Source organism: Hydrogenophaga borbori, assembly GCF_003417535.1.
In the GTDB taxonomy this organism is placed as follows: Bacteria; Pseudomonadota; Gammaproteobacteria; order Burkholderiales; family Burkholderiaceae_C; genus Hydrogenophaga; species Hydrogenophaga borbori.
On the sequence record NZ_QVLS01000007.1, the window covers coordinates 1 to 55,606 of the forward strand.

Consider the following 55,606-nt stretch of genomic DNA (forward strand, 5'->3'; position numbering starts at 1 on the left):
CGCCCCCATGAGTCCCTCGGCCGAATCCCACCGGTCGAGTACCGTGTCAAACTGTTCCCCAACCTCTACTTCTGACTGGCTCAGGAATTCGAGGGGACCACACAGGTCACCATCCCCAGCTTTTCGATCCGGATCAGGGACGACGGCGAGGTCGAGGGCGACCCCATCACCCTTCACGTTCGATTCGACGTCTGCCCAACTTGGATACAGATAGCAAAGAGGCACTTAGACGACGCCCAGCAGGCGAAGGGTCGGAGGGACGAAGTGTGGGCTGGGTCTGATGGTGCGGCGAAGGCTCAGGCGCTGGAGGCGGAGTTTGAGGCATCGATGCTCGCCATCATGTCGGCAGCGATCGCCTGGGACGCCCTGTACGCCATTCTTCGCGAGCACGTCGCCATTCCTGCGGTCATGGCAGAGGCTTGGCGACGTGGGCGTACTGCTCGCTATACGCAAGTCGCTGAAACCGTGAGGCGCGCCTTCGTGCTCAAGCCGAAGGGGGCGGCAGTCCTTCGCTCGAACCTCCGGAAGATGTACGCGGCCCGCGACATGGCCGTTCATCCATCGGGAAAGATCTCGGCGCCCATACTTCATCCCGAACTGGACGTTGGCTTGGAGTGGCGGTTTGTGTACTTTCGAGCCCAGAACGCAGCTACCGTGGTCCTGGGCGCGGCGGGGATGCTTTTCGATCTCGCGAAGAACGGACGTGCTAAGAACACCAAGGTGGCCGAGTATCAGAAAGCCCTTCTTGTGCGCCTGCAGGAGATCTTTCCCGATGGCGTTCCACAGCTTGCTACCTGACGGCGGTCGGCTGTGATGCCAGCATGGCTCGTCAGTCAGGTCATTGCGCTGTGATTGCGGCGTCGAGACTGGCCTGAATGCGCTCCAGAGGCGCCTTGACGTCCTCCACGCCGAGCTGCACGTAGTGCCGGTGCAGCACGTCACCCTTCTGCGGCGTGTGGTTCAAGATGCGCCGCAGCACCGCGTCACCCACCCCCAGGCGCTCACCCACGGTCGCCAGCAGCTTGCGCAGGTCGTGCAGCATGAACGCAGGCGAGCCCACCCGGGCCGCCATCTTCGACAGGTGCCCGGCCGCCACGCCCTTGAACAGCGCATCGCCCGGCTGCAGACCCGAGCAGCGCCGTTCCAGCATCTCGCGCATGGCCGGCGTGATGGGCAGGCTGAGGGGCTTGCCGTTCTTGGTCTCAGGAATGCTCAGGACGCCCGCCACGAGGTCGATCTGATCCCGGCGTAGGTCTGCACACTCGTTGCGACGCAGGCCCGTGTAGAGCGTCAGGAGCAGGAAGTCGCGCTGGCGTTCACCCAGCTTGTCCACCGCAGCGCGCCAGGCGGGGAGGTCGGCCTCCTGCAGCACCCGGGCGCGGGGCTGGGCTCGCACCGGCAGAAGGCCCACCGCAGCCAGCTTGGTGAAGGGCGAGGCCAGATCCAGGCCGTGCAGCGCGTTCGCGTACTTCATGACTGCGCCCACCACGCCCCGGGCCAGCTCGACCAAGGCCGCGCCGCTGCGCTGCACGAACGCCCGGCAGTGCTCGGTGAATTCGAGCTGCCCCAGCTCCGACACGGGCCGATCGAGCCAGGCACCGAAGTGCGTGCGCAGCAGCGATCCATAGCGCGATTGGCTCGATGGCTTTATGCGCTTGTCGCGGCAGTAGTCGGCATGGACCTCGCGCAGGGTGGGCGACGGGGCAGGGGCTGCGGGCCTATGCGGGCGCTCGCCCCGGCGGCACTTGGCCAGCACATCCATGGCCTGTGCCCGGGCCTCCTGGACGCTCATGAGCGGCCAGTGGCCCAGGTTCATGCGGAACTGCTTGCCCGCCACGCTCGTGGCGACCCGAAACGTCACCTTGCGCGGGTTCAAGCGCACGCAGAAGCCGCTGAGCATGCGGTCGCGCAGGATGCGCCCATCGCGCACCGTGGCGCGAAGGAGCAAGGACTCGCTGATTAGTACAATCGGCACCAGTTTCTCCCAGGCAAAACGAGGACAAACTCCTCGGCAAGCCGCTGCTCCCCCACCCACTTCCAGACCAGCGCCCGGCTCGGGCGCACCGCGCGAATCGGGCACCTCCACCACGCCGGTGTTGGGCTCGATGGTGCAGATGGGGTTGATTTACAAGGACTTTTCATGAGCTTGAAATGCGGCATCGTGGGCCTGCCCAACGTGGGCAAGTCCACGCTCTTCAACGCCCTCACCAAGGCCGGCATCGCGGCCGAGAACTACCCCTTCTGCACCATCGAGCCCAACACGGGCGTGGTCGAGGTGCCCGATCCGCGCCTGGCGCAACTGGCCGCGATCGTCAAACCCGAGCGCATCGTGCCGGCCATCGTGGAGTTCGTGGACATCGCCGGCCTGGTGGCGGGCGCGAGCACCGGCGAGGGCTTGGGCAACAAGTTCCTCGCGCACATCCGCGAGACCGACGCCATCGTCAACGTGGTGCGCTGTTTCGAAGACCCGAACGTGATCCACGTGGCCAACAAGGTCGACCCCATCGCCGACATCGAGGTCATCCAGACCGAGCTCTGCCTGGCCGACCTGGCCTCGGTGGAAAAGGCCATTCACCGCATCAGCAAGACCGCGCGCTCGGGCGACAAGGAGTCGATCAAGCAACTGGCCATCCTGGAGAAATGCCAGGCCGCGCTCAACGACACCCAGCCGGTGCGCACCATCGATTTCAGCAAGGAAGAACAGGCGCAGCTCAAGCAGTTCTTCCTCATCACGGCCAAGCCCGCGATGTTCGTGGCCAACGTGTCGGAAGACGGCTTCGAGAACAACCCGCTGCTCGAGCGCCTGCAGGCCTTCGCCGCCAAGCAGAACGCCCCCGTGGTCGCCATCTGCGCCAAGATCGAGGCCGAACTCGCCGAGATGGACGACGCCGACCGGCTCGAGTTCCTCAAGGAGCTGGGGCAGGAGGAGCCCGGCCTGAACCGCCTGATCCGCGCCGCCTACCAGCTGCTGGGCCTGCAGACCTACTTCACCGCCGGTGTGAAAGAGGTGCGCGCCTGGACCATCCGCGTCGGCGACACCGGCCCCCAGGCCGCGGGCGTGATCCACACCGACTTCGAGAAGGGTTACATCCGCGCCCAGACCATCGCCTTCGACGACTACATCGCGCACGGTGGCGAGCAGGGCGCGAAGGAGGCGGGCAAGATGCGCGCCGAAGGCAAGGAGTACGTCGTCAAGGACGGCGACGTGATGAACTTCCTGTTCTCGGGCTGAAGGCCGCGGCCGCTGTCCCGCAAGAGAAAGGGGCCCCGAGGGGCCCCTTTTTTTCATGCCGACGGTGGCGCGTGCCGGGGGGCCTCGCCGTCGGCAGGCGTGTCGCCGGCCCCGGGCGACTGGCGCAGAAAGGCCATGAGCCGGCTCAGCTCCGATTGCAGCTGGGGGTCGGCCGCCGCCGCGTCGGGCAGGTGGCGGCTGCGCACCAGGGCCACGGTGGCGTCGCGACGGGCCTGGCGGCGGGTGAGGTGGTCCAGCAGCCATTCGCGGCGGGCGGTGTCGCGCGCATTGGCCGTCACCGGGTGCGCCACACCGGGCCGGCGGAAGATCAGGTGCCCCTGGGGCGCGGCCGCCTGGTGGGCGGCGCCCGCCTCGTCGGTGGCGGGCGCAGCGGTCGCGTCGTCGGAGGTGGGCGTGGGGGTGGACATGCGAGGTGCCTCAGGGATGTTGAAACGGGCGTTCGTTCGTGGGCGCGAGACCGGTTCAGGCGCGCGTGAGCATCGCGCTGGGGACTTTCGGGGCCTCGCCGTCGGCCGCGACGGCGCTTTCAATGTACATGGACCACAGCAGTCGCAGGCCCTCCAGCCGCAGCATCTCGTTGGCCAGCACGATGTGCCGGTTCGACTCGTCTTCCGGGAACACGTCGTTGATGAGGAGCAGGTTGTCGTCCTCGTCGTCCTTGGCCAGGCGCATGCTGCCCAGTTCGCCCCACAGCAGGTTGAAGGTGAGGGCGGCCGAGTGAACCTTGGCGCGCGCCTCGGGCGCCGGTTCGCCCAGTGCGGTGGTGAGCACCAGTCGCAGGGGGTGCTGGGCCCACTCCACGACGCATTCGCCGCCGGTTTCGAAATGCACCAGCCAGGTGGCCTCGCGCAGTTCGACCACGGCCTCGACGGCCTCGCTGTGCTCGGCGGCGGCCACCAGGCAGGCGGCGGCTTCTTCGGGAGTGCGGAGTTCGGTCATGGGGCCTCGGCGGACGGTGGCTGGGGATGTGATGCCTTGAGTGGCCGGGCCGGCCGGGGCGTTCCCACCGGCAGGGGACTAGGTCGATGGGACGGGTGGGTCGAAAAAAAGCGCGGCCGCCTCTTGTAAAGGCGCCGCGCCGGGGCGATGGGGCGGCGGGGGTGTGCGCCGCGCCGCGATCGCGCGGCCCATGGGTGGCGAGGCGTTGGCGATGGTTCCACCGCCGCCTCTGGTCCTAGGCGGCTGGCGCCGGGCGCGACACCCAAGCCGCCCACCCGCTCAGGGCGATGGCTGTGGCCGCCACCACCAGGCCCACGGTGTGCAGGCTCAGCATGTGCCCTTGCGCGATCATCAGCCCGCCCAGCGCGGCCCCGAGCGCCTGCCCGCCATACATGGCCGAACTGTTCAACGCCACCGTCGCCGGCGCCAGGGCGGGCGACAAATGCACCAGCCGCGCCTGCTGCGCCGAGTTGGCCGAGAAGCAACCCAGCGCCCAGGGCACCAGCACCAGCGCCTGCAGCCAGACCGAGGCGCGGCCCAGCGGCCACAGCAGCAGCGTCAGCGCGATCAGGCTCAGGGTGATGAGCACCGCGCGCGGCGCGCCGATGCGGTCGATGGAGCGCGACACCAGCACGTTGCCCAGCAGGCCGAAGGCGCCGAACCACAGGAACAGCAGCGACAGCCCGGCGCCGTTCAGCCCGTGCGTCTGCGCGAAATAGGGCGCGAAGTACGAGAACAGCGTGAACTGCGAGAAGGCCGAGAGCAGGGTCACGCCCACCGCCATCATGAGCGGTGCCGAGCCCAGGGTGCGGCCCCAGGCCTCGCGCGAGAGCGCGGCGGGCCGCACGCCGTCGGGCATGGCGCGCCAGACCCAGAGGCTGACCAGCCAGGCCGAGACCGCCACCAGGCCAAAGGCCCAGCGCCAGCCCCAGGCCCCGCCGATCCAGGCAGCCAGTGGCATGCCCATCACCGACGCCACCGACCAGCCCAAGAACACGAAGGTGATGCCGCGCCCGCGCTGCTCGGGCGGCACCAGCAGGCCCACGCAGGCCGCGGCCTGCGGCGTGAACACGGCGGGCGACATCACCGCCAGCACGCGCAGGGGCATGAGGGTGGCGTAGTTGGGCGCCAGCGCGCAGGCCGCGTGCAGCAGGCCGTACCAGATCAGCGAGCCCGTCAGCAGGCGCCGCCGGTCCCAGCCCGCCACCAGGCCGGCGAACAGCGGCGCGCCCAGGCCCATGAGGATGGCGGCGGCCGTGATCAGTTGCCCGGCCTGCGGCACCGAAATGCCCAGCGACTGGCTGATGTCGTTCAGCGTGCCGGGCACCACCATGACCCCCGTGCCGATGACGAGGTTGCCGATCATGAGGGCCCAGAGGATGGGGGCGGACGCGTCGCGGCTCACCAGGACAGCCCTTCGGGAAACACCCACAGCAGCGCGGCCGTCATGGTGAGGTAGCGCGCGAACTTGCCGACGGCCATGTAGGCCACGCAGGGCCAGAACGGAAAGCGCAGCCAGCCGGCCACGGCGCACAGCGGATCGCCGACCACGGGCAGCCAGCTCAGCAGGCAGGCCTTGGGGCCGAAGCGCTCCAGCCAGCGCAGGGCGCGCAGCTCGGTGCTGTTGCCGCGCGCCCGGTCCACCAGCCGGTGCGTGCCCAGGCCCATGGCCCAGCTCACGGCGCCACCCAGCGTATTGCCGGCCGTGGCCACCAGCACGGCGGGCCAGAACAGCTCGGGGTTGAGTTTGATGAGCCCGAAGACGGCGGGCTCGGAGCCCATGGGCAACAGCGTGGCCGAGACGAAAGCCACCACGAAGACGGTCGTCAGCCCGACCTCGGGCAGGGCGAGCAGTTGGGCGAGGTGCTGGAACCAGGGGGGCATGGGCGCGGCGGGTGGGCCGCGCGGATTCTGTCACCGATCAAGAGACCCGCGCGCCACCTCGGTCGGCGCGCGGGGCGAGGCATCGCCTCAGAACGCGTTCTTGACCGCCTCTTTGAGTTCCTCCGTGACCACGAGGTGATCGCGGGGCATCTTGCCGCTGTGGATGTCCCGTTGTTCAAGGTTGCGGAGGTGGTCGCGCAGCAGGCCGGTCCATATGGCCTGGTTGCTGCCTTTGTCCGCGTGTTTCTGGTAGGCCGTATCGGCCAGCTTCTGAAGCACCACGCGCGCCGACGGCCGGACGGCTTTCACCGGGGGCGGGTTCGAAGCCGTTCGCAGGGCAATGCCCGACCCTTTGACCTTGCTGGCGTAGACCACCTTGCCCACGGGGGCCTTGAGGATCGCATCGCGCCATTGACTCTGTTGGTTGAAGGGCCCGGTTTTGGGGGAGGCGAACAGCTTGACGAGGGGTTTGAGGACTTTGGCAACCATGGGGCGTTTCCTGGTGAAGGGTGGCTGAGGCGGTGGGACAGATGGCGACGTGGGCACCGACGGGTTCTTGACGGTGGCTTGTTCAAGCCTGTCCGCGCGAACCTGGGGAGCGGCGGTTGAGCAGTCGCCGGGCCTGCTTGATCCGCTGGTGCGCTTCTTCCTGCTCGGCGTTCTTCGCGGCGTTCTGCGCGGATTTCATGCTGGCCGGAGAGGATTGCAGTCGAGGGCGACCCATTGGGGCATCCGCTTCGGCCTCTGACAGCGCCAGGGGGCCGGGGGTGGCCTGAGGCAGCGGGCGAGGTTCATCGAACTCGAAAAAGGACGGGTCTCCATAGAGTTCGACGTTCGGCATCGCGGCCAACATCGCATCGACTTGTTCGAACGTCGTGCCGTGGGTGTCGGGCAGCGGCCGCCGTTGCGGCGGCGTGGCGGGGCGGGGCGGTGACAGGGGCGTTGTGTCTGAGGCCTCTTCGCCCAAAGGCCCGAGGGTGGGACGGATGTCTTCAAGAAAGCGGCTCAAGTCCTCGTCTGTCGGCACCGAGACAGGCCGCGGCGACCGCACCAGCCGGTCGCTGCCCAGGCCCTGGAGGTGTTCCGACAGCGCGGCGTCGACATCCGGATCGGTCTTCCATGGCGCGAGAGGACGCGGCACGGAGGCGACGCCCCTGGGGTGCTCGGGGGTCGAGAAGATGCGGTCGAAAGTCTGCCGGTCCGCGTCCGACAAGCCGCCCGATGGGTCCCTCAGCGGACCCGCGTCCGCCCTGTCCTGGGGCCGGCGGCGAGGGCTTCTCAGCGGCTTGAACAGGCTGTCTTTTTCAGCCCCCCGGTGGGCCCTGACCCAGGGCTGGCGCGGCGACGCCAGGGTGGGTGTGCCCACAGGGGTGAGCTCGGCGGGGGGTGGGTGGTGGGGGCGGGGCGGGCGGCTCCAGTGCCTGAGCACCGCGCGCAGCTGGGCGTTGTCTCGCGCCAGCAAGGCGAGCGCCGATTGGTGGTTGGCCATCGGGGGGCCCTTCCCATCCGCCAATGCCTTGGCCGTGGCCAGCAGCGTTTCTCCCAGGTCCAGCAAGAACACTTTGTCTGGCGTGGGCAGGCCGGCGGGCAGTTGGCCGTCAGCCACGGCGCCCAGAAGATCGCGGGCGGCGGCGGTCAGGTCGCCGATCAGCTGCTCGAAGCAGGCCACGTAGCCTTCGCAGCAGGTGCGCATTTCGCCGAGGTCGCCATCGGACTGCGCCTGCTTGAGCGCCTGCAGGGCGTCGCTGCAGTTCTGCAGCAGGGTCTGCAAGTGCTGGGAAAACCGCAAGGGAGTGAAGGCCTCTTCGATGTCCTGCGGGCACGCCAGGCCCTCCCACACGTCTCGCAACTGCCTGGCCTGAGGCCCATCGGGGCGATCAATTGCCGTTTGAAGGATTTGCAGCAGGGGCGCCAATTGGCCAAGCGCGCCCGCCTGCAGGTTGGCCGGTGGGGGCCCTGCGTCGGGTTCCCCTCGCGAGGCCTTGCCGGCCGCTTCGCGGTAGGCGTCCGACAGGGTTTGGGCGTTGTGGGCCATGTGGTCTGGCGCCAGCACCTGGGACGTGGGGAGTTGCGGGGGCCGTTGCCGCTGGTCATCGAACCCTTGCCTGTAGGCCTCATCGGCGCTTCGGGCCCGCGCCGCGGCGTCGCTGCACTGGTGCAGCTGGCGGTGCAGCATGTCCTGGTAGATGTGAAGAGCCTCCTGCACCGGCAGGCCCTTGCCAAGGGGGCGCTGAAGGAGTTGCTCCAGTTGCATGCGGCCCTGCTTCGCGATCTCGGGGCTCAGGCTGTGCTGGTGCTGGTCCAGTGTCTTGAGGAGGAAGGTCAGCGCCTCCGTGCTTGTTTCCGCGAGCTGCCGCCGATGGCTGAAGGGGTTCAATACCCTGGCGATCAGGCCGCCGCGCCGGGCTTTCAGGTCGAGCACGGTGTCCGGGTTCAGCGTCTTGTTCTCTTGCAGGGACAACACGCCACCGGGGTGCTTCTTGTTGATCTTGTTGAGCCTGTCAACAACCGCCTGCAGCGGGTGCTGGCCGGGGGGAAGTTGTTTCTTGCCGGATGAGGCTTTCATGTCGGGATCAGCTTGAGAGCGCCAGAGGTTTGCGGTTGCTCGGGTGCCGCGGTCCAGCAAGGCGATGGACTGCATGCGACAACTGGGTCCCCGCGGCGCGCAATGGGTTCCGTGCCGTCGCCAGGCCATATGGCCGATGGCGGGTCGCCGGCGCTGGCGCTGGCGCGGGCGGCGCCTGCGGTGGGGCTGGCGGCGGTTCGTCTGCTGAAAATTTGAGCAGATACAATCCGCCCTCCGCCGCCGGCCCGTCCCCGGCGTTCCCCTCCGAACCCGCCGTCCAGCCAGTTCCGCCACGCCATGCAGATCGGGGCCCACGTCCTGCCCAATGCCCTGTTCGTCGCGCCCATGGCCGGGGTGACGGACCGGCCCTTTCGCAAGCTGTGCAAGCGGCTGGGCGCGGGCTACGCGGTGAGCGAGATGGTGACCAGCCGGCGCGAACTCTGGGACAGCCTCAAGACCTCGCGCCGCGCCAACCACGAAGGCGAGTCCGCGCCGATCGCCGTGCAGATCGCGGGCACCGACCCCCAGTCCATGGCCGACGCGGCCCGCTACAACATCGACCGCGGCGCGCGCATCATCGACATCAACATGGGCTGCCCGGCCAAGAAGGTCTGCAACAAGTGGGCCGGCAGCGCGCTCATGCAGGACGAGGCACTCGCGATCGGCATCGTCGAGGCCGTGGTGCGGGCCTGCGAGCCGCAGGGCGTGCCGGTCACGCTCAAGATGCGCACCGGCTGGTGCGCCGCGGTGCGCAACGCGCCGGTGCTGGCCCTGGCCGCCGAGAGCGCGGGCGTGCAGATGCTCACGGTGCACGGCCGCACGCGCGAGCAGGGCTACAAGGGCCAGGCGGAACACGACACCGTGGCCCACATCAAGAGCCGCGTGCGCATTCCGGTGGTGGCCAACGGCGACATCGATTCCCCCGAGGCCGCGCGCGAGGTGCTGCGGCGCACCGGCGCCGACGCCGTCATGGTCGGCCGCGCGGCGCAGGGGCGGCCGTGGATCTTCCGCGAGATCGCGCACTTCCTGGCCACGGGCGAGCACCTGCCGCCGCCCGCGCTGTCGCAGGTGAAGGGCTGGCTGCTCGACCACCTGGACGACCACTACGACCTGTACGGCGAAGACACCGGCGTGCGCAGCGCGCGCAAGCACCTGGGCTGGTACGTGCAATCGCTGGCCCTGCCCGCGGGCGAGGCCGCGCGTTTTCGCGCGAGCGTCAACGCCACCCACACCATCGATGACCAACGCCGTGTCGTCAGCCAGGCCTTCGATGCCTGGATGGCCGCGGACTTCGGCGATCGCGCCGACTGGAAGCTGGCCGCATGAAAAAGACCAATCCGCTGGACGAGTGCATCCGCGACAGCCTCGAGGGCTACTTTCGCGACCTCGATGGCACCGAGCCCGCCCACCTGTACGACATGCTGGTGAAAGCGGTCGAGCGCCCCCTGCTCGAGGTGGTGATGGCCCAGGCCCAGTACAACCAGTCGCGCGCGGCGCAGTGGCTGGGCCTGAACCGCAACACCTTGCGCAAGAAGCTGCTCGACCACGGCCTGCTCGACTGAATCCCCAACCTTTCCCCTCCCTTCCCATGCGCGCTCTCCTCTCCGTTTCCGACAAGACCGGCATCGTCGACCTTGCCCGTTCGCTGCACGCCCTCGGCGTGACCCTGTTGTCCACCGGCGGCACCGCCAAGCTGCTGGCCGGGCAGGGCCTGCCCGTGACCGAGGTGGCCGAGGTGACCGGCTTTCCCGAGATGCTCGATGGCCGCGTGAAGACGCTGCACCCCAAGGTGCACGGCGGCCTGCTGGCGCGGCGCGACCTGCCCGAGCACATGGCCGCGCTGCGCGAGCACGGCATCCAGACCATCGACATCCTGGTGGTGAACCTCTACCCCTTCGAGGCCACGGTGGCCAAGGCCGGCTGCACGCTGGCCGACGCGATCGAGAACATCGACATCGGCGGCCCGGCCATGGTGCGCAGCGCCGCCAAGAACTGGAAGGACGTGGCCGTGCTCACCGACGCCTCGCAGTACGCGGGCGTGGTCGAGGAGCTGCAGGCCAGCGGCAGGCTCAGCGACAAGACGCGCTTCGGCCTGTCGGTGGCGGCGTTCAACCGCATCAGCAACTACGACGGCGCCATCAGCGATTACCTGTCCTCCATCGCGTTCGACGCGGCGGACGAGGTGCCGAAGCGCAGCGCCTATTCGGCCCAGGCCAATGGCCGCTTCATCAAGCTGCAGGACCTGCGCTACGGCGAGAACCCGCACCAGACGGCCGCCTTCTACCGCGACCTGTACCCCGCGCCGGGCTCGCTGGTCACCGCAAAGCAACTGCAGGGCAAGGAGCTCTCGTACAACAACATCGCCGATGCCGACGCCGCCTGGGAATGCGTCAAGAGCTTCGACGAGCCGGCCTGCGTCATCGTCAAGCACGCCAACCCTTGCGGCGTGGCCGTGGGCGGCGGCCCGCTGCAGGCCTACCAGAAGGCCTTCCAGACCGACCCGACCAGCGCCTTCGGCGGCATCATCGCCTTCAACCGCCCGCTCGACGGTGCGGCGGCCGAGGCCATCAGCAAGCAGTTCGTTGAAGTGCTGATGGCGCCCGCGTATTCACCCGAGGCGCTGGCCGTGTTCAAGGCCAAGGCCAATGTGCGCGTGCTGCAGATCGATCTGCCGCCCGGCGGCCCCACCGCCTGGGACAAGGGGCTGAACCTCTCCGACGTGAAGCGCGTGGGCTCGGGCCTGCTGATTCAGTCGGCCGACAACCACGTGCTCCAGCGTGAGGACCTGAAGGTGGTGACGACGCTGCAGCCCACGCCGCAGCAGCTCGAAGACCTGCTGTTCGCCTGGAAGGTGGCCAAGTTCGTCAAGTCCAACGCCATCGTCTTCTGCAAGGACGGCATGACCATGGGCGTGGGCGCGGGGCAGATGAGCCGCCTCGACTCGGCGCGCATCGCCAGCATCAAGGCGGGCCACGCGAATCTATCGCTGCAGGGCACGGCGGTGGCCAGCGACGCCTTCTTCCCGTTCCGCGACGGCCTGGACGTGGTGGTCGACGCCGGCGCCAGCTGCGTGATCCAGCCCGGCGGCTCCATGCGCGACCAGGAGGTCATCGATGCCGCGAACGAGCGCGGCGTGGCGATGGTGTTCTCGGGTGTGCGGCACTTCCGGCACTGAGCTGGCGCGGGCCCGCTGCCCACACCCCGACAAACAAAAAGGCCGCCCGAGGGCGGCCTTTTTGTTTGTCGGGGCGAACCGCAGCCTCAAGCCGCCAGCTGCCTGAACACCGCGCTGGCCGCCGCCACCGTGTCGGCGATGTCCTGCTCGCTGTGGGCCGCGCTCACGAAGCCGGCCTCGTACAGCGCGGGTGCGATGTAGACGCCGCGCTCGAGCAGGCCGTGGAAGAGGGCGTTGAACCGGGCGCCCTCGGTCTTCATGACGGCCTGGTAGTTCTGCGGCAGTCCGGGCATGAGGAAGAAGCCGAACATGCCGCCCTCGGCGTCCACGCTGAAGGGCACGCCGGCCTGGTCGGCCGCGGCCTTCAGTCCATCGACCAGCTGACGCGTGCGCGCCGACAGGGCCTCGAAGAAGCCAGGCCGGCGGATCTCGGCCAGGGTGGCCAGGCCGCAGGCCGTGGCCACCGGGTTGCCCGACAGCGTGCCGGCCTGATAGACCGGGCCCAGCGGCGCGAGCTGCTCCATCACGGCGCGCTTGCCGCCGAAGGCCGCCAGCGGCATGCCGCCGCCGATGACCTTGCCCATCACCGTCATGTCGGGCTCGAAGCCGGGGAGCTGGCGCGCGTAGACGCTCTGCGCGCCGCCCAGGGCCACGCGAAAGCCCGTCATGACCTCGTCGAACACCAGCAGGGCGCCGTGCCGGGTGCACAGCTCGCGGCAGCGAGCCATGAAGGGCAGGCTGGCGCGCACGAAGTTCATGTTGCCGGCGATGGGCTCGATCATCAGGCAGGCGATGTCGGCGCCGTGCTCGGCGAAGGCGGCGTCGAGCTGCTCCAGGTTGTTGTACTCGAGCACCAGGGTGTGCTGCACCACCTCGGGCGGCACGCCCGCGCTGGTGGGGTTGCCGAAGGTGGCCAGGCCCGAGCCGGCCTTGACCAGCAGGGCGTCGGCGTGGCCGTGGTAGCAGCCCTCGAACTTGATGATCTTGCGCCGGCCGGTGGCGCCGCGCGCCAGCCGGATCGCGCTCATGCCGGCCTCGGTGCCCGAGCTGACCAGGCGCACCATCTCCAGGCTGGGCACCAGGGACACGATGGCCTCGGCGAGCTCGACCTCCCGCTCGGTGGGGGCGCCGAACGAGAAGCCGTCGAGCGCGGCCTTTTGCACCGCTTCGAGCACGGCGGGGTGGCCGTGGCCCAGGATCATCGGACCCCAGGAGCCGATGTAGTCGATGTAGCGCTGGCCATTGGCGTCCCAGAAGTGGGCGCCTTGCGCGCGCTGCACGAAACGCGGCGTGCCGCCGACGGCGCGGAAGGCGCGCACCGGGGAATTGACGCCGCCGGGGATCAGGGTCTTGGCGCGCTCGAACAGGTCCAGGTTGCGGTCGGGCATGGGTCGCTCAGTGTCGGGTGGTGTCCAGGGGGAAATCGCCCGCGTCCAGCGCGCTGTCGGGCGGCGCGGGATCGGTGGCGGACTCGTCGGTGGCCTCGGCGTCCTCTTCGTGGGCCCAGAACAGGCGGTCGGGCACCGCGTGGCCCATACCGGGCTGGAAGCCGGCGTCCAGGCACTGGTCCAGGTAGGTCAGGGCCTCGGCGCAGGCGGTCTGCAGGTCGGCTCCGCTGGCGATGAGGGCGCACAGCGCGGCCGACAGCGTGTCGCCGGCGCCGGCGAAGGTGGCCTCGAATCGCTCGTAACGCGCGGTGGCCAGCACGGTCTCGGGCGAGGCCAGGTGGCTTTCCAGGTGCTGGTCGGCCGCGTTGAAGCCGGTCACCAGGGTGTAGGGCACGCCGTGCACCGCCGCGGCGCGGGCGACGTCGCGTGGTCCCGGCGGGCGGTCACCTTCCCACTCGGGCAGCAGCCAGCGGCACAGCGTGCTGTGGTTGCCCACCAGCACGGTGGTCTGCGGCAGCAGCAGCTCGGTGCAGGCGTCCAGGTAGTTCTCGATGTCGAGCTCGTCCCACCAGGACAGGTCGGGCATGTAGGTGATCACCGGCACTTCGGTGTAGTCGCTGGTGATCTGGGCCACGGCGCTCAGGTTCTCGGGCGTGCCGACGAAGCCGACCTTGATCGCCCGCACGGGCATGTCCTCGAGCGCGCAGCGCGCCTGATCGACCACCGCCTCTTCGTCGAGGCTGAAGTGGTCGCGGATCGCGGAGGTGTCGCGCACGTAGGCGCCGGTGACCACCGGCAGCACGTGGGCCGACGCGCTGGACATGGCCGTCAGGTCTGCGCTCAGGCCGCCCGCCCCGCTCGGGTCGTTGGCGTTGAAGCTCATCACGCAGGGCAGGGGGGATTCGCCCGGGGCCGTGGCCTCGCGGACGACGGAGGAATCGTCGGGATCGGACATGGTGGGGGGATTGTGCGGCCTGCGCTGGCCCGCAGGCACTGTGGTGCGGGGGCCTCTGGCGCCGTCCACTCGCCTGTGAAATGACACCGCAGAGCGCTTGAACGGGCTGGATACAATCCTTGCATTCTACGATACAGACCACAAAAACCATGAGCGACAGCAAGACTTGGATGTGCCTGATCTGCGGCTGGATCTACGACGAAGCAGCAGGAGCACCCGAGCACGGCGTACCTGCCGGCACCCCCTGGGCCGACGTTCCGATGAACTGGACCTGCCCCGAGTGTGGTGCCCGCAAGGAAGATTTCGAGATGGTTCAAATCTGAGCGGACGGTGGCCAGGGGGCCGTCGATCCGTTGTCCGGGGTCCGGGCGGCGCCGCCGCATCGGGCCCGATAGTGGTTGAGGAGCCCGTCCATCGTGAGTGCAACGCCTGCCCTGAAGGTTCTCGTCGTCGACGACAGCAACACCATCCGGCGCAGCGCCGAGATTTTTCTCAAGCAAGGCGGCCATGAAGTGCTGCTGGCCGACGATGGCTTCGACGCCCTGGCCAAGATCAACGACTACCAGCCCGACCTGATCTTCTGCGACATCCTGATGCCGCGGCTGGACGGCTATCAGACCTGCGCGATCATCAAGCGCAACGCCCGCTTCGCCAGCATCCCGGTCGTCATGCTCTCGTCCAAGGACGGCGTGTTCGACAAGGCCCGCGGCCGCATGGTCGGCTCGCAGGACTACCTCACCAAGCCCTTCACCAAAGACCAGCTGTTGCAGGCCGTGCAGCAGTTCGGCGCCCATCTCAACGTCAACGGAGTTGCCTGATGCCCATCCACAAGATCCTCGTCGTCGATGATTCGAAGACCGAGCTGCTGGTCCTGTCGGATCTGTTGACCAAAAATGGCTACACGGTGCGCACCGCCGAGAATGCGGACGAGGCCTTCCGTCGTCTCGGGGAGGAAAAGCCTGATCTCATTCTGATGGACGTGGTGATGCCCGGCCAGAATGGCTTTCAGCTGACCCGCGCCATCACGCGCGATCCTCAGTATTCGAGCATCCCCATCGTCATGTGCACCAGCAAGAACCTGGAGACGGACCGCGTGTGGGGCATGCGCCAGGGGGCCCGCGACTACGTCACCAAACCGGTCAACGGCGAAGAACTGCTTTCCAAGATCCGAGCGCTGGCCTGAGGCCGTCGCCCGAACCGCACCAGCATGGCCAAACGACAGTCGCTGAAGGAGCTCCAGGAACGGCTGGCCCAGCGCCTCACGGCAGCGAAGACCGAAGCGCTGACCGCGACATGGCTGGCCATCGAGGCCGGCGGTTGCCGCTACCTGTTGCCGCTGGTGCAGTCCGGCGAGATCTTTCCGTGGTCGGCGGTGCAGGTGGTGCCGTACACCAAGCCCTGGTACCTCGGCGTCGCCAACCTGCGCGGCGGCTTGCATGGCGTGATCGATCTGGCCGGTCTGGTGCAGGGGACCGCCCGCGCAACGGGGCGCGCCACGGAGCGGATCACCTCCGAGTCTCGGCTGGTGAGCCTGCACGGCGCCCTCGGTCTGAACGCGGTGTTCTGGATCGATCGCCTGCTGGGCCTGCGCAACCCCAGCGCTTTCAGCGCCCTGGGCGAGCGCCCGGCGGACGCGCCCGGCTACGTGACACGCGTCCTGGTGGACGCACAGGGGCAGGATTGGCAGGAACTCGACCTGCAGCTGCTCGTGAGCGAACCCGAATTCCTGGCCATCGCGGCCTGACGGCGCCCCACCCGGCACCCGACGTTTTTGTTCACCCGTTGTGAGTTGGAAGGTAAACCATGGCCACGCTTGATCGATTCCAAGGGCTGTTCTCCAAGAAGAACAAGGAGGCGGATGAGCCTGACCTGGCCGGCGTGACCGATCAGGAGATCGCGGAGCTTGCAGCGGCCCGCCTGGCGCCCGACGCCAACACGGGGGATCTGGACGACAACCTGCTGATCACCGAGGACGATGGCGAGGTCGCCAAGGACGCGCTGGTCTCGCTGCCCATCCTGGGCCGCCGCCCGGCGGAACAGCACCAGCGCTCGCTCGCGGTGCTGCTGGCCTTCGCGCTGCTGGTGCTGGGCGCCATCACGTTCTTCGTGCTGAGTCAGGCGGAAAAGATCAGCCAGCAGGTGGCCGCCAGCGGTCAGGCGCTGATGCAGTCGCAGCGTCTGGCCAAGAGCGTGTCGCAGGCGCTGGTGGGCAGCCCCACCGCCTTCCCCGAGGTGCGCGACAGCGCCAGCGTGCTGGCCACCAGCGTGCGCGGCCTCAAGCAGGGCGACAGCAACATGGCGATCGAGCCGCTGGGGCCGGAATACGGCGGCGCGCTCGACGACCTGCTGCCGCGCATCGACGCCGCCGAGCGCAACGCCTCGGCCGTGCTGGGCCAGCAGGCCACGCTGACGCAGGTGGGCGCCGCGCTGCGCACCATCAACCGCCAGTCGTCCGACCTGCTGGAGATTGCCGAGACGATCTCCTCCCTCAAGCTGCAGCAGAACGCGCCCGCCGCCGAGATCTCCGCGTCCGGTCAGCTCGTGATGCTGACGCAGCGCATTGGCAAGTCGGCCAACGAGTTCCTGACGCTGGAAGGCGTGAGCCCCGAGGCGGTGTTCCTGCTCGGCAAGGACCTGATCACCTTCAAGGAAGTGGCTGACGGCCTGCTCAAGGGCAGCGACGAGCTGCGCCTGGGCGCCGCCCGCGACCCGCAGGTGCGCGAGCGCCTGCAGGCCCTGCTGCAGCGCTACGAGGAGACCCGCGTCGAAGCCGGCGCCATCCTGGGCAACCTGCAGGGCCTGGTGGCCGCGCGCGAGGCGCAGGCCGCCATCGTGGCCGACAGCGAGCCGCTGCGCGTGGGCCTGGAGAAGCTGCAGCAGGACCTCTCCGGCCGCTCGGGCCTGGGCGGCGGCCAGCTGCTGGCCCTGGCCCTGTCCACGGTGTTCGCGCTGCTGTGCGCGGGCGGCCTGGCCTACGTGCAGCTGCAGGACAGCCGCCAGCGCCAGATGATGGCCGAAGGCCAGCGGCTGTCCGCCGAGGCGCAGGAGCAGGAAGCCAAGCGCGTCAACGACGCCAACCAGGCGGCCATTCTTCGCCTCATGAACGAACTGCAGACGGTGGCCGAGGGCGACCTGACGCAGGAAGCGACCGTGACGGAAGACATCACGGGCGCCATCGCCGACTCGGTGAACTACACGGTGGAAGAACTGCGGTCGCTGGTGGGCAACGTGCAGGCCACGGCCACCCGCGTGGCGCAGACCACGTCGGCGGTGGAAAACACCTCGACCGAGCTGCTGGCGGCCTCCACCGAACAGCTGCGCGAGATTCGCGAGACCGGTCAGTCGGTGCTCGACATGGCGCAGCGCATCAACCAGGTGTCCAGCCAGGCGCAGGAGTCGGCCCAGGTGGCCCGGGCCTCGCTGCAGGCCGCCGAATCCGGCCTGCAGGCGGTGCAGGACGCCATCGGCGGCATGAACGCCATCCGCGACCAGATCCAGGAAACCTCCAAGCGCATCAAGCGGCTGGGCGAGTCCTCGCAAGAGATCGGCGAGATCACCGAACTGATCTCGGACATCACCGAACAGACCAACGTGCTGGCCCTCAACGCCGCCATCCAGGCCGCGTCCGCCGGTGAAGCGGGTCGGGGCTTCTCGGTGGTGGCGGAAGAGGTGCAGCGCCTGGCCGAACGCTCGGCCGACGCCACGCGCCAGATCGCGGCGCTGGTGAAGGCCATTCAGACCGACACGCAGGATGCCGTGGCCGCCATGGAGCGCTCCACGCAGGGCGTGGTGGCGGGGGCCCGGCTGTCCGACAACGCGGGCACCGCGCTGTCCGAGATCGACCGCGTGTCGCGCCGGCTGGCCGATCTCATTGAGCAGATCTCCACCGCCGCCTCCCGCGAAGCCGAATCGGCCAACGAGGTGGCGGGCAATATCCAGCACATCTTCGCGGTGACCGAACAGACCGGCGAGGGCACGCGCTCCACGGCCCAGCAGGTGCGTGAGCTGTCGGCCATGGCCGAAGAACTGCGCCAGTCGGTGGCCCGATTCAAGATCGCCTGACGGCGGACCGCTGGAACCCATCAGGGAGGCCCATGACCGAAGCGACCGAATCCGCTCTGCAGGACTTGCCCACCACCGACCTCGGGCCCCTGGCCTGGGTCTTCGAGGAGTTGCGCAAGTCGCTCGACGGGGCCAACAAGGCCATTCGGCGTTTCGTTCGCGAGAACGAGCAGTCGCGCCATGGGGACCTCGAGGCGGTGGACCCGGCCGCCCTGCGCATGGCCCGACAGCAGCTGCACCAGGCGGTGGGGGCACTGGAGGTGGTCGGCCTGGGGGCGCCCGCGCAGGTGCTGCGTGGCATGGAGTCGGCGGTGCAGCGCTTCGTGCAGAAGCCGGCCAGTTGCGACGAGCAGGCCGCCAGCCGGGTGGAGCGCGCCAGCTTCGCCCTGGTCGAGTACCTCGAGGCGGTGCTCAACCACAAGCCCGTGCAGCCGGTGGCGCTGTTCCAGCAGTACCGCGAGGTGCTGGAGCTCGCGGGCGCCGAGCGCGTGCATCCCTCGGATCTCTGGGATTTTGATCACCGGGCGATCGACATGCCGGCGCCGCCGGGCGCCAAGCCGCTCGATGTCGGCCCGGCGGTCCGTTCGCTGTTCGACCGCCTGATCCTGCTCGTCGTCAAGACGCAGAGCGCGGCGGCCTGCCAGCAACTGGCCAAGCTGTGCGGCGGCATTTCCGCCGCCGCCGCGGAGCCGCGCCAGCGCACGTTCTGGCGCGTGGCGGCGGCCTTCTTCGAGGCCGCGGGCGGGCCTGGTCTGCCCTTCGATGTGTACGTGAAGCGGGCGGCGTCGCGACTGCTCATGCAGTTCGGCCAGATGGCCTCCGGCACCGGCCAGGTGTCGGAAACCTTGCTGCACGACCTGCTGTTCTTCTGCGCGCAGAGCCAGCCCGCCGACGCGGCCGCCACCCAGCACCTGGGCGCCGTGCGCGAAACCTATGGCCTGCAGCGCTACCGCCCGGCCGACTACCACCAGGCCACGCTGGGCCGCTACGACCCCGCCGTGCTGGCGCAGGCCCGCAAGCGCATCCAGACGGCCAAGGAGGCCTGGTCCCTGTTCGCGGGCGGCGACCATGCGCGGGCCCGCCAGGTCGGTGACCAGTTCGGCCTGATCGGCGAGTCGCTGCTCAAGCTGCACCCGCCCAGCGCGCCGCTCGCGGCGGCGCTGGTCAAGGCGGCCGATCGCGCCGTGAACGAGCCCGGCGGCGTGCGCCCCGAACTCGCCATGGAAGTGGCCACGACCACCCTGTACCTGGAGGCCGCGTTCGAAGACTTCGATCCTGCCGAGCCCGAGCTCGCGGCGCGCACGCAGGACCTGGCGCAGCGCCTGGGCAGCGTCATCGACGGCGAGGCGGCCCGCCCGCTGGACGGGTGGATGGAGCAGCTCTACCGCCGCGTCAGCGACCGCCAGACCATGGGCAGTGTGGTCGACGAGCTGAAGGTGTCGCTGGGCGAGGTCGAAAAATCGCTCGACCAGTTCTTCCGCCAGCCGCAGGAAAAAGCGGGCCTGCACGTGGCGGTGACCCAGCTGGCCCAGATGCGCGGCGTGCTGTCGGTGCTGGGCCTGGACCACGCGGTGCAGGCCGTCACCCGCATGCGCGGCAGCGTCGAGCAGATTCTGGACACCGAGGTCGACGAGGCCCTGGCCCGTGAGGCCGGCACCTTCCAGCAGCTCGGCGACAACCTGAGCGCGCTGAGCTTCCTGGTCGACATGCTGAGCTACCAGCCGGCGCTGGCGAAGAAGCTCTTCGTCTTCGATGAGGACAAGGGCGGCCTGGTCCCGCTCATGGGGCGCGCCAGCGTGGGCCGCGACCGTTCGCCGCCCGCCCGCAGCGACGCCGAGGCCTTGCAGGCGGGCGTGCGCCGGGTGGTCGACAGCGTTTTCGGGGGACTGGACGACCTCAGTGGCCTGAGCCAGCAGCTGGATTCGCTCGCCGATCAGGCCGCGTTGGCCGAACAGCCGGCCGTGGCCAAGGCCGCGCGCGAGGCCGCCGAAGCCGTGGTGCGCGATGACGCCGCGATGGGCGCGCAGGCGCTGGTTGGGTTGACCGAGGCCGCCGCGCCCGACGCCTCCTCGGCCCCTGCCGATGCACCGCCGGCCGACGACACCGACGAAGACGACCTGCTCGACATCTTCCTGGAGGAGGCGCGCGAGGTCGTGGCCAATGGCCGCGAAGCGGTCTCGCACCTGCACGAGCAGCCCTCCGATCTCGACCACCTGACCACGCTGCGCCGCGCCTTCCATACGCTCAAGGGCAGCTCCCGCATGGTCGGCCTCAACGAGTTCGGCGAGGCGGCCTGGGCCCTGGAGCAGTTGCTCAACGCCGTGCTGGCCGAGCAGCGGCCCGCGAGCGAAGCCTTGCTGGGCCTGTCGGGCGAGGCCCTGGATCAATTCGAACGCTGGGTGCAGGACATCGCGGCCCAGCAGGCGTCCGCCTGGCGCTCGCAGCCCTTCCGGGCCAGCGCCGAGGCGCTGAAGGCCCAGGGCGTGTGGCTGCCCCTGCAGGCGCCGCCCGCCACCGGGGCGCAGGAGCCCCTCGACATCGCGCTGGACGACGAGCCACCAGGGCCCGAGGCCGAACCGCCGCTCCAGGCGCCGGCGGCCGACGCGGCCGCGCCCTCCACCGGCTTCGGCGACCTGCCCCTGCCCGAGCCCTTGTCCGAGGCCGCGCTCGAGGTGCCGCTGCTCGCCGACATCGACCTCGACCTGCTGGCGGCGGTCGCGCAACCCGCGACCGCCGAAGCGCCCGAGGCCGACGCGCCCGCCGCCGAGGCCGCGCAGGCAACGCCGGCCGAGGCGCTGCCCCAGCCCCCGGTGGCCGCGCCCGTGGTGCCGCCGGAGTTCGACCAGCTGGAAGACTTCCCGCGCGAAGCCGTCGAGTCCGGTTTTGCCGACATCCAGGAAATCGAGCTGACGGCGCCGGCGCCGCTGCCGCCCGCCGAGCCGGTGCCCCTGGTGAGTGCCCCCGCCGAGGAGCCCGTGCGCGAAATCGGCTCGCTGCGCATTGGCCACAAGCTCTACAACGTCTTCCTCAACGAGGCCGATGAGTGGTCCCGCCGGCTGGGCACCAGTCTGTCCGAGTGGGCCATGGAGACCCATGTGCCCGTGCCCGAGTCGGCCGAGGCGCTCGCGCACTCGCTGGCGGGCAGCTCGGGCACCGTCGGGTTCGAGTCGCTGTCGGGCGTCGCGCGTGCGCTGGAGCACGCGCTGGGCTCGGTCGCCGCGCGCCAGCGCGAAGGACAACAGGCGCCGGCCGCGCTGGGCCAGCTGTTCGTGGACGCCGGTGAAGACATCCGCCGCCTGCTGCACCAGTTCGCGGCGGGTTTCCTGAAGGAGGCCGATCCCTTCGTGCTGCAGTCGCTGGTGCAGGTGGTGCACGACCCGCTGGCCTTTGGCGAACCGCCAGCGGCCGCGCCCGCCACGGCCGACGACGAGGTGTTCCTCACCGTCAGCGACGAGGTCGAGCTGCTGCCGGCCGACGACGAGCCCGCGCCGCCCGAGCCGGCGTCGCCGCCCGTGGCGGCCGACGAGGCCCTGGACACCAGCGCCGGTCCCGCGACCCAGTGGGACCTGCCCGCCGCGCCCGAGCCGGTGCGCGCCGCAGCGGCGCACGGCGGCCACCAGGACATCGACGACGACATCGACGCGGTCGACACCATCGATGTCGACCTGTTCCCCATCTTCGAGGAAGAGGCCCAGGAACTGCTGCCGCAGATGGGCGCGGCCCTGCGCCAGTGGAGCGCCCGTCCCGACGACGGCGGCGCGCGCGCCGAGGTGCTGCGAGGGCTGCACACGCTCAAGGGCAGTGCCCGCCTGGCCGGCGCCCTGCGCCTGGGTGAAATGGCCCACCGCATGGAAACCGCGGCCGAGCGCCTGGGTTCCGACGTGCAGCGCGCCAGCGACCTGGAAGTGCTGCAAAGCGCTTTCGACGCCATCGTGGCGCGCTTCGATGCCCTGCGGCATCCCGACGCCCAGACCGGCGCCGTGGTGCAGTCCGCGCCCGAGGCGCTGGCGCAGCCCGCGCCCGAGGCGCAGCCCGTGGCTGAGACCGCGGTGCCGGCCGCGCCGGCCGCCGCGACCAGCGGCCTGGGCGCCCACTTCGTCGCGCCCATCGCGCCGGCCCAGCTGGCGGCGCGCGGCGGGGCCGCCGTGCGCGTGCGCCCCGAGCTGCTCGACCGCCTGGTCAACCAGACCGGCGAGGTGATCATCTCGCGCTCGCGCATGGAGGCCGAGGTCGTCACGCTGCGCACCTCGCTGAAGGACCTCACGGGCAACCTGGACCGCCTGCGCCAGCAGCTGCGCGACATCGAGCTGCAGGCCGAGACGCAGATGCAATCGCGCCTGGCCCAGGCCCGCGACCACGTGCAGGCCTTCGACCCGCTGGAGTTCGACCGCTTCACCCGTGTGCAGGAGCTCACCCGCATGATGGCCGAGTCGGTGAACGACGTGGCCACGCTGCAGCGCAACCTGCAGCGCGCCGTGGAGGCGACCGAAGACAACCTGGTGGCCCAGGCGCGCCAGACGCGCGAGCTGCAGCGCGACCTGCTGCGCACGCGCATGGTGGAGTTCGAGGGCATCTCCGAACGCCTGTACCGCGTGGTGCGCCAGGCCTCCAAGGAAACCGGCAAACAGGTGCGCCTGGACATCACCGGCGGCAACATCGAAATGGACCGGGGCGTGCTGGACCGCATGACCGGCACCTTCGAACACCTGCTGCGCAACCACGTGGCCCACGGCATCGAATCGCCCGAGCTGCGCGAGCAGCGCGGCAAGCCGGCCGAAGGCCGCATCGACATCGAGCTGCACCAGGAGCGCAACGACGTCTCGCTGGTGTTCGCCGACGACGGTGGCGGCATCGACCTGGAGCGCCTGCGCGAGAAGGCCCGCGAGGCCGGCCTGCTGGCGCCCGATCAAGTGATCGACGACGAGCACGCCGCCCAGCTCATCTTCGAGGCCGGCATCAGCACGGCCCGCGAAGTCTCCGAGCTGGCCGGGCGCGGCATCGGCATGGACGTGGTGCGCAGCGACGTGCTCGCGCTCGGTGGCCGCATCGAGACCGCCACGCGCGCCGGGCAGGGCACCTCGTTCAAGCTGGTGCTGCCGCTGACCACGGCGGTCACGCAGGTGGTGATGCTGCGCGCGGGCGAGCTCACGTTCGGCGTGCCGTCGAACCTGGTGGAGATCGTGCGCCGCGTGCCGCCGGCCGAGCTGCAGGCGGCCTACGCCAGCGGCCACATGCGCCATGGCGACGAGGACGTGCCCTTCTTCTGGAGCGGTGCCCTGCTGCAGTCCACGGCGCAGTCGCAGGAGCCGCAGAACCGCACGCTGCCGGTGGTGGTCTTCCGCAGCGCGTCCCAGCGCCTGGCCATGCACGTCGACGAGGTGCTGGGCAACCAGGAAGTCGTGGTCAAGAACCTGGGCGCGCAGCTGTCGCGGCTGCCGGGCCTGGCGGGCATGTCGGTGCTCGCCTCGGGCGCGGTGGCGCTGATCTACAACCCGGTGGCGCTGTCCACGGTGTACGGGCCGCAGGTGCCCGAGTGGGTGCGCCAGCAGGCGGCCCTGCCCCAGGCCACGGAGCGCGTCGCCACCGGTGGCGACGCGGGCGCGGACGCCGCGCTGGCCAGCGTGCCACTGGTGCTGGTGGTCGACGACTCCATCACCGTGCGCCGCGTCACCCAGCGCCTGCTGCAGCGCGAGGGCTACCGCGTGACGCTGGCGGCCGACGGCCTGCAGGCGCTGGAGCGGCTGCAGATGGAGCGCCCGGCCGTGGTGCTGTCCGACATCGAGATGCCGCGCATGGACGGTTTCGACCTCGTGCGCAACATCCGGGCCGACGCCCGCCTGGCCGATCTGCCGGTGATCATGATCACCTCGCGCATCGCCGAGAAGCACCGCGAGCACGCGCGCGAACTGGGCGTGGACCACTACCTGGGCAAGCCCTATTCCGAAGACGAGCTGCTGGTGCTGGTGGCGCGCTACGCCCGGGCCACCGCCGACGCCTGATCAGGCGTTGCCCTGCTCCTTCACCACCGCATACCGCGCCAGGGTCTTCTCGCGGGCCTGCGCGTGGTCCACCAGCGGCAGGGGGTAGTTGTCGCCCAGCACCAGCCCGGCGGCGGCCAGCTCCACGGGGCTGGCCTTCCAGGGCGCGTGGATCGCCGCGTCGGGCAGGCCGGCGAGCTGGGGCAGGTAGCGCCGGATGAAGCGGCCCTGCGGGTCGAAGCGTTCGCTCTGGGTGACGGGGTTGAAGATGCGGAACCAGGGTTGCGCGTCGCAGCCGCTGGAGCTGGCCCACTGCCAGCCGCCGTTGTTGGCCGCGAGGTCGAAGTCGATCAGGTGCTCGGCGAAGTAGCGTTCGCCCCATTGCCAGTGGATGCCGAGGTCCTTCACCAGGAAGCTGGCCACCACCATGCGCAGGCGGTTGTGCATGTAGCCGGTCTGCAGGATCTGCGCCATGGCCGCGTCCACCAGCGGGTAGCCGGTGCGGCCCTCGCACCAGGCCTGGAACAGGGCGTCCGCGGCCTTGCCGTGCTCGTAGCGCACGGCGTCGTAGGCGGGCTTGAAGGCGCGCTGCGCCACGTGCGGAAAGTTGGCCAGGATCTGGTGGTAGAAGTCGCGCCAGATGAGTTCGGACAGCCAGGTGCTGGCGCCCGGGTTGCCCTGGGCGTGCAGGCCGTGCGCGATGGACGCCAGCGCACGCACCGACACGGTGCCGAAGCGCAGGTGCGCGCTCAGGTAGCTGGGGCCCTTGACCGCCGGGTAGTCGCGCGCCTCGTCGTAGCGGTCGATGCGCTGCAGGAAGTCGTCGAACAGCTGGTGCGCGCCGTCCTCGCCGGTGGGCAGGGCGAGCTGCGAGAGGTTGGTGCGCTGGAAGCCGATCTCCGCCAGCGTGGGCACCGGGCGCGACAGGCCTTCGGGCAAGGGCGCCAGGGCGCCCGCGTGCTTGGCGATCGGGTAGGCCTTGAGGTGAAAGGGCGTGAGTGCCTTGAGCCAGGCGTTCTTGTAGGGCGTGAACACGCCGAAGGCCCGCTCGGACTGCGTGAGCACCTCGCGGCGCTCGAAGATCACGTGGTCCTTGTGGGTGCGCAGCAGCACGCCCTGGTGCGCCAGCGCGCCCAGCACCTGGGCGTCGCGCGCCAGCGCGGCGGGCTCGTCGTCGTGGTTGGCGAACACGGCTTGCACGCCCAGGCGCTCGGCCAGGGCGGGGATGGCGCGCGAGGCCTGGTCGTGCAGCACGATCAGGCCGGTGCCCGGCCGGCCGTGCTCGGCGCCCAGCTCGCGCAGCCGCGCGTCCAGCGCCACCAGCGATTCGCGGATGAACTCCACCCGGCGGTCGGCGCGCGGCAGCGGGTCCAGGATGTCGCGGTCGAACACGAATACGCACCACAGCTGGCGGCAGTGGCGCAGCGCGTGGTGCAGGGCCGCGTTGTCGCTGGCGCGCAGGTCGCGGCGGAACCACATCAGGCCGGTGTCGAAATGGCTCATGGGCGGTGGTGGGCGGAGGTGACCGGCGAAGCCGGGCGGGCGGGGGGCGGGACATAGAATCCACGCATGGCCGCCGATTTTGCTCCGACCAACCTGACCCATCATTTCCTGATCGCGATGCCGGGGTTGACCGACGAGTTGTTCGGCCGCAGCGTGGTGTTCATGTGCGAACACAGCGAACGCGGCGCCCTCGGCCTGGTCATCAACAAGCCCAGCGACATCCTGCTGCCCAAGCTGTTCGAGAAGGTCGAGCTGCCGCTGTCGCGCGAAGACCTCATGGACCTGCCCGTGTTCCAGGGCGGCCCGGTGCAGACCGAGCGCGGCTTCGTGCTGCACGAGGCCGTCAACCCCGAGCAGGACGGCGAGTCGGTCTACGCCTCCACGCTGTCCATCCCCGGCGGCCTGGAAATGACCACCTCCAAGGACGTGCTCGAGGCCATGGCGGCCGGCGCCGGCCCGCGCCGCGTGTTTGTCTCGCTGGGCTATGCCTCCTGGGGCCAGGGCCAGCTCGAATCCGAGCTCGCCGAGAACGCCTGGCTCACCGTGCCGGCCGACATCGAAATCATTTTCGAGGCCCCGGTGGCCGAGCGCTACGACCGCGCCATGGCCCTGCTGGGCCTGCAGCAGCCCTGGATGCTCTCGCCCGATGCCGGCCATGCCTGAGCCGGCCATGCCCGAAGTCGCCGCCACGCTGCAGACCTTCCTGGCCTTCGACCTGGGCCAGCGCCGCACCGGCGTGGCCAGCGGCAACCGGCTCACCCGCAGCGCCACGCCGCAGCCCACCATCGTGGCCACCGGCGACGCGCGCCTGGAGCGCGCGGCCGAGCGCATCCGCGAGTGGGCGCCCGACGCGCTGGTGGTGGGTGTGCCCTTCCATCCCGACGGCGCCGAGCACGCCAACACCGCCATGGCGCGCAAGTTCGCGCGCCGCCTGCACGGCCGCCATGGCCTGCCCGTGTTCGAGGTGGACGAGCGATACAGCACCACCGAGGCGCACGCGCAGGGCGCGCGGGACGCCGACGCCGCGTCCGCCTGCATCATCCTGGAACAGTTCCTGAGGAGCCTGCCTTGACCCCACCCGATGCCGAAGCGCTCTACGCGCAACTGCTCACGCGCGTGCGGGCCGTGCTGGAGGCCGAGCCCGCGACGCGGCTCGTGGGCATCGCCACCGGCGGCGCCTGGATCGCCGAGCGCCTGCACGCCGACCTGAAACAGCCCGGCGCCTGCGGCGTGGTCTCGTCCGTCATGCACCGCGACGACTTCGCGCGCCGTGGCCTGGCCAGCAGCGTGCAGACCCGGCTGCCCTTCGAGGTGGACGGCGCGAGCCTGCTGCTGATCGACGACGTGCTCTACACCGGCCGCACGCTGCGCGCCGTGCTCAACGAGCTCTTCGACCACGGCCGCCCCGCGAGCGTGCGCCTGGCCGTGCTGGTCGATCGCGGCGGACGCCAGCTGCCGATCGAGGCGCAGCTGAGCATGGCGCGTGTCGAGGTGCCCGCCGGCCAGTCGCTCGAACTCGCGCGCGACGGCGACGGCCGCCTGCGCTTCGTGCTGGAAAGCCAAACATGACCCCCGCCCGCAACCCCCAGCTCAACAAGAACGGCGAGCTCATCCACCTGCTCTCCACCGAAGGCCTGTCGCGCGACATCCTCACGCACATCCTGGACACCGCGGCCAGCTTCACCAGCGTGAGCAACCGCGAGGTGAAGAAGGTGCCGCTGCTGCGCGGCAAGAGCGTGTTCAACCTATTCTTCGAGAACAGCACACGCACGCGCACCACCTTCGAGATCGCGGCCACTCGGCTGTCGGCCGACGTCATCAACCTCGACATCGCGCGCAGCTCCACCGCCAAGGGCGAGTCGCTGCTCGACACCATCGCCAACCTCAGCGCCATGGCGGCCGACATCTTCGTCGTGCGCCACAGCGAATCGGGCGCGCCCTACCTCATCGCACAGCACGTGGCCCCGCACGTGCACGTGGTCAACGCGGGCGACGGGCGCCACGCGCACCCCACGCAGGGCCTGCTCGACATGTACACCATCCGCCACTACAAGCGGGACTTCACGCAGCTGTCGGTGGCCATCGTGGGCGACGTGCTGCACTCGCGCGTGGCGCGCTCCGACATCCACGCCCTCACCACCCTGGGCTGCCCCGACGTGCGCGTGGTCGGCCCGCGCACCCTGGTGCCGAGCGATCTCTCGCACATGGGCGTGCGCGTGTGCCACACGCTCGAAGAGGGCATCAAGGGCTGCGACGTGGTCATCACCCTGCGCCTGCAGAACGAGCGCATGAGCGGCGCGCTGCTGCCCTCCAGCCAGGAGTACTTCAAGAGCTTCGGCCTCACGCCCGAGCGCCTGAAGTGGGCCAAGCCCGACGCCATCGTCATGCACCCGGGGCCCATCAACCGCGGCGTGGAGATCGACTCCGCCGTGGTGGACGGTCCGCAGAGCGTGATCCTGCCGCAGGTCACCTTCGGCATCGCCGTGCGCATGGCGGTGATGTCCATCGTCGCGGGCAACGAAGCGTGAGCACGCCCGCGCCCGACCCCGACACGCGCTTCTGGAGCCCGGCCCTGCGCGGGCTGAGCGCCTACACGCCCGGCGAGCAGCCGCAGGGCACGGGCTGGATCAAGCTCAACACCAACGAATGCCCCTACCCGCCCTCGCCGCTGGCGCTGCGGCGCATGGCCGAGGCGGTGGACGAGCGGCTGCGCCTCTACCCCGATCCCTCGGCGCTGGCGCTGCGCCAGACCATCGCCGCGCAGCACGGGCTGCGGGTGGAGCAGGTCTTCGTGGGCAACGGCTCGGACGAGGTGCTGGCGCACGCCTTCATGGGCCTGCTGCGCCACGGCCGGCCGGTGCTGGTGCCGGACGTCAGCTACTCCTTCTACCCGGTCTACTGCGCGCTCTACGGCGTGGCCTGCCAGCCCGTGCCCCTGGACGCCGATTTCCGCGTGCGGGTGGCCGACTACCTGCAGCCCAACGGTGGCATCGTGCTGCCCAACCCGAACGCGCCCACCGGCATCGCGCTGCCCCTGGACGAGATCCGCTGGCTGCTGCAGCACAACCCCGATTCGGTGCTGGTGGTGGACGAGGCTTACGTGGACTTCGGCGCGCAGAGCGCCGTGTCGCTCATCGACGAGTTTCCCCAGCTGCTGGTGGTGCAGACCTTGTCCAAGTCGCGCGCGCTCGCGGGCCTGCGCGTGGGTTTCGCCCTGGGCCACGCCGACCTGATCCGGGCGCTGAGCACCGTCAAGGACAGCTTCAACTCCTACCCGCTGGACCGCGTGGCGCTGGCCGGCGCGCAGGCCGCGCTGGAGGACCAGGCGCACTTCGCCTCGCTCACGCGGCGCATCGTCGACAGCCGCGAATGGCTCGCGCGCGAGCTGCAGGCCCTGGGCTTTCACTGCCTGCCCTCGAGCGCGAACTTCCTGCTCGCGCGGCACCCGCGCCACGGCGCGGCCCGGCTGCAGCAGGACCTGCGAGAGCGCCGCATCCTGGTGCGCCACTTCAGCCAGCCGCGCATCGCCGAGCACCTGCGCATCACCATCGGCTCGCCGGCCGAATGCGAGGCCCTGGTGGCCGCGCTGCGCGAGCTGATCGATCCCGTCCGGCACCGCGATTCCAAGGTGACACCCGCATGAAAATCCTGATCCAGAACGGCCGCGTGATCGACCCGGCCAGCGGCCGCGACGAGATGGCCGACGTCGCCATCGCCGCCGGGCGCATCATCGCCATCGGCCGCGTCGCCGCCGACTTCCACCCGGCGCGCACCATCGACGCCGGTGGCTGCGTGGTCGCGCCGGGCCTGGTGGACCTGTCCGTGCGCCTGAAGGAGCCCGGCCAGGAGCACGCCGGCATGCTGGAGAGCGAGACCGCGGCGGCGGTGGCCGGCGGCGTCACCTCGCTGGTCTGCCCGCCCGACACCGAGCCCGTGCTCGACGAGCCCGGCCTGGTGGACATGCTCAAGTTCCGCGCCGAGAAGCTGCACCGTTCGCGCGTCTTCCCGCTCGGCGCGCTCACGCGCGGCCTCGCCGGCGAGGTGCTGACCGAGATGGCCGAGCTCACCGAGGCCGGCTGCGTGGGCTTCGGCCAGGCCGAAACCACCATCCAGAACACCCAGGTGCTGCTGCGCGCGCTGCAGTACGCGGCCACATTCGGCTACACCGTGTGGCTGCGCCCGCAGGACCTGTGGCTGGGCAAGGGCGTGGCCGCCAGCGGCCCGCTGGCCACGCGCCTGGGCCTGGCCGGCGTGCCCGTCGCGGCGGAGACCATCGCGCTGCACACGCTGTTCGAGCTGATGCGCGCCACCAAGGGCGGTGCGCGCGTGCACCTGTGCCGCCTCAGCAGCGCGGCCGGCGTGGACCTGGTGCGCGCCGCCAAGGCCGAGGGACTGCCCGTCAGCTGCGACGTGAGCGTGCACAACCTGCACCTCACCGACGTGGACATCGGCTTCTACGACAGCCGCTTTCGCCTGCAGCCGCCGCTGCGCCAGCAGCGCGACCGCGACGCCCTGCGCGCCGGCCTGGCGGACGGCACCATCGACGCGCTGGTGTCGGACCACAACCCGGTGGACAGCGACGCCAAGACCCTGCCGTTCGCCGAGGCCGAGCCCGGCGCCAGCGCGGTGGAGCTGCTGCTGGGCCTGGCCTGCACCTGGGCGCAGCAGGACGGCCTGGGCCTGATGCAGGCGCTGGCGGTGCTCACGCACGGCCCACAGCGCGTGCTGGGCGCCAGCCTGGGCACGCTGCAGGCCAGCGTGGGCCAGCTCGCCGTGGGCGGCGCGGCCGACGTGCTGGTCTTCCACCCCGACGCGCCCTGGACCGTGTCGCCCGCGGCCCTGCGCAGCCAGGGCCGGCACACACCGTTCGAAGGCCACGAGATGCCGGTGTCGGTGCGCGCCACGCTGGTCGGCGGGCAGATCGCGCACGCGGCCGAGGGCGTGGCGGCGCCGGCGTGAACGCGCCGCACGGCCAGGCCGGGGGCGTGCGCCTCCGGGGAGGGCAGCTGCGCGCGGCCTGGCGCGCCCTGCGCGCCGTGCTGCACGTGCTGCGCGGCCTATGGATCATCCGCAGCGAGTTCGGCCGCCTCACGCACGCGCAGAGCCAGCTCATCGTGCGCGAGTGGTCGCGCCGCATGCTGGCCATCATGGGCGTCGCGCTCGACGTGCAAGGCCAGCCGCCCGCGCGCGGCGCCGTGCTGATGGTGGCCAACCACATCTCCTGGCTCGACATCCTGGTGATGAACGCCGCGCACCCGAGCCGCTTCGTGTCCAAGGCCGACGTGCAGCGCTGGCCGCTGCTGGGCTCGCTCATCACCGGCGCGGGCACGCTCTACATTGAGCGCGAGAGCCGGCGCGATGCGCTGCGCGTGGTGCACCGCATGGCCGAGCGGCTGCGAGAGGGCGAGACCGTCTCGGTGTTCCCCGAAGGCACCACGGGCGACGGCGCCCAGCTGCTGCCTTTCCACGCCAACCTGCTGCAGGCCGCGATATCGGCCAGCGCGCCGGTGCAGCCGGTGGCGTTGCGCTACCTGGAACGCAGCAGTGGCCAGCCGCACCCGGGCCCGGTGTTCATCGGCGACGACACCCTGGTCGCGTCGGTATGGCGCACGCTGCGCTCGGACACGGTGCGCGCCGTGGTGCGCTACGGCACACCGCAGCGCGCCGGCGCGCGCGACCGCCGCGCCTGGTCCGAGGCGCTGCGCGCCGAGGTGCAGGCCGAGTTCGACGCGGCGCGCTGAGCGGGCCCGCGGACCGGATCAGGGGGCGGAGGCCTCGGCCGCCGGCGCGGCCCGCAGCCGCCGGTACAGCAGCCCGCGCGACACGCCCAGCTGGCGCGCGGCGCGCGCGATGTTGCCGCCGCAGGCCGCCAGCGTTTCGGAGATCACGCGGTCGCGGTGGTCGTCCAGCGTGGACGAGGGCGCGGTGTCGGCGATCGGCGCGTCGGGCGCGGCCTCGTCGGCCGCGGACGGCGGCCCGCCGGTGGCCACGGCGCGGTTGAAGTCCACACCGTCGGCGCTGCCGATGTGGGCGCGCACCCAGACCGTGAGCCCATTGGGCAACCGCAGCGCGCGCGGTTCGCGGGCGCGGTGCAAGGCCAGCAGCTCCTCGAAGGCCAGGCCGAACACGGTGTCCACGGGCGGGTGGGCCAGGGCGTTGGCGCCGGTCAGGCGCTGCGCCACCGGGTTGAGCCAGGCCAGCTGGCCGCTCACGTCGATGCCGGCCAGGCCTTCCAGCGGCGTGCCCAGCACGCGCGGGCTGGCCTGGAACTGCAACACCAGGTGCGCGGGTGATTGCAGCCGCAGCAGCCGGTTTTCGATGGTGCTGGCGTAGAGCGCCACCAGGCCGGCGGCGTCGAAGCCGAAGGGCGAGCCTTCGATGGACAGGTCCAGCACGCCGGCCAGGCGGCCGTGCACGTCGCGGATGGGCGCGGCCGCGCAGTGCAGGGTCTGCAGCATCTCGTGGAAGTGCTCGGCGCCCTGCACGGTGCAGGCGCTGGCCGCGCGCGCCACGATGCCCGGCGCGGTGGTGCCGATCTCGCCCTCGGCCAGGTTCACGCCCACGCGGCTGCCCGCGTCCAGCAGCGGCTGCGGTGCCGTCCCCAGCGGCGCACTGGCGTGGATGACCACGCCCTGGCCGTCGGTGAGCAGCACGCGGCAACTGGTGCCGCCCAGCGCCGCGGCGAGCTGCTGCAGGTCGTCGTTGCCGGCCAGCAGCAGCTGCTGGTTGCGCGTCAGGCAGGCGTGCATGCGGCTGCGCGTCACGGGGTCGAAGCTGACGGCATGGCGCGGGTTGCGGCGCGTGGCGGTGCAGCGCATCCACGATTGGATGACGGCTTCGTTCACCAGTCCGGTGGGGCGTTCGCCTTCGTCGAAGAACCGCTGCCGCGCGAGCGCTGTGCGCTGCTCGGCGGTCTGGAAGAAGAGGGGGCGGGCGGGCTCGGCCATGGGTCACTTTTGGGGGGGCCAGGGCAGTATCGGCGGCGCGCGCGGGCACCGCGCTGCGGGAAATCCCTGCGCCATCCGCCGACTCTGTTCCACCGTGGAACAAAACACTTGAGGGAAATCCCGGGGGTGTCGGGCGACAGCCGGCTGCGGAACATGGCCGTCGCGGCATCCGTGTTCCGGGGGGATGCGCGAGCCTTGCCACCGACCCCACACGCCGGCCCGGACCGGCACATCAGGAGACAACATGAGCACCTATTCGCTCACCGCCCGCGCCGCCGTCGGCCTGGCGCTGCTGCTGGGCGCCGCGCTCGGCGCGCAGGCCCAGCAGGCGACGGTCAAGGGATCGGCCGCGCACATCAGCGCGGTCACGAAGAAGGTCGACGGCGCCTTCGTGCGCAGCAACGCGCGCGCCACGCCCGACTGGCCCAGCCACGGCCTGGACTACGCCGAGACCCGGCACTCCAGGCTCGACCAGGTGAACACCGGCAACGTGAAGGACCTGGGCCTGGTCTGGTCCTACAACCTGGAATCCACGCGCGGGGTGGAGGCCACGCCGCTGGTGGTGGACGGCATCATGTACGTCACCGCCTCGTGGAGCGTGGTGCACGCCATCGACGTGCGCACCGGCAAGCGCATCTGGTCCTACGACCCGCAGGTGCCGCGCGAGGGTGGTTTCAAGGGCTGCTGCGACGTGGTCAACCGCGGCGTCGCCCTGTACGAGGGCAAGGTCTTCGTGGCCTCCTACGATGGCCGCCTGGTGGCGCTGGACGCGGCCACGGGCCAGAAGGTGTGGGAGAAGGACACCATCATCGACCGCAAGTTCAGCTACACCATCACCGGCGCGCCGCGCGTGGTCAAGGGCAAGGTCATCATCGGCAACGGCGGCGCCGAGTACGGCGTGCGCGGCTATGTCACGGCCTACGACGCCAAGACCGGCGAGCAGAAGTGGCGCTGGTTCACCGTGCCGGGCGACCCGTCCAAGCCCTTCGAGGACGAGTCCATGGCCAAGGCCGCCAAGACCTGGGACCCGGCCGGCAAGTGGTGGGAGGCGGGCGGCGGCGGCACGGCCTGGGACGCCATGGCCTTCGACCCCGAGCTGAACCTGCTCTACATCGGCACCGGCAACGGCTCGCCCTGGGCGCGCAGCAAGCGCAGTCCGGCCGGCGGCGACAACCTGTACCTGGCGTCCATCGTCGCGCTCAACCCGGACACCGGCAAGTACGTCTGGCACTACCAGGAAACGCCCGGCGACAACTGGGACTTCACCTCCACCCAGCCCATGATCCTGGCCGACCTCACGCTGGACGGCAAGAAGCGCAAGGTGGTGATGCACGCGCCCAAGAACGGCTTCTTCTTCATCATCGACCGCACCAACGGCAAATTCATCTCGGCCAAGAATTTCGTCGACGTGAACTGGGCCACGGGCTACGACAAGAACGGCCGCCCGATCGAGACCGACATCGCGCGCACGGCCGACCGCCCGCGCGAGATCATCCCCAGCGCCTTCGGCGCGCGCAACTGGCATTCCATGTCCTTCAACCCCAAGACCGGCCTGGTCTACATGCCGGTGCAGGGCGTGCCGCTCACGCTCATGGACAACAAGAACTGGAACTTCAACGGCGTGCGTCCGGGCGAGCCGCACAGCAACATGGGCTGGAACCTGGCCACCTTCGCCAACGTGGAGCCGCCGTCCAGCAAGCCCTTTGGCCGCCTGGTGGCCTGGGACCCGGTGAAGCAGCAGGCGCGCTGGACGGTGGAGCACGTCTCGCCCTGGAACGGCGGCACGCTCACCACGGCCGGCAACCTGGTGTTCCAGGGCACGGCCGACGGCCGCTTCGTGGCCTACAACGCCGCCAGCGGCGAGAAGCTGTGGGAGACGCCCACCGGCACCGGCGTGGTGGCCGCGCCCACCACCTATCTGGTGGACGGCAAGCAGTACGTCTCCATTGCCGTGGGCTGGGGCGGCGTGTATGGCCTGGCGCAGCGCGCCACCGAGCGCCAGGGCCCGGGCACGGTCTACACCTTCGCCGTGGGCGGCAAGGCGCCGGCGCCGGACTTCGTGGCCTACCGCCTGGGCCAGCTCGTGCAGGGCGTGAAGTACGACCCGGCCCACGTGCCCGAGGGCACCGCGCTGTACGTGAGCAACTGCGTGTTCTGCCACGGCGTGCCGGGCGTGGACCGCGGCGGCAACATCCCCAACCTGGGCTACATGGACTCGGCCTTCATCGACAACCTGGACAAGTTCGTCTTCAAGGGCCCGGCCATGGCGCGCGGCATGCCCGACTTCACGGGCAAGCTCACGCCGGACGACGTGCAGAAGATCAAGGCCTTCATCCAGGGCACGGCCGACGCCATACGTCCGAAGAAATAGCGCAGCAACCCCCGCCGCGCTTCGCGCGCCCCCCTCGAGGGGGGCGGGCACCTGAGGCCCGGCCCAGCCGGTTCCTCGGTGCCTCGGCCGTGGGTGGCGGGTGGGCGCTCGTTCAGCGCTTGCTTCGGCTGAGCATCAGCTCGGTGCTGGCCTTGCGGTCGGCGTTGAGCTTCTGCACCGTGGGCCGCTCGCCCAGGCGCTTGAGGTAGTCGCGCACGGGCAGCTCGGCCAGGAAGTCGCGGCCGTAGATGATCTTGGTGGCGCTGCTCACCAGCGGCAGGTGCACCGCGCCCGCGCAGTCGGCCAGGGTGAACGTCGGGCCCGCCAGGAAGGGCGAGAAGCTGGCGAGCTTCGCGAAGCCCGCGATGTTCTTCTCCAGCTGCGGCGCGATCTTCTCTTTCGCGCTGTCGCTGACCTTGCCGCCGAAGAAGGCCTCGGGGTAGAGGTTGCGCGCCACCAGTTCCAGGTGCAGCTCCAGATAGCGCACCAGCTCGCGCACCTTGGCGGCCGCGAAGGCGTCGGCCGGCAGCAGCGGCGGATGCGGGTAGGCGTCCTCCAGGTACTCCAGGATCACGGTCGACTCCGACAGCGCGCCCTGGTCGGTCTTGAGGTAGGGCACCTTGCCCAGCGGGCTGCAGCTGGGGTCGGTCTCGCCGATCCAGGCCAGTTCTTCCTCGAAGGGGACACCCTTTTCCAGCAGGGCGAGCCGGACCTTGTTGTAGTAGTTGCTGGCCGCGAAGCCGCAGAGCTTGAGCATGGGCGATGTCTCCGGTGGTCGTTCGAAACGGGCGATCGTGGCCCCGATGCCGGGAGGGCGCAAGGCCCCGGGCGTCGCGGGCGGGACCCCCACCCGTAGAATCCCGCCCCATGTTCCTGCACCGCTGGCCGCGCCGCCTCACCGCGTGGATCGCCCTCCTGGCGGTCTGCTTCGGTGCCTTCGCGCCCGTGCTGTCGCAGGCCGCGCTGCAGGCGCGCGGGCCCGACGCTGGCCACTGGGTGCAGATCTGCAGCGCCAGCGGCATCACCTGGGTGCGCGCCGACGCCGGCGACAGCGCCGACGGCCACGCGCCCGAGGCCGCGCTGACCTGCCCCTGGGGCGCCATCAGCGCCGGCGGCGCGGGCCTGCCGCCCGCGCCCGCGCTGGCCTTGCCCGAGGCGGCGCCTCAGCCCGTGCCGCTGGCCCAGGCGCAGCGCGGGCAGGACGCGCCGGTCACGGCCCACGCGCCGGCGCGCGCGCCACCCCGGGGCATCTGAATCCCTTCCCGCACGGCGCGCCGCTTCGGCCCGCGCCGTGTCCTCCCCATTGCCGATTCGGATTCCCCATGAAACACCTGTTCATCGCCTCTTCCTTCGCCATCGCCGCCACCGCCTGGGCCCAGACGCCCGTGCAGGTGCAGGACGCCTGGACGCGCGCCACCGTCGGCGCGCAGTCGTCCACCGGCGCCTTCATGAAGCTCACCGCGCCGCAGGCCACGCGCCTGGTGGAGGTGCGCTCGCCGGCCGCCGGCATCGTCGAGGTGCACGAGATGAAGCTCGAGGGCGATGTGATGCGCATGCGCGCCGTCACCGCGCTGCCGCTGCCCGCGGGCCAGACCGTGGAGCTCAAGCCCGGCGGCTACCACGTGATGATGATGGACCTCAAGGCGCCCGTGAAAGCGGGTGACGCGGTGCCCCTGACGCTGGTGTTCGAAGGCGCCGACGGCCAGCGCCAGACCCAGGACGTGAAGGCCACGGCCCGCGCCATGGCGCCCATGCCGGCAGCGCCCGCGGGCGCTGGCCATGGCAGTGGCCACGGCAAGCACTGAGCGCCGCCGCCGAGGTTTCTTCCCCATGTCTTTCTCGCCCGATACCCCGGGCGCGGACGCGCCTGCGCGTGTCCGCGCCGACCTGCGCGCCATCGCCTGGCGCTGGCACGCCATCGCCGGCCTGCTGGTGATGCCCTTTCTGCTCACGCTCGCCCTCACCGGCGCCGTGATGGTGTTCTACACCGGCTTCCAGACCCGCCTGGGCGCCGATCCGCGCGTGGAACCGCTGCCCCTTGCCCAGCCGGTGAGCGCGCAAGCGCTCGCCGCGATGGCGGAGGTGCCCGACGGCCGCCTGCGCAGCTACGTCGCGCCGCGCGCGCCCGACCGCGCCGCCTGGTTCGTCATCGAACGCGGCGAGCAGACCCTCGCGGCCGCGGTCGACCCTTACCGCGCCACGGTGCTGCGCTGGGTGGACAAGGGCGACACGCCCTTCGCCTGGGCCCAGCGCATCCACGGCACCCTGCTCATGGGTGAGTGGGGCGACCGCCTGATCGAGATCGCGGCCTGGGCCATGCTGGTCATGCTGCTGACCGGTCTGGTGCTGTGGTGGCCGCGTGGCGGGCTCGGCTGGCGCTCGCGCCTGTGGCCCGACGCGCGCCTGCGCGGCCTGGGCTGGTGGCGCTCGCTGCACGGCAGCCTGGGGCTGGGCACCGGGGCCGTTCTGCTGGCCTTCCTGCTCACGGGCCTCACCTGGACCGGGGTGACCGGCGAGCGCTGGCTGCAGGCCTGGGGCAGCTTCCCCGCCGAGCAGTGGGACGCCGTGCCCCTGTCCGGCGAGCCGCACGCGGCGCTGAACACCGCCGGCCTTCAGGAAGTGCCCTGGGGCCTGGCCCAGACGCCGCTGCCGGCCTCCGGCTCCGCCGTCGGGCGCGATGGCCTGTCCGCGCGCACGCCGGTGGACCTCGACAGCGTCGCCGCTTTCGCGAAGCGAGAGGGCTTCCAGGGCCAGCACCAGATCGCGGTGCCACGCGATTCGCGCGGCGTCTACACCGTCTCGGCCAGCACCATGAGCGGCGACCTCGGCCAGCCCACGGGCGACCGCACCGTGCACCTGGACCGCCACAGCGGGCGCGTGCTGGCGGACATCCGCTTCGGCGACTACGGCGCCATGGCCAAGACCATGGCGGTGGCCATCGCCCTGCACCAGGGCGACATGGGCCTGTGGAACGCGCTGCTCAACCTGGCCGCCTGCGCGGCCGTGGTGCTGCTGTGCGTGGCCGGGGTGGCGATGTGGTGGCTGCGGCGGCCGGGCCGCGCGCGCCCCGGCTGATCAGCCGGGCGTGAGCGGCACGCCGGGCGAGCGGTGCACGCCCGGCGCGGGCGGCGAGGAAGCCGAGCCGCCGCGCTCGAAGGTGACCACATGGTCCACCTCGGCGCGGATGCCGATCCACTCGCCCACCGCGTGGTTGTGGTGCGAGGGCACGTGGGTCATGAGCGTCTCGCCGCTGGCCAGGCGCAGGGTGTAGAGGAACTCGGAGCCCCGGAAGGCCTTGCGAACGATCTGCGCCTTCACGGGCGCCGCGTCGTCGTGCACGATGTCGTCGGCGCGCAGCAGCACGTCGCACAGCCCGGCTTCGTAGGCATTGGGCAGCGGGCATTCTTCCATGTCCTGCAGGGCCCCCAGCGGCGTCTGCACAGCCACCTGGCCGCCGTTCTGCAGGATCTGCGCGGGCGCGAACACGCCGTGGCCGATGAACTCGGCCACGAAGCGCGTGGCCGGGCGGTGGTAGAGCGCGTAGGCCTCGTCCCACTGGTGCAGCCGGCCTTCGTGCATCACGCCAATGCGGTCGCCGATGGCGAAGGCCTCCAGCTGGTCGTGGGTGACGAACAGCGCCGTGGCGTTGGCGGCCTTCAGGATGCCGCGCACCTCGTGCGCGAGCCGCTCGCGCAGGTCCACGTCGAGGTTGGAGAAGGGCTCGTCGAGCAGCAGCAGGCGCGGGTTGGGCGCCAGCGCGCGCGCCAGCGCCACGCGCTGCTGCTGGCCACCCGACAACTCGTGTGGGTGGCGCGCGCGCAGGCCCTCCAGGCCCACCAGGCGCAGCACCTCAACCACGCGCGCCTCGCGCTGGGCGCGTGGCATCTGGTGGATGCCGAAGGCCACATTGGCCGCCACGTCCAGGTGCGGGAACAGCGCGTAATCCTGGAACACCATGCCGATGCGCCGGTGCTCGGGCGGCAGGTGGTGGCCGGGACTGCTCACGGTCTCGCCGTCGAGCACGATCTCGCCGCCCTGCGCGCGCTCCAGGCCGGCCACCGCGCGCAGCAGCGTGGTCTTGCCGCAGCCCGAGGGGCCGATCAGCACGCCGATCTCGCCCGCCGCCAGGCCGAAGCTCACGCCATCGACGGCCGGGTGTGGCGCGCCGGCGTAGCGCACCTGGAGTTGCGAGACCTTCAGGAACATGGGGCCCATTGTAGATGTCTACAATTCTCATTTGCGTTGGTGCGGTCGATCCTTTGGGCCGCGGCGCCCCAAAAGAACCTTCCATGCCGCGCTGGCCCGCTCAGGTGCTCTTGTTGTTGCTGGCCGCCGCGCTGGTGCTGCCGGTGTTCGCGCTCGCCGCCTCCTGGTTCGGCTTCGATGCCGCCGCCCGGGACGTGCTCTCGCAGATGGCGCAGACCGTGCTGCCCGAGTACACGCTCACCTCGCTGCTGCTGTGCGTAAGCGTGGCGCTGGGGGTGGCGCTGGTGGGCGTGCTCACGGCCAGCGCGGTCACCCTGTTCGACTTTCCCGGCCGGCGCAGCTTCGAATGGGCGCTGCTGCTGCCGCTGGCCATGCCGGCCTATGTGGTGGCCTATGCCTACACCGACTTCCTGCAGTTCAGCGGCCCGCTGCAGACCTGGATGCGCTCGTCCTTCGGTCTGAGTGGCCGCCTGCTGCCCGAGGTGCGCAGCACGGGTGGCGCGGTCTGGGTCTTCACCTTCACGCTCTATCCCTACGTGTACCTGCTGGCGCGCACCGCGCTGGCCGAGCGCGCCGCGCAGCTGATGGAGGCCGCGCGCTTGCTGGGCGCGCCGTTGGGCCGGCGCATCCGCACCGTGGCGCTGCCGCTGGCGCGCCCGGCCGTGGCGGCCGGCGTGGCGCTGGCGCTGATGGAAACCCTGGCCGACTTCGGCGTGGCCAGCTACTTCGGCATCCAGACCTTCACCGCCGGTGTCTACAAGGCCTGGCTGGTGATGGACAACCGCCTGGCCGCCGCGCAGCTGGCCACGCTGCTGCTGCTCACCGTGGCCGCGCTGCTGTGGGTGGAGCAGCGCGCGCAGCGGCGCATGCGCTTCGCCACCTTGCGCGGCCAGCGCGCCGGCAGCGCCGAGGCGCAGCCCGTGCGCCTGCGCGGCGGGCGTGCCGCGCTGGCGGTGGGGGTGTGCGCGCTGCCGGTGCTGGCCGGCTTCGTGCTGCCGGTGCTGTTCATGCTGCACCCGCTCATCGGTGGCTGGGACGTGCTGCCCTGGGGCCAGTTCCAGCAGTGGGCGCGCAACAGCGTGTGGCTGGCGGGCCTGTCGGCCGCGCTGGCGGTGCTGATCGCGCTGGCGCTGGGTTTCGCGGTGCGCGCGCGGCCCTCGGGGCTCACGCGCGGCGTCTCGCAGCTGGTGAGCCTGGGCTACGCCATCCCGGGCGCGGTCATTGTGGTGGGCCTGCTGCTGCCGGTGGGCTGGGTGCAGGAGCGCTGGCCCGAGGCCGGCGTGGGCTACTGGGTCACGGCCACGGCGCTGGGCATCGTCTGGGCGTACCTGGTGCGCTTCACGGCGGTGGCCTTGCAGTCGGTGCAGGCCGGCTACGCCCGCATCCCCGCCAGCCTGGACGACTCCGCCCGCATGCTGGGCACCACCGGCGCGGCGCTGGCCAGGCGCGTGCACTGGCCGCTGCTGCGGCGCGCCACGGCGGCGGCCGCGCTGCTGGTGTTCGTGGACGTGATGAAGGAGCTGCCCGCCACCCTGGTGCTGCGGCCTTTCAACAGCGACACCCTGGCCGTGGTGACTTACAACCTGGCGCGCGACGAGCGCCTGGGCGAGGCCGCGCTGCCCGCGCTGGCCCTGGTGCTGGTGGGCTTGATCCCGGTGATCCTGCTCAGCCGCACGCTGCGCGGCAAGTGAAACACCCCGCCGCGCGCCGGCGTAAGCACTTGTATGCCTCCTTGTGCGCCGTTGCGCGTGCTGCTTCAATGCCGCGCATGGAACCGCTACCCCCCCACCCCATGCCCGGCCGCCGCCAGCTCCTGGCGCTGGGCGCTGCCACCGGCACCGCCGCGCTCATGGCCGGCTGCTCCGTGTGGCCCTCGCTGCCCGTGCCGGGCCGACAGGCGCCGGCCGCCGATCCGGCCTACCGCCGCACCGCCGCCAGCCACCTCTATCGCCGCTACCCGCAGCGCATCTACCCAGGCAAGCTGCCGCCCATGCTGTACGCCATCGGTGTGCTGGAGGTGGTGGTCGAAGGCAATGGGCGCGTCGGCTCCTTCAAGTGGCTTCGCTCGCCCACGCACGCGCCCGAGGTGGTGGCGCAGATCGAGCGCCTGGTGCGCGACGCCGCACCCTTTCCTTCGCCGGGCAGCCGCACCAGCTACATCGACACCTGGCTCTGGGACCGCAGCGGGCGTTTCCAGCTCGACACGCTGAGCGAAGGCCAGCTGCAGGGCTGAACCGATCCCCCTCGCCGCAGGCCCTACCATCGCCTCCCATGGCGATGAACTGGGCCTGGATCGGTCTTTTCACGGTGGCCTTCGCCACCGCCCTGGTGCGCTGGGCGCTGGGCGAGGACGGCATCCTCCTCGCGCTGCTCGGCGCGCTGTTCGACGGCGCGCGCTCGGGCTTCGAGATATCGCTCGGCCTGGCCGGCGTGATGGCGCTGTGGCTGGGCCTGATGCGCGTGGGTGAGCGCGCGGGAATGATCGAACTGCTGGCGCGCCTGGCCGGTCCGCTGCTGCGCCGCCTGTTCCCCGAGGTCCCGCAAGGCCACCCGGCGCAGGGCGCCATGACCATGAACATCTCGGCCAACCTGCTGGGCCTGGACAACGCCGCCACGCCGCTGGGCCTGAAGGCCATGCGCGAACTGCAATCGCTCAACACCGAGCCCGCCGGCACCGCCAGCCACGCGCAGATCATGTTCGTGGTGATGAACACGGCCGGGCTCACGCTCATTCCCACCTCGGTGATCGCCATCCGCCAGAGCGTGGCGCTCAAGCAGGGCCTGGGCGCGGACTTCAACGCGGCCGACATCTTCCTGCCCACGCTGCTGGCCACCTTCATCGCCCTGCTGGCCGGCGTGCTGGCGGTGGCCGTGTGCCAGCGCCTGCCGCTGTGGCGCGCGCGTTTCCTGCTGCCCGTGCTGGTGGTGGGCGGCCTGCTGGCGGCCGCCGTGGCGGGCATGGCCCGCCTGCCGGCCGATCAGGCCGCGCGTTTCGCGGGGACCACGGGCGCGGCCGTGATCCTGGGCGTGGTGATGCTCTTCCTGCTGGCGGGCGCGTGGCGGCGCGTGAACGTCTACGAGGCCTTCATCGACGGCGCCAAGGACGGCTTCGGCGTGGCCATTCAGATCGTGCCCTACCTGATCGCCATCTTGGTCGCCGTGGGCCTGTTCCGCGCGGCGGGCTGCATGGACTTCCTGCTCGCGGGCATCGGCGCCGGGGTGTCGGCCCTGGGCCTGGACACCGACTTCCTGCCCGCGCTGCCCGTCGGCCTGATGAAGGTCTTCTCGGGCGCGGGCGCGCGTGGGCTGATGATCGACGTGATGCAGGTGCACGGCGTGGACTCCTTCGCCGGGCGCCTGGCGGCCATCGTGCAGGGGTCCACCGAGACCACGTTCTACGTGCTCGCGGTGTACTTCGGCAGCGTGGGCGTGCAGCGCACGCGCTACGCGCTGGCGTGCGCGCTGTTCGCCGACGCGGTGGGGCTGGTGGCGGCCATCGCCATCGGCTACGCGATGCTGCGCTGAGCCGGCTCCGGCCGCTTCAGGGCTGCTTGAAGTTCTTCGGCCCGCCGTTGACGCCCCAGGGCGTGCCGAAGCGGTCGGTGACCATGCCGAAGGTCTGCGCCCAGAAGGTCTCGCTCAGGGGCATGGTGACGTTGCCGCCCTCGCTGAGCGCCTGGAACACGCGCTGCGCCTCGGCGGTCGTGTCGAAGCTGATGGCCATCATGGCGCCCGCGATGCCCTTGAACTCCATGCCGGGCGGCGTGTCGCCGGCCATGATCGTGAAGCCGGGGTGCACCAGATGGGCGTGCATCACCAGCTTCTCGGCGCCCGGCGCGCACGGGCCCATCTCGGGCGGCATGTCACCGTAGGTGAGCAGCGTTTCCAGCTTCGCGCCGAACAGCTTGGCGTAGAAGTTCATGGCTTCGGTGCAGTTGCCGTTGTAGGACAGATAGGGGCTGAGCGAGGTCATGCGGGGTCTCCGGTTGAGGGGTGATGAAGGCGGGGAATGGCCCCGGCAGGCTTCATGCCCACGACGGATGGGGGCGCGGCGTTTCGACACCGGCGCGGGGGCGGGCCGACGAACGGTGCGGGAGGGGGGAAGGGGCCGGGAAGAGGGGTGGCGCCTCCGGCAGGAATCGAACCTGCATCTAGCGCTTAGGAGGCGCTCGTTCTATCCATTGAACTACGGCGGCGCGGGGAGCAGCGATTGTATCGGCGGGGTCCGCCCCGCCTGGTCGTGCGCAAGGCCTAGTCGTAGCGCAGCGTGAAGATCAGGTCGATGGCGTTTTCGCTGCCCGCGCGGGCGCGCACGGTCACGCGGCGCGAGACGTCGTAGAACATGGACACCGTGCTCAGCGTGCCCGCCAGGCTGCGCTCGTAGCTGAGGTACAGGTTGTCGGCGATCTGCTTGCCCAGGGTGACGGCGGCCGAGGTGGAGCCGCTGTCGCCGGTGGCGCTGGCGCTGCTGCCGGTGAAGCTCAGCGTGTCCAGGCCCAGGGCCTGGGCCAGGCCGCCATCGAGCGGGCCGCCGTCGCTGCCGGCCAGCAGGGCCAGCGCGGCCTGCTGCAGCACAGCGGCTTCGGCGCCGGCGCCGCTGGCCGGGCGGCCCAGCACCAGGTAGGCCAGCTTCTCGCTGTCGGGCATCTCGGGGTCGGAGAACAGGCGCACGCGCGGCGCCTGGGCCGTGCCGGTGATCTGCACGCCCACACGCTGTGCGGTGTTGGGGCGCACGGCGGTGATGTCGAGCAAGGGGTTGTCGTAGGCGCCGGCGAAGCCCAGCACGCCGGACTCGATGGCGAGCTGCTGGCCGTAGGCGCGGTAGGTGCCGCGCGCGGTGCGCACTTCGCCCACGATGCGCGGCGCCGGGTCGGGCGGGTTGGTGCGGATTTCCAGCTGGCCGGCCAGGCGCGTCTGCAGGCCCTGGCCGCGCAGCTCGAAGGACGGGCCCAGGTCGACGGTGATGCGCACGTCGGGGACCACGGGCACGCCGCCGCGCCGGTCGATGGGGTACTCGGTGCCGCGCACCACCACGTCGTCGCCCAGGCTGGGCGCGGCCTCGTCGGGCAGCACGATGAGGGCCTGGTCGGCGCGCAGCTGGCCGCGCAGCCGCAGGGCCGCGCCCTCCAGGCGCGCGCTGACCTGGCCGCTGACGGTGACGTTGCGGTCCGGGCGCGAGGAGGCGCGCAGCTGCTCGGCGCTCACGTCCAGCGCGATCAGGGGCTCGCGCACGGTGGCGCCGTCGCGCTGCACGCGGCGCCATTCGGCGCTGCCGGTGGCCTGCAGCACGCCGCCGCGCTCGGCGCCGCCGCGGCCTTCGAGGCGGAAGCGCTCGATGACGAGGCGCTCGCCCGCGAGCGTGGCGCGCAGCTCGCCGCCCCGGAACACGATGCCGTCGACCAGCGAGCGCAGGGCCAGGTCCTTGGCCTCCAGCAGGCCGCTGAGCTGTGGCGCGGCGCGGGTGCCGGCGACGTTGAATTCGGCGCCGAGGCTGCCGCGCACGCGCCAGCCCGGCGGTGCCAGCACGCTCCACACGCCCACCTCGGGCAGGCTGGCGCGCACGCGGCCCGACAGCGGCGCGCTCTCGGGCCAGTGCCAGGCGCCGTGTGTGGCGTCGGGCGGGCCCAGCTCGCTGCCCAGTTCGGCCTCGGCCTGGCCGAAGCGCTCGCTGTCCCAGCGCAGGCGCGCGCTGACGCGCCGGCCCTCGGTGCGCAGTTCGAGCTCGGCGGTCTTCACGCCGGCCTGGATGCGGTGCGCGCTGGCGCGTGGATCGTCGAAGGCGCCCAGGGTCTGCACGGCGAGGTCGCCGCCGCGGCGCTGCAGCAGGGCGCTCAGGCGCGGCGGCTCGCTGGCCTGGGCGGGCAGGTTCAGGTCCCAGCGGCCGTCGAACACCAGGTCGCCGCCCAGGCCGGCGCGCGCCAGGGCGCCTTCGGGGTCTTCCTCGCCGAGGGTGAGCGCGTCGGCCCAGGCCAGTGGCAGGCCCTCGAGGCGTCCTCGCGTCTGCAGGGCGCCGCCGCGCCAGATGAGTTGCTCCCAGGCCAGGGTGACGGGCGCGGGCGCGGCGCCGCCGGCGCGCCTGGGCTGGGCGTGCAGGCGGGCGCCGTCGAGCTCGGCGTCGATGGCCTCGCCGCGCGGTTGCCAGCGCGCGCGCAGGGGCGAGTCGCTGGTCAGCGCCCACGACACGGCGCCGCCATTCCCGCCGCTGGTTGCCCGGCCGGCGCCCTGGCCGTTGCCGGCCGGTGTGGCCGACAGCGCGAGCCGGCTCAGGACCAGCTGGCCGCGCCGCGCGTCCAGCGGCCGGCCGATGAAGCCCAGCTCGCCGGCGGTGTCCAGCTCGGCGCGCCAGCCCGAGGCCTCGGCGCGCGTGCGCAGGGCCACGGCCAGGGCCTCGGGCGGACCCTGCACGGTGAGGCGTGTGGCGCCCAATTCCAGGGCCAGGGGGGCGTCGCCACCACGGGCCAGTCGCAGGCGCTCGGTGCCCAGGCTCAGGTCCAGGCGCGGCGCGGCGGCGCGGCCCGGCCCGGGGAAGCCGAAGGCGCCCAGGCCGCCCTGCCAGCGCAGGCGGGCCTGGGCCTGGCCCTCGGCCTGGCCGTCGGCCAGCGCCGCCAGGGCCGGCTTCAGGTGTTCGCCGAGCAGCGGCACCTCGCCCAGGGCGCGCACCCAGGCCAGCAGGCGCGCGCCGTCGGCCAGGTCCAGGTTCAGCTCGCCCTGGCCCTGCGCGTGCGCGAGCAGGCCGCTCCAGCGCGCGCGCAGGCCTGGCAGCGTGGCGTCGAGCGAGCCCTCCGCCATGGGGCGCGCGGTGTCGATGCGGCCCTGGGCGTTCAGCACGCCGTCGAGCGCGTCCAGGCGTGCCTGGCGCACGGTGAACTGGCCCTGGCCGGGCGTGTCGCCGGGCTGCCAGCGGCCTTGCAGCAGCAGTTCGCGCAGGCGCCAGGCCTCGGCCGCGCTGCGGCGGGGCTGGCGCCCAGCGGGCGCCACGCGGGCGTCGATGTCGATGGCGGGGCGGGCGGCGTTCGGGTCGACGGCGCGGGCGTCGACGCGGGCGTCCAGGGCGGCCGGCGCCAGCGCGCTCCAGGCCAGGGCCGGGTTCAGGCCACTGGCGCGCAGCTGGCCCCGCCAGTCGCCCCAGGCGGAGGCGGCGCCCTCGGCGGGGGCGTCGCGCCGGCCCTCGGCCCGCACGCGGCCACCGGCCACGGCGGCGTCCAGGCGCTCCAGGGTCCAGCGCGCGCCGCTCTGCACCACCTCGGCGTCGATGGACTCCAGCGGCAGCCGGCGCTGGTCCAGCGGGCCGGCCGCTTCGTTGTTCAGTGCCAGGCGCGCGCGCCAGTCGGCGCCGTCGGGTCGGGCCTGGGCGGTGCCGGTGAGCGCGGTGGTGGGGGCCTGGGGCCACAGCAGCGCCAGGTTCAGGCGGAACAGCCGCAGGTCGGCTTCGGCCAGGGGCTGAGGGGCCCAGGGGCGCAGGCGCGCGGTGCCGGCCAGCGTGGGCGTGGCCTCGGTGCGGCCCTGGGGTTCGATCTGCGCGACCAGGTTGAGCGCCGCATCGGCGCCGGCCAGCGGGCCCTGGGCCGTGGCGCGCGCGCGCAGGTCGAGGCGCCCGCCCTCGGGCACCTCGGCGCTGAGTTCGCCTTCGGCCTGCAGGCGCAGCGGCATGGGCGCCTGCGCGCCCAGCGTGGCCTGGGCGCTGTAGCGGCCCTCGGCCCATTGCAGCGAGCGCAACAGCAGGGTGTGCGCCTGTTCGGTGCCCAGGCCGGGCTCGGCGCGGCCGTAGCGGTAGCGCGCGTCCAGCGCGCGCAGCGCCAGCGGCGCCTGCCCGGGCAGCAGCAACTCGTCCACCGACAGGTTGGCCTCGATGTCGATCGGCAGTACCAGGGACTGCAGGGGCTCGGTGGGCGAGGGCGGTGCGGGCGGGCGCTGGTCGGTCACGCGCACGCGCGCGGCGTGCAGCTCGCTCACCAGCAGGTCGCGGCGCAGCAGGCCAAGCCAGAACAGCCCGCCCAGGCGCAGGCGCAGCCCCTCCGCCTGCACCGACAGCCCGTCCCGCGACCAGCCGAGCGCCTGCACCTGGCCGCCGCCGATGAGGCTGCCGCTCACGCCTTCGGCCTCGATCCGGCCGGCCTCGGGCGCTTTCTCCGCCTGCCAGGCCAGGCCCCAGCGCAGCGCCTGCGCCAGCGAGCCTTCGCTGGCGGCCCAGGCCCCGAGCAGCAGCGCACCGGCCAGCCCGGCGCCGGCGAGCGCGCCGAACAGCCACACCAGGGCGCGGCCGAACCAGCCGGCGGCGCCGGGCCAGCGCGGGGCCGGCGGCGGCGCGACCGGCGGAGGAAGGGGGGGCGGGGGCTCGGCCATCGCCACCTCAGAAAACGAAGCCCACGCTCAGGTGCAGGCGCAGCTTGCGCGGCTGCACGCCATAGGCGATGTCCACCTGCAGCGGGCCCACCGGACTGTTGTAGCGCAGGCCGGTGCCGACACCCCACTGGAAATCGAGGTCGCTCACGCGGTTGGCGACGGCACCGCCGTCGATGAACAGCACGTGCTCGAAGGGCGAGCGCGACACGCCGTCACCCCAGACGGGGCGCTGCCATTCCAGGCTCACCACGGCCTTGTAGCGGCCGGCGAGCACGCTGCCGTCGGGCTGCACCACGCCGATGTCGCGCAGGCCGTAGCCGCGCACCGAGGCGTCGCCGCCGGCGTAGAAGAGCTGGGTGTCGGGCACGGGCGTGGACTGCTCGGCGATCACGGCGCCGCCTTCCAGCCGCAGCGCCAGCCGGCCCAGGCGCGTGGGCGGGCGAGCGGTGGCGCGTTCGCCGGGCACGGTGGAGGGCAGCTCGGCCTCGCGGTCGAGCGGGAAGTAGCCCAGCCAGCGCGCCTGCGTGCGGCCGAAGGGCTTGCGCGTGATGCCCAGGGTGCTGCCCACGCCCAGCTCCACCGCCAGCGCATGGCCGCGGTTGGGCGAGATCGGGTCGTCGAAGCGCTCGCGCGACCAGGCGTAGTTGGCCGTGATGGACGACTCGATGCGGCCCTTGATGCCGCTCAGGCGTTCGCTGTCGGTGAGGGTGCGCGCGCGGTCGTATTGCAGGTACACGCCGCGGTCGTACTCGACGCCGTCCTGCGCCCGGCCGAAGCGCGCGCGCTGGCTGGTGGTCTCGACCTGGTTGGTCTCCTGGCGGGCGGCCTGCAGCAGCGAAACCCAGCGCCAGCCCTCCTTGTCCAGCGGCGAGGACCACTCGGTCTTGGCCAGGCTGTCCTGGCGCTCGAAGCGCAGGGTGGACAAGGCGCGCCAGCCGATGCCGGGCAGGCGGTTGTGGATGTGCTCCAGCGACAGGCGCGCGCCGTTGTCGGTGCTGGCGCCGATGCCCAGCACCAGCTTCTGCCGCATCGCCTCGCGCAGCTGCACCTTCACCGGCAGCGCGCCGCCGCCGGCGCCGGGCTCCACGTAGACGAAGGCGGCGTCGTAGTAGCCGCTGTCGAGCAGGCGCTGCTGGGCCTGCTGAAGCAGGGCGAGGTCGTAGTCGCTGCCCGGCGTGAGGCCGGTGAGGCGCACGATGCGCTCGCTCATCTCGCGGTCGTAGCGCTGCGCGCCGTCGATCTCGATGGCGCCGAAGCGCCGGTGCGCGCCGGAGTCGAGCTCCACGTACAGGCGCGCGCTGGCGCTGGCGCCGTCGACGTCGGCCAGGCTGCTGCTGATGCGCCCACCGGGGTAGCGCTGGGCGGTCAGGCGGCGCAGCGCGGCGGTCTTGGTGCGGTCCCACTGGTCTTGCGTGAAGCGCTGGCCGGCGAGCAGGGCGGCCTCGCGCTGGATCTCCTCGCGCTGCGCCTGGGCCTCGGCGTCGCTGGCGATGTCGCCCAGAAAGCTGATCTGCACGCTTTGCACCGTGGTGGGCGGGCCGGGGTCCACCCGCACCGGGATGCGGCCCAGCGGCGCCGGGCCCTGGCCGGCGGCGGCGAGGGCGGCCTCGGTGGGCGGCAGCGGCTCGCCGATCTCGATGCGCGGCGCGAAGTAGCCGCGCGTGGCGATCAGTTCGCGCGCGTTGGCGGGCAGCTCGCTCAGCAGGCGCTCCAGTTCGGTGGCGTCCAGGCTGCGCTGTTCGCGAAAGCGCTGGATGTCCAGGTGGCGCAGCAGGAAGGCGTGCAGTTCCTCGGGGGCGTCGAGCTCAATCTCGAAGCGTGGCGTGACGGGGGGGCGGGCGGCCCGCGCGGCGCGGCGGGTGTCGGCGCTGGCGGGGCGGGCGTCGTCCTCGTCCGCGGCGGGTGGTGGGGTGTCGGGCGATGCGGGGGCCGCGGCCGGGCCTGCCGTGGCGGGGTCGACCTGCGCCCAGGCCGGCGTGGCGCCGCAGGCGAGCGCCAGCACAAGCCGCCACGCGGCCCGGCGGTGGCGGGCCGGAGACAGGAAACGCATGCGCCGATTATTTCGACAGCATGCGCATCGTGTCTTCCAGGCCCTTCAGGGTGAGCGGAAACATGCGTTGGCCCATGAGCTGCTGGATGATGCTGATGCTCTGTCGATACTGCCAGACGCCATGGGGTTCCGGGTTGATCCACGCGAACTTGGGAAACGCGTGCGTGAGGCGCTGCAGCCACTCGGCGCCGGCTTCCTCGTTGTTGTATTCCACGCTGCCGCCGGGCTGCAGGATCTCGTAGGGGCTCATGGTCGCGTCGCCCACGAAGATCAGCTTGTAGTCCTTGTTGTACTTGCGGATGATGTCCCAGGTCGGGAACTTCTCCGCATAGCGGCGGCGGTTGTTCTTCCACATGAAGTCGTAGACGCAGTTGTGGAAGTAATAGAACTCCAGGTGCTTGAACTCGCTCTTGACGGCCGAGAACAGCTCCTCGACGCGCTGGATGTGCTCGTCCATGGTGCCGCCCACGTCCATGAGCAGCAGCACCTTCACGTTGTTGTGCCGCTCCGGGATCATCTTGATGTCCAGGTAGCCGGCGTTCGCGGCGGTGCTGCGGATGGTGTCGGGCAGGTCGAGTTCGAGGTCGTTGCCCTCGCGCGCGAACTTGCGCAGGCGGCGCAGCGCCACCTTGATGTTGCGCGTGCCCAGTTCCTGCGTGTCGTCGTAGTCGCGGTAGCTGCGCTGCTCCCACACCTTCACGGCGCTCTTGCCGCCGCCTTTGCCGCCGATGCGGATGCCCTGCGGGTTGACGCCTCCGTTGCCGAAAGGCGAGGTGCCGCCGGTGCCGATCCAGCGGTTGCCGCCTTCGTGGCGCTCCTTCTGCTCTTCCAGTCGCTTGCGCAGCGTCTCCATGAGCTCATCCCAGTCCATCTTGGGCGCGTTGGCCTTCTGCTCCTCGGACAGGATGCGCTCCATCTCCTGGCGCAGCCAGTCGGCGGGGATGGGCTTGGTGAAGTCCGCGATCATCTCCACGCCCTTGAAGTAGGCGGCGAAGGCGCGGTCGAACTTGTCGAAGTGCTTCTCGTCCTTCACCAGCGCGGTGCGCGAGAGGAAGTAGAAGTCGTCCATGCTGCAGGCCTCGGGGTTGGCCGGTCCGACCACGTCGGCCTTGAGCGCCTCCAGCAGCGTGAGGTACTCCTTCACCGACACCGGCAGCTTGGCCGCGCGCAGGGTGTAGAAGAAGTCGATCAGCATGGCGATCTCCCCGGGTTCAGTCGTGCCGCGCCCGCAGGTACAGCAGCTGCGCACGCGCCTCGGGCCATTCGCCCGCGCGCATGCTGTACATGACCGTGTCGCGGATGGTGCCGTCGCGGCGCAGGGCGTGGCCGCGGATGACGCCGTCCTTTCTCGCGCCCAGCCGTTCGATGGCCTGTTGCGAGGCGAAGTTGTAGTTGTCGGTGCGCCAGCCCACCACGTGGCAGCCCAGGGTGTCGAAGGCGTGGCCCATCATGAGCAGCTTGCAGGTGGTGTTGACGTGGGTGCGCTGCGCGCGCCGGGCGTACCAGGTGTAGCCGATCTCCACGCGCTTCACCGCGGGCAGGATGTCGTGGTAGCTGGTGCTGCCCAGCACCGCGCCACTGGCTTCGTCGACCACCGCGAAGGCGAAGCGGCTGCCCTCTTCGCGCATGCGCAGCGCGGTGTCGATGTAGTCGCGCGTCTGACCGGGTTCGGGCACGGAGGTGACCCGCAGCGTCCAGAGCTCGCCGTCGGCCGCCGCCGCGCGCAGGCCGTCCTCGTGGCGCCAGTCCAGGGGCTCCAGCCGCAGGCCGCGTTCGCTCAGGACGACGGGGGCCACGAACATCAGCGGTTCCTCTGGTTCATGAACACCAGCTTCTCGAACAGCGTGGTGTCCTGCTCGTTCTTGAGCAGCGCGCCAACCAGCGGCGGAATGGCGACCTTGTCGTCGGCGCTCTGCAGCGCCTCCAGCGGGATGTCCTCGGCCATCAGCAGCTTGAGCCAGTCGAGCAGTTCGCTGGTGCTGGGCTTCTTTTTCAGGCCGGGCAGGTTGCGCACGTCGTAGAAGGTCTTCATGGCGACCTTCAGCAGGTCCTGCTTGAGCTGGGGGAAGTGCACATCGACGATCTTGTGCATCGTCTCGGCGTCGGGGAACTTGATGTAGTGGAAGAAGCAGCGGCGCAGGAAGGCGTCGGGCAGCTCCTTTTCGTTGTTCGAGGTGATGAAGACCAGGGGGCGGTGCTTGGCCTTGATGAGTTCGTGCGTTTCGTAGCAGTAGAACTCCATGCGGTCGAGCTCGCGCAGCAGGTCGTTCGGGAATTCGATGTCGGCCTTGTCGATCTCGTCGATCAGCAGCGCGACCGGCTGGTCGGCCGTGAAGGCCTGCCACAGCACGCCCTTGACGATGTAGTTGTGGATGTCCTTCACCCGTTCGTCGCCCAGCTGCGAGTCGCGCAGGCGGCTGACCGCGTCGTATTCGTACAGGCCCTGCTGGGCCTTGGTGGTGCTCTTGATGTGCCACTGCAGCAGGGGCATGTCCAGGGCCTGGGCGACCTCCTCGGCGAGCATGGTTTTGCCGGTGCCGGGCTCGCCCTTGACCAGCAGCGGGCGCTTGAGCGTGATGGCGGCGTTGACCGCCAGCATCAGGTCTTGCGTGGCGACGTAGTTCTGGGAACCCTGGAATTTCATGGAGGCGGCCTCGGGATGGCGGCGCGGCTGTCCGCGCGCGGGACTCGGGATGTGGCGGGAGACGCGGCGACCGCTCATATAATTCGCGGTTGATCTTTCCCGGCCGTTCTTGATTGTGCTAGCAAAATGACCCCACTGCTGAAACCGATCGCCCGTACCCTTGTCGCCGCTGCGACGCTGTTTGTCGCTGCCGCATCGGCCCAGGCGCAGGGCGTCACCGGTGACGTCGAAGCCGGCCACAAGAAGGCCGAGATGTGCATCGGCTGCCACGGCATCCCCGGCTACCAGAACAGCTTCCCCGAAATCCACAAGGTGCCCAAGATCTCGGGCCAGGGTGCGCCGTACATCGTGGCGGCCCTCAAGGCCTACCAGAAGGGCGACCGCAAGCACCCGTCCATGCGCGGCATCGCCGGTTCGCTGAGTGAGCAGGACATGGCCGATCTCGCGGCCTTCTATGCTGGCCAGGCCGGCCCCGCCGCGCCGGAGACCCCGGCCGCCGCGAGCGCCGAGGTCGCCGCGCTGCTGCAGAAGGGCGCCTGCGTCTCCTGCCACGGTGTCAACTTCAGCAAGCCCATCGACCCGAGCTACCCCAAGATCGGCGGCCAGCACCCCGACTACCTGTTCGTGGCGCTCAAGTCGTACACCGTCGAGGGCAACAAGCTGATCGGCCGCAGCAACGGCATCATGGCCGGCATCGCCAAGCAGTACACCCCGGCCGAGATGCGCGCCATCTCCAAGTACCTGAGCACTGTGCAGGGCGAGCTGCAGACCGTGCCGCAGTCGCGCTTCCGCTGAGCACGCGACGGGCATCAGAAAAAAGGCCGCTCACCGAGCGGCCTTTTTGTTGGTTCAGTCCAGTGTCGCCCGCCGGCGCACGGCGTCGATGTAGGCCTGGCCGTCGGGCGGGCGGCCGGCGCGCTGGCTTTCCCAGAGCATGGCGCCCAGGCACTCCATCACCTCATGGTGGGCGGTGTGCAGGTCGCCCCGGCGCGCGGTGAGCAGTTCCACGGCCTGGCGGATGCCCGGCGGCTGGTCGATGCTGGACTGCTCGCTGATCGACAGGTGCATGGACAGGTGCAGGAAAGGGTTCTCGCGCGCCGCGTCGGGCTGGCTCAGCCGCGCCACGGCGGCCTCGGCGTCGGCCAGATCGCCGTGGTATTCGGGGTGCTCGGCGATCCACTGGGCGGCGAGCCGCTCCAGCGCGTCCATGGGCTGGGCGTCGCGCAGCTTGGCGTAGGCGCCGCAGAAGAAGCGGCGCACGTCGGCTTGGGAAGGGTTGAACATGGCGCGATTGTCCCCGGGACTCAAAGCCGCCACTGCGGCAACTGCCAATCGCGCCACAGCGCCAGGCCGCGCAGCCCGGCCGTGACGCCCACGCAGCCCGACAGCGCCAGCCAGCCCGGTGCCGCGATCGCCCACAACCCCACATAGACCCAGCCGCCCACAAAGGCGCAGACCGCGTAGGGCCGGTGGTCGCGAAAAGCGCTGGGGATCTGGTTGCAGACCACGTCGCGCAGCACGCCGCCGGCCACGCCGGTGACGATGCCCATGAGCACGGCCACCAGGGGTGGCATCTCCAGCAGCAGCGCCTGGTGCGCGCCGGTGGCGGCGAACAGGCCCAGGCCCAGGGCGTCGGGCCACTGCATGGCGCGCTCGGTGACCTCGAAGTGCCGCGTGCGCAGGAACAGCATGGCCAGCACGCTCAGGCCCAGCACGCCCCACAGCAGCTCCACGTGGTGCACCCAGAAGAACGGGCGCTGGTCGAGCAGCAGGTCGCGCAGCGTGCCTCCGCCGAAGGCCGCCAGAAACCCGACGACGACCACACCGACCGCGTCGAGCCGCTTGCGCGCGCCCTCCAGGATGCCCGACAGCGCGAACGCCGCGGTGGCGGCCACCTCCACCAGCAGCCTGAGGGTTTCCCCCCACAATGTCACGTTTTGCATCGCCGGATTGTCTTCCGTGTCATCGCTTCCCCTCATCACCGACCCTTTCTTCTATGCCGTGGCCGTGCCGGCCGTGCTGCTGCTGGGCATCAGCAAGAGCGGCTTTGGCGCTGGCTTCGGTTCGCTGGCGGTGCCGCTGATGGCGCTGGCCGTGACGGTGCCGCAGGCCGCGGCCATCCTGATGCCGGTGCTGCTGGTGATGGACCTGCTGGGCATGGCGGCCTTTCGCAAGAACGTGGACCGGCAGCTGCTCAAGTTCCTGTTGCCCTATGGCCTGCTGGGCATCGTGATCGGCACGCTGCTGTTCCGCTGGCTGGAGCCGCGGCTGGTCGCGGGCATCGTGGGCGCCTTCACGCTGCTGTTCCTCGCCCAGCGCCTGCTGTTCCCGCCCCGGCCCGACAGCGCGCCGCCGCCGCGCTGGGTGGGCGCCATCCTCACCGCCACCTCGGGCTTCACCAGCTTCGTGGCGCACGCGGGCGGGCCGCCGATCAACGCCTACGTGATCCCCATGCGCCTGCCGCCGCTGCTGTTCACGGGCACCATGGCCTTCTTCTTTTTCTTCGTGAACATGGCCAAGTGGGTGCCCTACGCCTGGCTGGGGCTGATCGACCTGCGCAACATGGCCACCTCGCTGGTGCTGCTGCCGCTGGCGCCGGTGGGGGTGTGGATCGGGGTGCGCATCGCGCACCGCATCCGGCCGGTGCTGTTCTACCGCCTCATCTACACCGGCATGTTCCTCACGGGCTGCAAACTGGTCTGGGACGGGCTCGGGCTAACATAGGCTTACCTGTGCCAGTACCGGCCGCCCCAGGGGGCCGAACTCAAGGAGACGACATGCCGATCGTGGTGGTTGCGAATCCGAAGGGGGGCGTCGGCAAGACCACGCTGTCGACCAATGTGGCCGGCTACTACGCCAGCCGCGGCCATACCGTCATGCTGGGCGACGTGGACCGCCAGCAGTCATCGGCGCTGTGGCTGCGCCTGCGGCCACCCACGGCGCGCCCTATCCACACCTGGGAGGTGTCGCACGACCAGATCGCGCGCCCGCCAAAAGAGGCCACGCACGTGGTGCTGGACACGCCCGCCGGCCTGCACGGCAAGCGCTTCAAGGACGTGCTCAAGCTGGCCAACAAGGTCATCGTGCCGCTGCAGCCCAGCATCTTCGATATCTACGCCACGCGCGATTTCCTCGACGAGCTGACCGAGACGCGGCGCGCCGCCGTGGGCATCGTGGGCATGCGGGTCGATCCGCGAACCATCGCGGCCGACAAGCTGGCCGAGTTCGTGGCCAGCCTGGACCTGCCGGTGCTGGGTTATCTGCGCGACACGCAGAACTACATCCACCTGGCCGCGCGCGGCCTCACGCTGTTCGACGTGGCGCCCTGGCGGGTGGAGAAGG

At 71.0% G+C, this 55,606-nt stretch carries 49 protein-coding genes and 1 tRNA gene (1 of these 50 cut by a window edge); 28 read left to right on the top strand and 22 right to left on the bottom strand.

Annotated elements, in window-relative coordinates; all coding sequences use genetic code 11:
• Nucleotides 1-327: 327 nt before the first annotated feature.
• Entirely contained in the window at nt 328-798 is a 471-nt protein-coding gene (locus tag DY262_RS12275) for a hypothetical protein (RefSeq protein ID WP_147326225.1), read from the top strand.
• Between the two features lie 40 nt (nt 799-838).
• On the opposite strand, the gene DY262_RS12280 is transcribed toward DY262_RS12275, so the two are convergent.
• Nucleotides 839-1,975 (bottom strand): tyrosine-type recombinase/integrase, encoded by a 1,137-nt coding sequence (locus DY262_RS12280; RefSeq protein WP_147326226.1) that lies wholly within the window; start codon nt 1,973-1,975, stop codon nt 839-841.
• 165 nt (nt 1,976-2,140) lie between these two features.
• On the opposite strand from DY262_RS12280, the gene ychF reads away from it, so the two are divergent.
• A complete protein-coding gene (gene ychF / locus DY262_RS12285) occupies nt 2,141-3,232 on the top strand; it encodes a redox-regulated ATPase YchF (protein ID WP_116959303.1) in 1,092 nt (363 codons plus the stop codon).
• A 53-nt stretch (nt 3,233-3,285) separates the two neighbouring features.
• On the opposite strand, the gene DY262_RS12290 is transcribed toward ychF, so the two are convergent.
• The 6 genes from DY262_RS12290 to DY262_RS12315 form a co-directional block, all read right to left on the bottom strand.
• Entirely contained in the window at nt 3,286-3,660 is a 375-nt protein-coding gene (locus tag DY262_RS12290) for a hypothetical protein (RefSeq protein ID WP_116959305.1), read from the bottom strand.
• A gap of 55 nt (nt 3,661-3,715) precedes the next feature.
• Entirely contained in the window at nt 3,716-4,192 is a 477-nt protein-coding gene (locus tag DY262_RS12295; protein WP_116959307.1) for a type III secretion system chaperone, read from the bottom strand.
• Nucleotides 4,193-4,427: 235 nt separating this feature from the next.
• Complete coding sequence (locus tag DY262_RS12300) at nt 4,428-5,597, bottom strand: MFS transporter (RefSeq protein ID WP_245980966.1); 1,170 nt, start codon at nt 5,595-5,597, stop codon at nt 4,428-4,430.
• A complete protein-coding gene (locus DY262_RS12305; RefSeq protein ID WP_116959309.1) occupies nt 5,594-6,076 on the bottom strand; it encodes a YqaA family protein in 483 nt (160 codons plus the stop codon). The genes DY262_RS12300 and DY262_RS12305 overlap by 4 nt, the downstream gene beginning before the upstream one ends.
• Before the next feature lie 87 nt (nt 6,077-6,163).
• On the bottom strand, nt 6,164-6,565 hold the full coding sequence (locus tag DY262_RS12310) for a hypothetical protein (RefSeq protein WP_116959311.1): 402 nt from the start codon (nt 6,563-6,565) through the stop codon (nt 6,164-6,166).
• A gap of 82 nt (nt 6,566-6,647) precedes the next feature.
• Complete coding sequence (locus tag DY262_RS12315) at nt 6,648-8,642, bottom strand: hypothetical protein (protein WP_181936487.1); 1,995 nt, start codon at nt 8,640-8,642, stop codon at nt 6,648-6,650.
• 297 nt (nt 8,643-8,939) lie between these two features.
• On the opposite strand from DY262_RS12315, the gene dusB reads away from it, so the two are divergent.
• From dusB to purH, 3 genes are read left to right on the top strand one after another with little or no spacing between them, the layout of a single operon-like run.
• Nucleotides 8,940-9,968, top strand: a complete 1,029-nt coding sequence (gene dusB / locus DY262_RS12320; protein ID WP_116959315.1) for a tRNA dihydrouridine synthase DusB — start codon at nt 8,940-8,942, stop codon at nt 9,966-9,968.
• Nucleotides 9,965-10,204, top strand: a complete 240-nt coding sequence (locus DY262_RS12325) for a Fis family transcriptional regulator (RefSeq protein WP_070397327.1) — start codon at nt 9,965-9,967, stop codon at nt 10,202-10,204. Before dusB ends, DY262_RS12325 begins: the two co-directional genes overlap by 4 nt.
• A 26-nt stretch (nt 10,205-10,230) precedes the next feature.
• A complete protein-coding gene (gene purH / locus DY262_RS12330; RefSeq protein ID WP_116959317.1) occupies nt 10,231-11,817 on the top strand; it encodes a bifunctional phosphoribosylaminoimidazolecarboxamide formyltransferase/IMP cyclohydrolase in 1,587 nt (528 codons plus the stop codon).
• Between the two features lie 86 nt (nt 11,818-11,903).
• Here the strand turns inward: purH and hemL are convergent, their stop codons facing one another.
• Nucleotides 11,904-13,205, bottom strand: coding sequence for a glutamate-1-semialdehyde 2,1-aminomutase (gene hemL, locus DY262_RS12335; RefSeq protein WP_116959319.1), 1,302 nt, complete (start codon nt 13,203-13,205; stop codon nt 11,904-11,906).
• Nucleotides 13,206-13,212: 7 nt separating this feature from the next.
• Nucleotides 13,213-14,160 carry a bifunctional hydroxymethylpyrimidine kinase/phosphomethylpyrimidine kinase gene (gene thiD / locus DY262_RS12340; protein ID WP_070397330.1) on the bottom strand — a complete coding sequence of 316 codons (948 nt, stop codon included), beginning with the start codon at nt 14,158-14,160 and terminating at the stop codon, nt 13,213-13,215.
• Nucleotides 14,161-14,309: 149 nt separating this feature from the next.
• On the opposite strand from thiD, the gene DY262_RS12345 reads away from it, so the two are divergent.
• The 6 genes from DY262_RS12345 to DY262_RS12370 all read left to right on the top strand — a co-directional run bounded on the left by DY262_RS12345 (nt 14,310) and on the right by DY262_RS12370 (nt 24,221).
• Nucleotides 14,310-14,483, top strand: coding sequence for a rubredoxin (locus DY262_RS12345; RefSeq protein ID WP_083292799.1), 174 nt, complete (start codon nt 14,310-14,312; stop codon nt 14,481-14,483).
• Nucleotides 14,484-14,576: 93 nt separating this feature from the next.
• Complete coding sequence (locus tag DY262_RS12350) at nt 14,577-14,978, top strand: response regulator (protein ID WP_175442774.1); 402 nt, start codon at nt 14,577-14,579, stop codon at nt 14,976-14,978.
• The gene (locus tag DY262_RS12355; protein WP_070397331.1) at nt 14,978-15,343 is read left to right on the top strand and encodes a response regulator; all 366 of its coding nucleotides are present in this window, start codon (nt 14,978-14,980) and stop codon (nt 15,341-15,343) included. The genes DY262_RS12350 and DY262_RS12355 overlap by 1 nt, the downstream gene beginning before the upstream one ends.
• Nucleotides 15,344-15,367: 24 nt before the next feature.
• Nucleotides 15,368-15,904: a chemotaxis protein CheW gene (locus tag DY262_RS12360; protein WP_116959321.1), complete on the top strand. Its 537-nt coding sequence runs from the start codon at nt 15,368-15,370 to the stop codon at nt 15,902-15,904.
• A gap of 59 nt (nt 15,905-15,963) precedes the next feature.
• The gene (locus tag DY262_RS12365) at nt 15,964-18,222 is read left to right on the top strand and encodes a methyl-accepting chemotaxis protein (protein ID WP_116959323.1); all 2,259 of its coding nucleotides are present in this window, start codon (nt 15,964-15,966) and stop codon (nt 18,220-18,222) included.
• Nucleotides 18,223-18,254: 32 nt separating this feature from the next.
• Nucleotides 18,255-24,221 (top strand): hybrid sensor histidine kinase/response regulator, encoded by a 5,967-nt coding sequence (locus tag DY262_RS12370; RefSeq protein ID WP_116959325.1) that lies wholly within the window; start codon nt 18,255-18,257, stop codon nt 24,219-24,221.
• Here DY262_RS12370 and DY262_RS12375 read toward each other — a convergent pair whose 3' ends face one another.
• A complete protein-coding gene (locus tag DY262_RS12375) occupies nt 24,222-25,703 on the bottom strand; it encodes a cryptochrome/photolyase family protein (protein ID WP_116959327.1) in 1,482 nt (493 codons plus the stop codon).
• Between the two features lie 66 nt (nt 25,704-25,769).
• Between DY262_RS12375 and DY262_RS12380 the strand changes: the two genes are divergently transcribed.
• From DY262_RS12380 to DY262_RS12410, 7 genes are read left to right on the top strand one after another with little or no spacing between them, the layout of a single operon-like run.
• A complete protein-coding gene (locus tag DY262_RS12380; RefSeq protein WP_116959329.1) occupies nt 25,770-26,366 on the top strand; it encodes a YqgE/AlgH family protein in 597 nt (198 codons plus the stop codon).
• The gene (gene ruvX / locus DY262_RS12385) at nt 26,350-26,775 is read left to right on the top strand and encodes a Holliday junction resolvase RuvX (RefSeq protein ID WP_116959331.1); all 426 of its coding nucleotides are present in this window, start codon (nt 26,350-26,352) and stop codon (nt 26,773-26,775) included. The genes DY262_RS12380 and ruvX overlap by 17 nt, the downstream gene beginning before the upstream one ends.
• Nucleotides 26,772-27,272: a bifunctional pyr operon transcriptional regulator/uracil phosphoribosyltransferase PyrR gene (pyrR, locus tag DY262_RS12390; protein WP_116959333.1), complete on the top strand. Its 501-nt coding sequence runs from the start codon at nt 26,772-26,774 to the stop codon at nt 27,270-27,272. The genes ruvX and pyrR overlap by 4 nt, the downstream gene beginning before the upstream one ends.
• Nucleotides 27,269-28,231 carry an aspartate carbamoyltransferase catalytic subunit gene (locus DY262_RS12395; protein ID WP_116959335.1) on the top strand — a complete coding sequence of 321 codons (963 nt, stop codon included), beginning with the start codon at nt 27,269-27,271 and terminating at the stop codon, nt 28,229-28,231. Before pyrR ends, DY262_RS12395 begins: the two co-directional genes overlap by 4 nt.
• Nucleotides 28,228-29,346, top strand: a complete 1,119-nt coding sequence (gene hisC, locus DY262_RS12400; RefSeq protein ID WP_116959337.1) for a histidinol-phosphate transaminase — start codon at nt 28,228-28,230, stop codon at nt 29,344-29,346. The genes DY262_RS12395 and hisC overlap by 4 nt, the downstream gene beginning before the upstream one ends.
• Nucleotides 29,343-30,662, top strand: coding sequence for a dihydroorotase (locus DY262_RS12405; protein ID WP_116959339.1), 1,320 nt, complete (start codon nt 29,343-29,345; stop codon nt 30,660-30,662). The genes hisC and DY262_RS12405 overlap by 4 nt, the downstream gene beginning before the upstream one ends.
• Nucleotides 30,659-31,444 carry a lysophospholipid acyltransferase family protein gene (locus DY262_RS12410; RefSeq protein ID WP_245980968.1) on the top strand — a complete coding sequence of 262 codons (786 nt, stop codon included), beginning with the start codon at nt 30,659-30,661 and terminating at the stop codon, nt 31,442-31,444. Before DY262_RS12405 ends, DY262_RS12410 begins: the two co-directional genes overlap by 4 nt.
• A gap of 18 nt (nt 31,445-31,462) precedes the next feature.
• On the opposite strand, the gene DY262_RS12415 is transcribed toward DY262_RS12410, so the two are convergent.
• Complete coding sequence (locus DY262_RS12415) at nt 31,463-32,650, bottom strand: helix-turn-helix domain-containing protein (protein WP_116959341.1); 1,188 nt, start codon at nt 32,648-32,650, stop codon at nt 31,463-31,465.
• 244 nt (nt 32,651-32,894) lie between these two features.
• Here DY262_RS12415 and DY262_RS12420 point away from each other — a divergent pair, with 244 nt between their 5' ends.
• Entirely contained in the window at nt 32,895-35,021 is a 2,127-nt protein-coding gene (locus DY262_RS12420) for a PQQ-dependent dehydrogenase, methanol/ethanol family (protein ID WP_116959343.1), read from the top strand.
• Between the two features lie 112 nt (nt 35,022-35,133).
• Here the strand turns inward: DY262_RS12420 and DY262_RS12425 are convergent, their stop codons facing one another.
• Nucleotides 35,134-35,778, bottom strand: coding sequence for a glutathione S-transferase (locus DY262_RS12425; protein WP_116959345.1), 645 nt, complete (start codon nt 35,776-35,778; stop codon nt 35,134-35,136).
• A 110-nt stretch (nt 35,779-35,888) separates the two neighbouring features.
• Here DY262_RS12425 and DY262_RS12430 point away from each other — a divergent pair, with 110 nt between their 5' ends.
• The 3 genes from DY262_RS12430 to DY262_RS12440 all read left to right on the top strand — a co-directional run bounded on the left by DY262_RS12430 (nt 35,889) and on the right by DY262_RS12440 (nt 38,096).
• A complete protein-coding gene (locus DY262_RS12430; RefSeq protein WP_181936488.1) occupies nt 35,889-36,275 on the top strand; it encodes a DUF2946 family protein in 387 nt (128 codons plus the stop codon).
• Nucleotides 36,276-36,343: 68 nt separating this feature from the next.
• Complete coding sequence (locus DY262_RS12435) at nt 36,344-36,826, top strand: copper chaperone PCu(A)C (protein WP_116959349.1); 483 nt, start codon at nt 36,344-36,346, stop codon at nt 36,824-36,826.
• Between the two features lie 25 nt (nt 36,827-36,851).
• Nucleotides 36,852-38,096, top strand: coding sequence for a PepSY-associated TM helix domain-containing protein (locus DY262_RS12440; RefSeq protein WP_181936489.1), 1,245 nt, complete (start codon nt 36,852-36,854; stop codon nt 38,094-38,096).
• On the opposite strand, the gene DY262_RS12445 is transcribed toward DY262_RS12440, so the two are convergent.
• Nucleotides 38,097-39,227: an ABC transporter ATP-binding protein gene (locus DY262_RS12445; protein ID WP_245980969.1), complete on the bottom strand. Its 1,131-nt coding sequence runs from the start codon at nt 39,225-39,227 to the stop codon at nt 38,097-38,099.
• Between the two features lie 83 nt (nt 39,228-39,310).
• On the opposite strand from DY262_RS12445, the gene DY262_RS12450 reads away from it, so the two are divergent.
• The 3 genes from DY262_RS12450 (at nt 39,311) to DY262_RS12460 (ending at nt 42,752) form a co-directional block, all read left to right on the top strand.
• On the top strand, nt 39,311-40,918 hold the full coding sequence (locus DY262_RS12450) for an ABC transporter permease (RefSeq protein WP_116959356.1): 1,608 nt from the start codon (nt 39,311-39,313) through the stop codon (nt 40,916-40,918).
• Between the two features lie 101 nt (nt 40,919-41,019).
• Nucleotides 41,020-41,460, top strand: a complete 441-nt coding sequence (locus DY262_RS12455; protein ID WP_425459293.1) for a hypothetical protein — start codon at nt 41,020-41,022, stop codon at nt 41,458-41,460.
• Nucleotides 41,461-41,498: 38 nt separating this feature from the next.
• Complete coding sequence (locus DY262_RS12460) at nt 41,499-42,752, top strand: nucleoside recognition domain-containing protein (RefSeq protein ID WP_116959357.1); 1,254 nt, start codon at nt 41,499-41,501, stop codon at nt 42,750-42,752.
• Between the two features lie 16 nt (nt 42,753-42,768).
• Here the strand turns inward: DY262_RS12460 and DY262_RS12465 are convergent, their stop codons facing one another.
• From DY262_RS12465 to DY262_RS12495, 7 genes are all read right to left on the bottom strand, one after another.
• Nucleotides 42,769-43,200 carry a VOC family protein gene (locus DY262_RS12465; protein ID WP_116959360.1) on the bottom strand — a complete coding sequence of 144 codons (432 nt, stop codon included), beginning with the start codon at nt 43,198-43,200 and terminating at the stop codon, nt 42,769-42,771.
• 148 nt (nt 43,201-43,348) lie between these two features.
• A tRNA-Arg gene (locus tag DY262_RS12470) sits at nt 43,349-43,423 on the bottom strand.
• A gap of 55 nt (nt 43,424-43,478) precedes the next feature.
• The gene (locus tag DY262_RS12475; protein WP_116959362.1) at nt 43,479-47,570 is read right to left on the bottom strand and encodes a translocation/assembly module TamB domain-containing protein; all 4,092 of its coding nucleotides are present in this window, start codon (nt 47,568-47,570) and stop codon (nt 43,479-43,481) included.
• A 7-nt stretch (nt 47,571-47,577) separates the two neighbouring features.
• On the bottom strand, nt 47,578-49,620 hold the full coding sequence (locus tag DY262_RS12480) for an autotransporter assembly complex protein TamA (protein ID WP_147326227.1): 2,043 nt from the start codon (nt 49,618-49,620) through the stop codon (nt 47,578-47,580).
• Between the two features lie 7 nt (nt 49,621-49,627).
• Nucleotides 49,628-50,815: a vWA domain-containing protein gene (locus DY262_RS12485; protein ID WP_070397354.1), complete on the bottom strand. Its 1,188-nt coding sequence runs from the start codon at nt 50,813-50,815 to the stop codon at nt 49,628-49,630.
• 16 nt (nt 50,816-50,831) lie between these two features.
• Complete coding sequence (locus tag DY262_RS12490; RefSeq protein ID WP_116959617.1) at nt 50,832-51,425, bottom strand: GNAT family N-acetyltransferase; 594 nt, start codon at nt 51,423-51,425, stop codon at nt 50,832-50,834.
• Complete coding sequence (locus tag DY262_RS12495; protein WP_116959366.1) at nt 51,422-52,264, bottom strand: AAA family ATPase; 843 nt, start codon at nt 52,262-52,264, stop codon at nt 51,422-51,424. The genes DY262_RS12490 and DY262_RS12495 overlap by 4 nt, the downstream gene beginning before the upstream one ends.
• Before the next feature lie 126 nt (nt 52,265-52,390).
• Here DY262_RS12495 and DY262_RS12500 point away from each other — a divergent pair, with 126 nt between their 5' ends.
• Nucleotides 52,391-53,059 (top strand): c-type cytochrome, encoded by a 669-nt coding sequence (locus DY262_RS12500; RefSeq protein WP_116959368.1) that lies wholly within the window; start codon nt 52,391-52,393, stop codon nt 53,057-53,059.
• Between the two features lie 54 nt (nt 53,060-53,113).
• Here DY262_RS12500 and DY262_RS12505 read toward each other — a convergent pair whose 3' ends face one another.
• Together DY262_RS12505 and DY262_RS12510 are read right to left on the bottom strand one after the other, a co-directional pair.
• Complete coding sequence (locus tag DY262_RS12505; protein ID WP_116959370.1) at nt 53,114-53,548, bottom strand: DUF1841 family protein; 435 nt, start codon at nt 53,546-53,548, stop codon at nt 53,114-53,116.
• Nucleotides 53,549-53,568: 20 nt separating this feature from the next.
• The gene (locus DY262_RS12510) at nt 53,569-54,207 is read right to left on the bottom strand and encodes a trimeric intracellular cation channel family protein (RefSeq protein WP_116959372.1); all 639 of its coding nucleotides are present in this window, start codon (nt 54,205-54,207) and stop codon (nt 53,569-53,571) included.
• Nucleotides 54,208-54,223: 16 nt separating this feature from the next.
• Here DY262_RS12510 and DY262_RS12515 point away from each other — a divergent pair, with 16 nt between their 5' ends.
• Both DY262_RS12515 and DY262_RS12520 read left to right on the top strand, forming a co-directional pair.
• Nucleotides 54,224-54,988: a sulfite exporter TauE/SafE family protein gene (locus DY262_RS12515; RefSeq protein ID WP_070397359.1), complete on the top strand. Its 765-nt coding sequence runs from the start codon at nt 54,224-54,226 to the stop codon at nt 54,986-54,988.
• A 53-nt stretch (nt 54,989-55,041) separates the two neighbouring features.
• Nucleotides 55,042-55,606 carry the 5' portion of a ParA family protein gene (locus DY262_RS12520; RefSeq protein WP_116959374.1) on the top strand. 44 nt of this gene lie beyond the right edge of the window, so 565 of the gene's 609 nt are visible here — the first part of the coding sequence; the start codon lies at nt 55,042-55,044; its stop codon lies beyond the right edge, outside the window.

Coding starts and splice junctions, on each gene's coding strand:
- DY262_RS12345 (WP_083292799.1), top strand. CDS start 14,310: ATGAGCGACAGCAAGACTTGGATGTGCCTGATCTGCGGCTGGATCTAC.
- DY262_RS12275 (WP_147326225.1), top strand. CDS start 328: ATGCTCGCCATCATGTCGGCAGCGATCGCCTGGGACGCCCTGTACGCC.
- DY262_RS12475 (WP_116959362.1), bottom strand. CDS start 47,570: ATGGCCGAGCCCCCGCCCCCCCTTCCTCCGCCGGTCGCGCCGCCGCCG.
- DY262_RS12455 (WP_425459293.1), top strand. CDS start 41,020: ATGCCCGGCCGCCGCCAGCTCCTGGCGCTGGGCGCTGCCACCGGCACC.
- DY262_RS12375 (WP_116959327.1), bottom strand. CDS start 25,703: ATGAGCCATTTCGACACCGGCCTGATGTGGTTCCGCCGCGACCTGCGC.
- DY262_RS12510 (WP_116959372.1), bottom strand. CDS start 54,207: ATGCAAAACGTGACATTGTGGGGGGAAACCCTCAGGCTGCTGGTGGAG.
- DY262_RS12505 (WP_116959370.1), bottom strand. CDS start 53,548: ATGTTCAACCCTTCCCAAGCCGACGTGCGCCGCTTCTTCTGCGGCGCC.
- DY262_RS12365 (WP_116959323.1), top strand. CDS start 15,964: ATGGCCACGCTTGATCGATTCCAAGGGCTGTTCTCCAAGAAGAACAAG.
- DY262_RS12395 (WP_116959335.1), top strand. CDS start 27,269: ATGACCCCCGCCCGCAACCCCCAGCTCAACAAGAACGGCGAGCTCATC.
- purH (WP_116959317.1), top strand. CDS start 10,231: ATGCGCGCTCTCCTCTCCGTTTCCGACAAGACCGGCATCGTCGACCTT.
- ruvX (WP_116959331.1), top strand. CDS start 26,350: ATGCCGGCCATGCCTGAGCCGGCCATGCCCGAAGTCGCCGCCACGCTG.
- DY262_RS12360 (WP_116959321.1), top strand. CDS start 15,368: ATGGCCAAACGACAGTCGCTGAAGGAGCTCCAGGAACGGCTGGCCCAG.
- DY262_RS12370 (WP_116959325.1), top strand. CDS start 18,255: ATGACCGAAGCGACCGAATCCGCTCTGCAGGACTTGCCCACCACCGAC.
- DY262_RS12485 (WP_070397354.1), bottom strand. CDS start 50,815: ATGCTGATCGACTTCTTCTACACCCTGCGCGCGGCCAAGCTGCCGGTG.
- DY262_RS12305 (WP_116959309.1), bottom strand. CDS start 6,076: ATGCCCCCCTGGTTCCAGCACCTCGCCCAACTGCTCGCCCTGCCCGAG.
- DY262_RS12415 (WP_116959341.1), bottom strand. CDS start 32,650: ATGGCCGAGCCCGCCCGCCCCCTCTTCTTCCAGACCGCCGAGCAGCGC.
- DY262_RS12290 (WP_116959305.1), bottom strand. CDS start 3,660: ATGTCCACCCCCACGCCCACCTCCGACGACGCGACCGCTGCGCCCGCC.
- DY262_RS12325 (WP_070397327.1), top strand. CDS start 9,965: ATGAAAAAGACCAATCCGCTGGACGAGTGCATCCGCGACAGCCTCGAG.
- dusB (WP_116959315.1), top strand. CDS start 8,940: ATGCAGATCGGGGCCCACGTCCTGCCCAATGCCCTGTTCGTCGCGCCC.
- DY262_RS12445 (WP_245980969.1), bottom strand. CDS start 39,227: ATGTTCCTGAAGGTCTCGCAACTCCAGGTGCGCTACGCCGGCGCGCCA.
- DY262_RS12405 (WP_116959339.1), top strand. CDS start 29,343: ATGAAAATCCTGATCCAGAACGGCCGCGTGATCGACCCGGCCAGCGGC.
- hemL (WP_116959319.1), bottom strand. CDS start 13,205: ATGCCCGACCGCAACCTGGACCTGTTCGAGCGCGCCAAGACCCTGATC.
- DY262_RS12310 (WP_116959311.1), bottom strand. CDS start 6,565: ATGGTTGCCAAAGTCCTCAAACCCCTCGTCAAGCTGTTCGCCTCCCCC.
- DY262_RS12420 (WP_116959343.1), top strand. CDS start 32,895: ATGAGCACCTATTCGCTCACCGCCCGCGCCGCCGTCGGCCTGGCGCTG.
- DY262_RS12315 (WP_181936487.1), bottom strand. CDS start 8,642: ATGAAAGCCTCATCCGGCAAGAAACAACTTCCCCCCGGCCAGCACCCG.
- DY262_RS12450 (WP_116959356.1), top strand. CDS start 39,311: ATGCCGCGCTGGCCCGCTCAGGTGCTCTTGTTGTTGCTGGCCGCCGCG.
- DY262_RS12460 (WP_116959357.1), top strand. CDS start 41,499: ATGGCGATGAACTGGGCCTGGATCGGTCTTTTCACGGTGGCCTTCGCC.
- thiD (WP_070397330.1), bottom strand. CDS start 14,160: ATGTCCGATCCCGACGATTCCTCCGTCGTCCGCGAGGCCACGGCCCCG.
- DY262_RS12500 (WP_116959368.1), top strand. CDS start 52,391: ATGACCCCACTGCTGAAACCGATCGCCCGTACCCTTGTCGCCGCTGCG.
- DY262_RS12430 (WP_181936488.1), top strand. CDS start 35,889: ATGTTCCTGCACCGCTGGCCGCGCCGCCTCACCGCGTGGATCGCCCTC.
- DY262_RS12465 (WP_116959360.1), bottom strand. CDS start 43,200: ATGACCTCGCTCAGCCCCTATCTGTCCTACAACGGCAACTGCACCGAA.
- DY262_RS12380 (WP_116959329.1), top strand. CDS start 25,770: ATGGCCGCCGATTTTGCTCCGACCAACCTGACCCATCATTTCCTGATC.
- DY262_RS12440 (WP_181936489.1), top strand. CDS start 36,852: ATGTCTTTCTCGCCCGATACCCCGGGCGCGGACGCGCCTGCGCGTGTC.
- DY262_RS12355 (WP_070397331.1), top strand. CDS start 14,978: ATGCCCATCCACAAGATCCTCGTCGTCGATGATTCGAAGACCGAGCTG.
- ychF (WP_116959303.1), top strand. CDS start 2,141: ATGAGCTTGAAATGCGGCATCGTGGGCCTGCCCAACGTGGGCAAGTCC.
- DY262_RS12435 (WP_116959349.1), top strand. CDS start 36,344: ATGAAACACCTGTTCATCGCCTCTTCCTTCGCCATCGCCGCCACCGCC.
- DY262_RS12425 (WP_116959345.1), bottom strand. CDS start 35,778: ATGCTCAAGCTCTGCGGCTTCGCGGCCAGCAACTACTACAACAAGGTC.
- DY262_RS12295 (WP_116959307.1), bottom strand. CDS start 4,192: ATGACCGAACTCCGCACTCCCGAAGAAGCCGCCGCCTGCCTGGTGGCC.
- DY262_RS12480 (WP_147326227.1), bottom strand. CDS start 49,620: ATGCGTTTCCTGTCTCCGGCCCGCCACCGCCGGGCCGCGTGGCGGCTT.
- DY262_RS12495 (WP_116959366.1), bottom strand. CDS start 52,264: ATGAAATTCCAGGGTTCCCAGAACTACGTCGCCACGCAAGACCTGATG.